This is a genomic window from Synechococcus sp. N26 (genome assembly GCF_900473975.1).
Lineage (GTDB): Bacteria > Cyanobacteriota > Cyanobacteriia > PCC-6307 > Cyanobiaceae > Parasynechococcus.
Genome location: NZ_UCNM01000002.1, coordinates 53290 through 108189, shown reverse-complemented (window position 1 = coordinate 108189; position 54900 = coordinate 53290). Strand labels below are relative to the sequence as shown.

The following is a 54900-nucleotide window of genomic DNA, read 5'->3' as shown; positions in this document are numbered from 1 at the left end:
CTTTGCTGCCCGCTTCCAGCCCGAAGTTCCAGCGTTTGCCGCAGCTCACCAACTCTTCCACCACGTGGCGTTGCTGGTTGCACTTCACCGGGAAGACACCCTGGTACCGGCCGGGGTAGCTGTACTGCGCTATGGCGCGTTCAAAGGCGGCGTGGAGCCGCTCCAAACGGTCTTCGAGGATGTCGTCGAAGCGAATCAGCAGCGGCAGCGCCAGGTTGCGGCTTTTCAGCTCCGACACCAGATCCACCAGATCCAGGCTGCCGCCGCGATCCCCTTGGGGTTGAACTCTGATGTGGCCGCGCCCATTGATGGAGAAATACGGATCGCCCCAGCGGTCGAGGCCGTACAGCGCAGCACTGTCCTGAATCGACCAGTGTTCGCTGTCTGACACCTGCGTCTGCTTGAAGTGGATGGCCGGAATCTAGGGACATTCCCTGCGCTGCCCAAGGCCTGTGCTTGCCAAGCGGGGTGGCCAGCACTGACGATGGCGGCGCTTTTTATTCACACCAATCCATGGCCGAACGCACGTTCATCGCCATCAAGCCCGACGGCGTCCAGCGCGGCCTGGTGGGCGAGATCCTCGGCCGCTTTGAGCGCAAGGGCTTCAAGCTGGTGGGTCTGAAGCAGACCACTCCCAGCCGCGCCCTGGCTGAACAGCACTACGGCGTCCACAAGGAGCGTCCCTTCTTTGCTGGTCTGGTCGATTTCATCACCTCCGGCCCCGTGGTGGCCATGGTCTGGGAAGGCGATGGTGTGATCGCCAGTGCCCGCAAGCTGATCGGTGCCACCAAGCCCCTCGAGGCTGAGCCCGGCACCATTCGTGGCGATCTGGCCGTCAACATCGGCCGCAACGTCATCCACGGTTCCGATGCTGCGGAAACCGCTGCTTTCGAGATCGGCCTCTGGTTTGAAGCCTCTGAGCTGAACGACTGGTCTCCTTCCGATCAGGAGTGGCGCGTCGAAGCCTGATCGCTCAGTTTTCGAACCGGTTCCAGCGGAATGCCCCCAACAACGCTTCTTCGGCGGCGTTGGGGGCTTTTTTCATGACGCCGCTGGCCGTGAGCTCAGCCGTGATGGCGGCAAGCAGAACGCCATTGCGGTGATGCCCACAGGCCAGCCATAAACCGGGTAGCGGACCAGGGCCGAGCAAGGGGCCTTCATCGGGCGTGCAGGGCCGGAACCCCCACCAACGCTCCATCGGGGGCCATGTGGCCGCTGTTGGCAGCAGGCTGGCGATGCCCGCTTGCAGTTGTTTCTGGCCATCGGGCGTGAGCCCTTCGGCAAATCCGGCGTCCCGTTCGCTGGTGGCCCCCACCACGATCAATCCGTCTTCGCGTGGAACCAGATAGGTGCCGGGGCCGAAGATCACTCGCTTCAGTGCCTCCCGCGGACCCTGCAGCGACAGCATCTGCCCTTTCACCGGGAACACGGGCAGTTGCGGCACCAGTTGTTGGCTCCAGGCGCCACTGCAGAGCACCGCTTGCTGGCAGCGCAGTTGTTGCTGTTCTCCTTCGGCGCTTCGCAGATGGATGCCGCAGAGCTGTCCGGCGGACTCCCGCTCCAGATCAAGCACTTCGGCCCCTTCCATGAACTGGACGCCCAGGGACACGCAGGCCCGCTCCAGGGCCCGCATCAACTGCCTGCGGTTGTCGATCTGGCCGTCCTGCTCGAACAGCAGCCCGGTGCTCCACTCCGGCCCCAAGCCTGGGACTTCCCGCTCAAGGCCGGTGCGGTCCAGGGTTTGCCCAAGGCTGGCGGTGGGGTAGGCGTCCCGCTCGGTCGCTGTTCGGAACGGCACCACGATGCCGCTGGTGCGCAGGCCGCAGCTCAGGCCGCTGTCCGCCTCGATCTGCGCCACCCAGCGGGGGATTAGCGCGAGGCTGGCTTGACCCAGCTCCAACAGGTTGCCGCTCAAGCCTTCGGCATGGGGCGCCAGCATCCCTGCAGCAACAAAGCCTGCCGCTTCGCTGCGGCGGCGGCTGATCACGGTCACGCTCTGATCGCGACGGGCCAGCTGATGGGCAACGGCTAAGCCCATCAGTCCCCCGCCCAAAACACAGACGGCTGAGGCAGAGGCGGCAGTCATGCGCAAGAAAGGCCCTTGCTGGTCATGGTGTCAGGAGAGGGCTTCATCCTGATTCCATAGGATCCCGGAATCTGCTTCACATCACGGGCGCATGGCCGACGCAGCAACCCAACCGGCCTGGGAGGCCGTGATCGGTCTCGAGACCCACGTGCAGCTGGGAACGGACAGCAAAATTTTCACGGCAGCGTCCACCACCTTTGGTGATGACCCCAACACCCACATCGACCCTGTGGTGTGCGGTCTGCCCGGCACATTGCCGGTGCTGAACCAGAAGGTGCTCGAGTACGCCGTGAAGGCAGCGATGGCGCTGAACCTCAACATCGCCGAACACAGCAAGTTCGACCGCAAGCAGTACTTCTATCCAGATCTGCCGAAGAACTACCAGATCTCCCAGTACGACCAGCCGATCGCCGAGGAGGGCTGGATCGAGGTGGAAGTGGCGGAGAAGGGAAAGGACACCTATCTCAAGAAAATCGGCATCGAACGACTGCACATGGAGGAGGACGCCGGCAAGTTGGTGCATGCCGGCAGTGACCGCCTGGCGGGTTCCACCCATTCGCTCGTGGACTACAACCGGGCCGGTGTGGCCTTGGCGGAAATCGTCAGTAAACCGGACCTGCGCACCGGCCGTGAAGCGGCGGAGTACGCCTCGGAGATCCGCCGGATCATGCGGTATCTGGGGGTGAGTGACGGCAACATGCAGGAGGGATCCCTGCGTTGCGACGTCAACATCTCCGTGCGACGGGGGCCGGCAGCGCCCTTCGGCACGAAGGTGGAGATCAAGAACATGAACTCGTTCTCGGCCATCCAAAAGGCCTGCGAGTACGAGATCAAGCGTCAGATCAAGGCCTACGAAACCGGTGAGCCGATCGTTCAGGAGACACGCCTCTGGGATGAGGGCAAGCAGCTCACCAAGAGCATGCGCAGCAAGGAAGGCGCCAGCGATTACCGCTACTTCCCGGATCCCGACCTCGGCCCGATTGAGGTGAGCGCGGATCAGCGGGAGTCCTGGCGCGCTGAATTGCCTGAGCTTCCGGCTGCCAAGCGGCATCGCTATGCCGATGATCTGGGCCTCTCCCAGTACGACGCGCGGGTGCTCACCGATGAGCGGCCGATGGCCGACTATTTCGAGGCCGTGGTGGGTGCCGGCGCTGACGCCAAGCTTGCGGCGAACTGGATCACCGGCGACATCGCCGCCCATGTGAACAGCAATCGGCTCAGCTATGCCGAACTGCCCTTCCGGCCTGAGCAGTTGGCCGAGATGGTCCAACTGATCGATGGCGGCAAGATCAGCGGCAAGATCGCCAAGGAGATCCTTCCGGAGCTGCTTGAGAAAGGCGGCTCACCCAAGGCGATCGTCGACGAGCGCGGCCTCGGCATGATTAGCGATCCGGCGGCGATCGAAGCCATCGTTGATGAGCTGTTGGGGGCCCACCCCGATGAGGTGGAGGCCTTCCGTGGCGGCAAGACCAAGCTGCAGGGCTTCTTCGTCGGACAGTTGATGAAGAAGACCGGTGGCAAGGCGGATCCAAAGCTCGCCAACCAGATTCTGAGCAAGAAGCTCAAGGGTTGATGAGCGGAGCGGCAGCCATTCCCGACGCTTGGAAGGAGTGGCTGCTGCAGAACCTGGATCGCGGCTGTGATCCTGAAGGCTTGATGCAGCGGGCTCTCGACCAGGGGTTTGCGCAAGAGGCGATTGCGGCAGTTCTCGATTCGTCGTCCCTTGGGCTTACAACCACGAACCCACCATCGCCCGATTGGCTCGCCTGGTTCGAGTCCCCCCTCACCCGGCCAGAGCATCGGCCTCGCGCCTGGCGGTTGGATACGTCGCTGGCCCAGGTCTATGAGCTGCCAGGGCTGCTCAGCTACGAGGAATGTGAGCAGGTGATCGACGCCATCAACGCGTCACTACAGCCGTCAACGGTGACCCGCGGCAGCAGCGATTACCGCACCAGTCGCACCTGTCATTTGCGCCAAAACCATCCCCAGCTGGCGGCGAGCCTTGATCAGCGCTTTGCGGCCTTGTTCGGCGTGGATCCGCGGCTCTCGGAACCGATTCAGGGGCAGCGCTACGACCCCGGCGAATACTTCAAGGAGCACACGGATTGGTTTACGCCGGGGACGGAGGAATACGCCACCCACACCGACAGTGGCGGGCAACGCACGTGGACGGTGATGGTTTATCTCAACCCTGTGAAGCGGGGTGGAGAGACGTTGTTCCGCCGCTTGGGGCGCTCGTTCACGCCCGTGCCTGGAATGGCATTGGCCTGGAACAACCTCCAGGCCGATGGCACTCCCAACCCCTTCACGCTGCATGAGGCCTTACCGGTGCAGGCGGGCCACAAATGGGTGATCACCAAATGGTTCCGTGCCGACTTCGGGAGGAATGGTTAACAGGGATCTGCTGGCAGCGTTGTGTTGAGTAGACCCAAGGCTTGGGCCTGCCATGCGCCGGGTTGGCCTCGATTGGCAAGAACGTGATCTGCCAAGCCACGTTTCCGGCTCAGGGGCCATTGGGCGGCAATGCGGGCTTGAGCAGCGTCAGGGCTCAGCCCGTCCCGCGCGATCAAGCGTTCGAGTTGCTGGGATGCATCGCAATCGACCAGCCAGATTTCGCTGCAGATCGACTCCAGCCCCGCTTCGAACAACAGCGGAATCATCAGCACAACGGCTGGTGCCTTGGCATGGAGGCTGAGTGCTTGGTCGAAGCGCTCCCGCACGATCGGGTGAACCAGTTGCTCGAGCCACCGCCGTTCCGCGGGGTCATGGAACACGATCCGACCCAAGGCAGCGCGGTCGACGGCTGCGCCCCCTTCAGCCTGGACGCCAGCGCCGTACCGCTGGATCACGCTGGTCGTGGCCGGGCGACCGGGTGCGAGGGCCTCTCGGGAGAATTGATCCGCATCCAACACCGGCAGACCTTGCTGCGCCAACCAATGGCCCACGCTGCTCTTGCCGCTTGCAATCCCGCCCGTGAGTCCGATGCGTCGTTGCGAGAACGGCTCGCCAGGCGCCATGGTGTCGGAGCAGGATGCACCCAGTGTCTCGCGGCGGATCAGCGGTGGCGATGGCTTCTTCTTGGCAACCGATCCAGGGTGGTGTGACGGCACCGAATGGGTTCCAGGCCGCTGGCATCGTTGCCGGTCTCAAGCCCTCGGGTAAGCCTGATCTGGCGCTGGTGTTGGCACCGGAGACGGCCGTTTGTGCGGGCACCTTCACCACCTCCGTGGTGCGGGCGGCCTGTGTTGACCTCTGCCGTGATCGCCTCGTCAGTACTGCCGGCCAGGCCCGTGCCGTGTTGATCAACTCCGGTCAGGCCAATGCCTGCACCGGCGATCGCGGTCTGGTCGACAGTCAGCGCGCCACCCAGGTGCTGGCAGATCAGCTTGGCGTCGATGCGGAGTCGGTGTTGATCTGCTCCACCGGCGTGATTGGTGTGCCGATTCCGATGACCACCCTTCTGGCCGGGTTGGCTCCTTTGGTGGAGGCCTTGGATGACGCGGGGGGTGATGCTGCGGCCAACGCCATTCTCACCACCGATCTGGTGGACAAGCAGGTGGCGCTTGAACACGAACTGGAGGGGCGCCGGGTGCGCATCGGAGGGATGGCCAAAGGCTCGGGAATGATTCATCCCAACATGGCCACGATGCTCGGCTTCTTCAGTTGTGATGCCGGCGTCGATGCAGGCGTTTGGCAGGAGATGGTGCGACGTGCGGTGCAGCGTTCCTTCAACGCCATCACCGTGGATGGAGACACCAGCACCAACGACACCGTGCTGGCCTTCGCGGCAGGCCCACCGCTGGCCCAACAGCACCATGCCGTTCTGGAACAGGGCCTCACCCAGGCCATGCAACAGCTGGCTCAGGCCATTGCCCGGGATGGCGAAGGGGCGACCTGTCTGATCGAAGTGCAGGTGGAGGGTGCGGTTGACGAGGCAGCGGCGTTGCAGGTGGCGCGCACGGTCTGTGGTTCGTCCCTGGTGAAGACCGCAGTCCATGGCCGGGATCCGAACTGGGGGCGGATCGTGGCGGCCGCGGGTCGCTCTGGTGTGTCCTTCGATCCGGATGCGGTTGCTCTTTGGATTGGTCCCCATCAATTGATGGCGGCCGGTCAACCCGTGGCCTTTGATCGCGCTGCAGCCAGCAACGTTCTGCGGCAGGAGCATGTTCCGATTCGCCTCGGCCTGGGGCATGGTTCCGGCTCTGGTCAGGCCTGGGGATGTGACCTGTCGGATCAGTACGTGCGCATCAACGCCGACTACACCACTTAATCAAAAAATGTAGTTATATCAGTAGTTTTAGTGGATGCATTGCTAGTGGTCACACTGTGGTCACAGTTGACTCGCAACGTAAATCCGGATATTCTTGATTCATCAGGCGAGGGAAAAGTGTTACTCACTTCCCTTGTTGGTGATCAATAAACTGATCTAAAACCCTATCGGTGAGAGAACACCGAGAACAAACATATTCACGCTATTTTTCTAAAAAATGTCTAAGAAATCTTTTGAGGAATGGTTGTCCGAATGTCCCACTTCTTGGAATATGGAATACCACGAAGATTTTGACAAAATGTGCTACTTCTTTCGTGAGAAAAATGAAGATGAGAAGACCTTTTTTGAGGCGTTTGACTGCTGAGTAATCGATAGTCGATAAACCGACTTAAAACCCTATCCGCCTCATTGTTTTGGGGCGGATTTTTTTGAGAAAATAGATTCGTTGTATCGTTTCGTCTTTAGGTGCGTTGTAGGTTAGGTTCCCTATCCGTTTTTATATACAAAAAAGCACCCCCCAGGCAGAAGGAAGGTGCTAGTCCGAAAGAAGAGAGCAAAGTCAAAAACTTGCGTGAAACAATCATAATAAGCAGAAGTATTTATTCGCCTCTAAAAACTTGACGCTGAATCTGTTGACTTGCATTCATCAGGTGGGGTTCTGACCGAACGAATGCCTTGTGGTCCAGGCATTCCTTGATTGCCTCAACGGCACCAGCACTATCACCAGTGGCGATTTGGTCCATGGCATCCATGGCGAACTGCCTGCTGGTTCGGGCGTATCGCTGCTTCTTCACGTCCAGCACCTCTTTGTCCTTCAGCGCCTTGTGCGCTCTGGTCTGTGCCCGCTGTGCTTTCAGTTCCTGGAGTCGCTGCGTCAGTTCATCCAGGCGACCCTTCACGCGGTCCAGTGCCTCTCGCACCTGGGCGTCCCTGTCCTGGAAGTAGTGGGAGGGAGTTCTGGCATCGCTCACTGGAGGTTCCTCCACTTCTTCGGTGAAGCCACCAGGTCCTGCAACTTGCGCTCCCTCTTCTCCTTGGCGGTCAACTTGTCCTTGCGGCTTGCCTTCTTCAGTGCCTCACGTTGCTTCTGGCGCTTCTCCGCACCGGACTTAAACCCTTCTGCCTCAGCAATCGCGTTGTAAGCCCAATAGGCATCAAGCCTGAACTGATCCCAGCTTTTCATCGCCCCGTCCCCCGCAATAGGGATTTGTGGAGGTCTGACACCAGTTCGTTGGCGACGACGCCTTGTGAGGGCACATGACCACCGCTGAAGACGCCTGCGTTCAGGTTCTGAAGGTTCGCCTGTCTCTGGTATTTCCTCACTGCCGTATGGGGCACCACAGGGATTCCCTCTGGTGGAGTCCCGTAGATGGGACCTGACCATTGCGGCGTCAGTTGACCGGTGAAGTTCCGACCCAGACGGACTGACCAGAAGTAGTTGGGGTTGTCATCTGCCAGCACCGCAACGATGTCCCCCTCCTTCAGTGCCTGGTGACTATCTCTTCGTTCTTCTGGTCTGACTGCTGGCACGTCCTTCGCTGCCATAGAGACCTGATCCAGCGTTCTGAGATATGAGTCCATTTATCAAAGTCCTCTTTTCTTAAACTCTTGTTCGATTAGTGCCTTAGCAACATCGTTCGCATTTCTAACTTTCATCGGCTTGACTAGTGACCGTGCCATCTCATAGGTGATTGGCGGCACCTGAAGATTCTTCATTTTTGACTCAAATAAAATGTAGTGTTGACTGCTGCCTTCGGTTGTGCATCTCACGGATTGCCATTTTGTGCAGAGACGAGCGGTCACAACCAATCTCACGCATCATTTGATATTCGATAGGGACTAGAACTGGTGCTTCAGCGTCCTTATAGGTGACCTTAAACTGCTTTGAGTTTGGCTTCATCATGGGTTCTATTCTGGTTAAATCCTGGTGATATTGATTTGGTGGTGTTTTTAAATCAAATTTGGTGGATTGACTTTTAACGGTAGCTTTCAGTCTTAGATAGAAAACTCAGGCTTATTTCTAATAAGGCTTCTCATTAGAAACTGCTTCGCAGTTTGATCGCTACGCGATCGTTTCTTTAGTTATTTATTCTTTTACTCTACCAGAAGGCATGGTTGTCCTTATCAAACCCTACAAAGTAGTTAGGATTTTGGTGATTTTCAGGTGCTTATTTGGTTAGCATTCTGTAACACAAGATCTTTAAGTATACACTGGCTCTGAACCTCTACAAAGCTATTCTATTGAGTTATAGATACTCTGTCAAGTTGACTAGCTTGCATCAACTTGATATAATAATCAAAGAAAAGAGAAGATAATGGTTTCTTATAATGCCCAGTATTTGCAGGCAGTTATCCAGTATTTGAGCGCCTTAGAAGAAGAGAAGTTGGAAGTCGAAGAGGTCAACGGAAAGCAGGCATATCGCTTTAAGTGCCCCTTTTGCTCTCAATACACCAAGAGTCCCAAGTGCAAGAAGAACAAGCATGGAAGCCTGATCCGCACTGGCGAGAACTCCTGGATCTACTCCTGCAAAAGGGGCTGGAGCAATGAATGTCGTGGTGGAGCCAGGTCTTTTCACAACTTCCTGGCGATGCTCCACCCAGGGATCTTCAGGGACTATCTGCGGAGCCTGAATCAGGGATAGAAACTTCGCTTGTTCTCACTTGGTAATCACGTCGCTACCTTGTGAGTAACCCCATTGGGAGAAATGGCAGAAGAAAGCATTTTCGATCCCGTTGAGAAGCTAACCGATCCTTACGTATTGGTTACCAAGCAATATCAGCGAAAGATTAACTGTGATTCTCCCACAACCCTTACCTGGCTGTTTTCTATAGTCGCTCCCTTTGTATTTGCTTTCATCTATAAGGACCTCTGGCAGATCATAAAACTCATTTATATCCCATTATCTATTTTCTCAGCTGGGTTTTTCTTTAACTTTCTCGTAGGACCGCTTGTAGTAAGCACATTCTCATGGCGATTAGTCGCTCTCGGCGCTTGGGTATTAACGTTTGCTCCCCTTGTAGCAATCGCCGTCTATCTGCCTGACCCAATATGGTTTCAGGTGATAATACCTTTCACCTATTTGATGTTTTGGGTTGCCAATAGATGGATTCCTCGAAAGGAGAAAGAAGATTGGCGTATTTTTTGCGAGAACAACAACTGCACAAAAGAAGAGGCAATGGAGATTGTTAATGCAAAACTTGAGGAAAAGAGAAATGCTGAGCAGAACTAGTTCCTGCTTTATTCAGAGACAGAGATGATCTACATGGTGCACTTATAAACGTCTTTATATCTTCTGAAACCAGTTTCTCTGCGAAGCATTGAGCAATCACCCACAAGGTGAAATATGTATGAAAAGTCGCCAGCGCTCATTGCACGGAAGCATCTTTCAGAACCAGAGATATATTTATATTCACTTTGTCTATCCCACGAACGATAACTCTTCTGAAACTCTGTGCCTTTGCATCCCAAATAATCATACAAAGCGCGTTGCTCTTTGGAGGGATTTTTGGGTGTCAATGAATAGCCATAGTTCTGACCTTTAAATTCAGGGGCATCGCCAAGATCCTTTTCCTTCTTACCCCATTGGTATGCAGCTGAGCTGTTATCGCCAGTCTCTGGTGGCTTTGGCGGCTTGATCTTGGATATATTTTCTACGCTTTCTTGTATGCCTGAAGCAATCTCATTAAATCCCCATGAGTTCTTTTGGGACGAAATACGTTTGCATACGCTATCGTTAACCTTAACGTATCCTGTCGGGCAGTAATAATTGCGTGTAGGGTTGTCAAAGCAAAACCCGTCAATACATGACCTCCCCGACTGGAGAGAACCTGGTAGCGTACCTACAATATGTGCAGCCTCAGGTTCATTTAAATCACACCCGCTACTAACAATTCCGAGAGAGCAAATTAAAGCAAAATTTAATGCACGCTTCATGTCAATATCTGAAAGCTGGATTAATGCTACAGCGGTTCTGACGCCTGGCATAAAATGACTCTTCCTCTCCTCCTTTCTCTTCGCGGAGAAAGTGATATGCCTGCTTACGGGTAGAGATTGGATACTGCTTATCTGTTTGCTTTACTCTCCTGCCATCCCCTCAGTCGCCCGCCAGCACTTCGTTGACTCGGTCTTCCAGTGTTCTGTCCTCATCCGCAGGAGCCAGTGCATCACCAGCCGCTCTCAGCAAGTCAGCAGTTATCTGCCTTGCCTCTTGGTTGGTGAAGAGGAGGAACCCAAGACCGACGCCTAAAAGGATTTTCAGCACGACGCCAACTCCTGTTGCTGAATAATCCGACGAACCATCCCGGTGCTCATACCCATGGCTTTAGAGATGGTGCCGTAGCCATCACCCTTGGATCTCATCTCCATCACCAATGCAGCCTGTTGTGGGGTGTAAGCACGCTTCCGACCGAACTTCACTCCACGGCTGCGAGCAACAGCTCTTCCTTCACTGGTGCGGCGTTTGAGGTGCTTCAGCTCCATTTCGGCGGCATAGCCCATAACGCCAACGATCAACTTCACCAGCTCCTTATCCATGGCTGTGGTGTCGAGGCGACCATCCAGGGTTTTGATCGCCACATCACGCTCCAGTAGCTGGTTCACCTCCACCAGCATTTCGACCATTGATCTGCCAAGCCTGCTGAGTTCATCCAGCACCAGCAGGTCACCAGCTCTCAATCCATCCAGGCACCGAGACAGTTGGTCTCTGTCTCCATATGAGCTGGTGCCCGTGATCTTGTCGCCATAAAGGCGCTCACAACCAGCCGCATTCAGAGCCTTGATCTGACGCTCCTCGTCCTGGACATCAGTGCTGCATCTCCAGTAGCCCCAGATCGCCATGACGGTGTGCCGAAAAACTGATGAATCTATTTTGGTTTCGGCAGGGTGTTTCGTCAGGGCAAGAGCCCAGTAATGAAGCTCTCTTTAGCCATCTGACGGAGTTTATGCATTTCGGCACCCCCCTAAGAGTCTTCCGTTTTCGCGCTTGACCAAACCCCGCCATCCGCGACTAAAACAGATGTACTACTCATGGAGGGTTCATGGCAGAGGGTTGGTTGATCGACGCCAACGACCATTGGGTATGGCGATTCCACCGCGACAACTCAGCGTGGGTCCGAGATCCCAAGGTCTTTATCGACCGAGGGCGTCAGATGCCCGAAGGACCACCACTGCTGAAGGAGCGTCGGTATCTGAGGAAGGACGCCGCAGAACAGTTGTGGAAGTCACTTCAGACCCAGGGTTGGAAGAAGACAAGACCGCTGTGGGGTGCGACTGCCGAACCCTGAAGCAGTAGTTCCGCTCATGCCCTGGTGCTCCGACCCGCCTTAGACCAGGGATGAGGTCAGAGACCGCTGAAGCAGTAACCAGGTCTCAACGACCTTTAGGGGGGTACCGCTTGCCCCCCTTCTCAATGCTTACGGGGGACCGAACCATGAACGGTCCTCACCACCTCTTCTGACGGTTCTCCTACTCCTCACAGGAGAACACCAGGAGGAGGGTGATGGGGCGTCAAACGAGGGGACGTGGAGACCTCTGAGGTGTGGGCACCTCGGGGGTCTTTTTTGTTATTCGCTTTTTTTTAGTTCTGCCATCAAGGTTTCTTCTACATCCTCTGTATATGGGATGCGTATAAGTCTTATGCCGTTGTCTTTGCACCATTGCTCTTTTATTCCATCTCTTCGTAGTACGTCATCAAATTTTGCATCCATTTCTTCCTCTGTCATTGCCCCGGTAAAGTTTACTGGCATGAAATGTTGCTGACCGTCGAACTCAATGGCAGTTCGCATTGCAGGAATATAAAAGTCAAACCGGAGTTTTCCCTTGTCGATGCAATCATGATCAGTCCACTGAAAGACGTAATCAATTTGGTTTAGTTGTAGGTATTGCTGAACTCTTGTCTCGCCTTTTGTGGCAGAACATTGTGGACATCCTTGCTCCCTGTGAATGTGCAGTGTTGCATGGATATGAAATACACCATGCTCTTTGCAGATGATTGGTATTTTCCCGAACGTATCGGAGATCATATTTCTAGAGTCGATGTCATATCCGATTTTGCTGTAATCAAACTGGTTCCCGTGGACTGCTTTCGCTTGCTTGATGAATTCATCAATCGTTTTGGTTCTCCAGGAAGAGATCCTGTCGTTGCCGCATTGTTCACAACCGTGTCCCGCGTAGGCGTGCATTCCGGCGCTTTGCTCAAACCATCCGTGTTTGCTGCACTTGATGCGGACTTTCCCCTTCGACGTTGTGTATGAGGATTTGTCGTATGTGTAAGCGTTGTCATGAGTCTGGTCCGCAATGATTTTCCACTGATCGAATGACATTCTTCTCGCAAGACCTATTTCAGATCGCCCGCACATCTCGCATCCTCTTCCTCTTATGTGGTCATATGCCATTTGCTCGAATTCTCCGTGAATCGGGCACTCTGCAACAATAGTATTGTTTGTTGTTGTAAAAATAGTCCTGGAATAGTCATATTTTCCATTGTGCACTTTTGTGCATTCGAGTATGAACGACTCTTGCGTCCATATTTTTCCATTCCTTATGATTGGTATGCCTCTCTTTTTTCTTCCGGTCTCTCTTACGACTTCGAGACCGCATTGGGGGCATCCGTTTCCATTCAGGTGAGAGTTTGGTTTTTGCTCAAAATCACCATGTTCTTTGCAGGTAATAATAATCTTTGTATGCGCTCCTTTGTAGTCTGATTTGTTGTAATCATATCTATCTCCGTGCACTCTTATCGCATCTTGGATGAACTGATTTTTTGTTTTTACGCTTTTTTTTGATGCTTCCGATGCTTTCTTTCTTCTTATGATATCGCCGCATGTGGGGCACCCTTGGGGTTTTGTTTCGCCTCTATTCTTTCTAATACTTGTATGAAACGTGGGCGCAAGTCTGAATTCACCATGTTCCGGGCAGATGATAGTGACCTTTGTTTTTGAGTCTATGTATTCGACTTTTGAGTAATCATATTTTTCGCCGTGCATTTGCAGCGCTTTGCCCAGAAAGTCTTCTTTTGTCTGTTTTTTGGGCATATCTGTCAGGTCCCCTTGATGTACGGATCTCTCATCCAGTCAGTGCTCAACGCACCTTTGAGTACCCGTTTCCTTCCAGTGGATAGGGCGTCGGTCGCTCTCTTGGCGTCGTAGTGGAAGTAATGCTCCTGCACGTACTGGATTGAGGTATCGCAGTTGTTGCAGACGGTGGCGATCGGGACGCCACGTTCCAGGGCAAAGGTGATCCAGGTGTGGCGGAACGAATACCAGGTCAGGGTTTTCCCTGAGTCCACGTCGATCTTCCGGCAGTTGTTGCTGTCGTCGTCGGACCAGGTGGCAAGACCTGACTCCACCAGCATTTCCTTGAGTCCGTCTCCCCAGATTCGATTGCTCAAGGGTGCTTCGGTCTTTTGGTTGGTGAACAGGAGATCGCTTTCTTTCTTCGGGCGGGTTATGCGACGTAGATGCTCCAGGTGCCGAACCACTGGTGCTGAGACCTCATACCAGCGTCCGGTTTTTGTGTTTTCAGGCGGCACCTCAATCAGGCACCACACCTTCTGTTCCTCAGCAGAAAGGGTCTTGTTTGCGGAGACGTGACTCCAGCGCATCTTTCTGAGCGATCCAATGCGGATTCCTGACTCCATAGAGATCCGCATTGCCAGGTAGAGCATGAGGCGGTGGTCCTGCTGCTGCTTTGCCCGGTCCGACTGCCTGGTGCCCTTCCCCTTGCTCACCCCGAAAAGGGAGTTCCTGGTAATGGGTCTGTTGCTGTCCTTCCCTTTGTTCGGACCCTTGGTGATCTTGTGGAATCCCAGTGGTTCTCCTTCTTTGGAAAACCGGGTCAGTCCTTCCGTCCAGTAGAGGCGAGCGGTCTTCTCCAGTTGGATCCACTCCTCAGCAGTGAAGGCGGATCGCCTGAAGGATTGGTCCTTAGGGACCTTTGCGGTTGGTATTTCTGGCAGTTGGTCTCGGGTGATGAATCCCTGCGCCAGTGCCACTTCCCGGAACATCCGGCGGATCGTTGAGAACTCACCGTTCAGAGTTGTGGGTCTTGGCAGCACCCTTCCTGCCTTGTCCACTGCATTGGTGGTCTCCTGTCTCCACTGTTGATAGGTGTCCAGGTATGAGCGGCGGAAGAGGTGGACTTGCTTTGCGCTTCCGCATCCCCCCTTGCGAGTGCAGAAGTTCAGGAAGTGCTTGGTCTGGTTCCGGATCAGGCGGAAGCGTCCGTCAGTGATTCCCTCGTGAGGAGTCCTGCTGATCCTTCGCTTCTCCCTCTCCAGGAAGCGATCCACCATCTCCCCAATGGTTAGGACGTTTACCGCTTCTCCTCTGTCTGCTCTCGTCTTGAGGTCAATGAACCGGATCAGCGCCAGTTCCAGTGCTTCATCCAGTCCGTCCTGAGTTGGTAGCGGGTATCTGCCGTTCGCGTGTTTCAGGACGAACCGGTGCCTTTGCTTCGTCTCTGGGTTGTGGAAGTGCAACCACCACTTCCCACCTCTTTGACCATTGCGGAAGACGTAGGCGTTGTTCGACTTGCCGCCCTGCAAATCCACCCGATCCAGGATTTTTGTTCTGGCGGGAGTCGTGGGCATTTGGTGGCAGTTTGGTCACACCAATCGCCGTGAACACTGGGTTCCTGGCGATGGTCACAGAACGGTCACACGCATTCTATGCCCTGTAAACCCTGTTGAGCACTCAAAAGTGGGGATAAGTGAGTATCAACGCCGACTACACCACCTAAAGCTTCTGTTCTGAATCCCTGTCACAATCCGAGTCTCCGTCAGACCCATCCTTGGACCATCCCAGCTCCCCTGACGCTCCCGTTGAGGCCAAGGCACGTTTCTGGGTGGGGCCCCTGGTGGCTGGTTGTTGTTTCGCCCTTGGTTACGGCATCACCGAGCGGGTGCTGACGCGGCAGACCAATGCTGAGGACCCTGTTCCTGAGGCTTTCACACCGCTCGCGTTTCCAGGGGATTCCCTGCAGGAGATTCGGGTTCGGTTCAGTGACGACGATTCATCCCTGCAAGTGGATGTCACAGCCCTAGAAGCTGCCGAGGCTGCAAGCCGACCGGCCAAGCCAGCGGTCAAGGAGACGCCCAAACCCCCTGTGGCCCTGCAGACGCCCGAACCCCCTGTCTGGACGGCCCCCGCCTGGTCGGACCCCCAAGCCATTTCCCCGGAGGTTGAGGAAGACGACAGACCCGCCTCCTCATCAGCCCAGGAGCCTGAGCTCGAGCTCGATGACAGCAATGCCGATTCCCTGGCGCTTCCTGGGGAGTCCATCGAGGTGATGCCTGCTGTGGTTGTTCCAGGCGGTGATTCACCGGTGCTGGTGGCTGAGCCGGAACCTGTTGTGCTGCCTCCTGGCGCGGAAGCCTTTTTCGAAGTCATTGAGCCCGTGACTCCGCCTCAGCCCTGATCTCCGGTTGGATCTGCCACAGTTGAAGCTGTCTGCAATCGGTCCATGGGCTCGTCGGAGGCCTTGATTCGCGCCACGGTGAACCGCATCAATGCGCGCCTTGGTCACGGCTTTGCAGACGCTGCAGCGGAGTTGGCGGTGCTGGCGCAAGACGCCCCGCAACGGTTGCGCCAGGAATGGGATCTGTTTCAAGACGAGGTACGTGCCGAAGCGGAACGGATTGAACGGGGTGATCACGTCACGGTGAGCACAGATGGGGCGTCGGCCTCGGAATCGTCGGACAACCCACAGGCGGTGATCGATCGTCTTCGGGCCACGGTGGCTGATCTGAGCCAAGCGATCGAGGCACGCCCCTGATGCTCGGCCTGCTGCGAGCGCTCCGCATCTGGCGCGCTGTCCTGACGCTGCTGCTGCTGCTTTGGTGGGATGGCCAGTCCTGGACCTACCGCGGCGGTGTCACCGTCGAGCGTCGTGCCCGCCGTCAGCAACAGCGAGCCCGTTGGTTGACGTCTGAGTTGCTGTCTCTGGGCTCCGCCTTCATCAAGCTGGGGCAACTGCTCTCCGCCCGCCCAGACATCCTCCCCGCGGGCTGGGTGGCCGAGCTGGCAGCGCTGCAAGACAGCGTTCCGGCCTTCAGTTTTGATCAGGTGCAGATCGTGCTCGAGCGAGAGCTGGGGCCGCGCTGTGCCGAGGTGATCGATCTGGATCCCGAACCCCTGGGTGCAGCCTCGCTGGCCCAGGTGCATCGCGCCAGCCTGCGCAGTGGCCGGCAGGTGGTGCTCAAGGTGCAGCGCCCTGGGCTCGATCGCCTGTTTCGCCTTGATCTGGAGGTGATGCAGCAGGTGGCAGCTGTGCTGCAACGCAATCCCAGTTGGGGGCGTGGTCGGGATTGGCCGGCGATGGCACGGGAATGTCGACGTGTGCTGCTGCGTGAGCTCGATTTCCGCGTTGAGGCGCAGTACGCCGCTCGTTTTCGTCAGCAATTTCTGGATGACGAACGCATCAGAATCCCCGGTGTGGTCTGGGAGTTGAGCACGCGCCGTGTGCTGTGCCTCGACTACCTGCCCGGTATCAAGGTCAACGACCGTGAGGCGTTGCTCGAAGCCGGCGTTGATCCGGCCGCGGTGGCTGAGGTGGGTGCAGCCAGTTATCTCAAGCAGTTGGTGAGGTTTGGTTTCTTCCATGCCGACCCCCATCCCGGCAACCTCGCCGTGGCGAGTGATGGAGCGCTCATCTACTACGACTTCGGGATGATGGGGCTGTTGTCAGACGGCTTGCGTCGACGTCTCGGGGCCATGGTCCGGGCTGCTGCTGCGAGGGATTCAGCGGCATTGGTGGAGGAGATGCAGGCGGCTGGTGTGATCTCCGGTGGCATTGATGTTGGTCCGGTGCGCCGTCTCGTGCGGCTGATGCTGCAGGAGGCTCTCACCCCACCCTTCACGGCCAACGTGATCGACAAACTCTCCGGCGATCTCTACGACCTGGTCTATGGCCAGCCCTTTCGTCTGCCGGTTGAGCTGATCTTTGTGATGCGGGCGTTGTCCACCTTCGAGGGTGTTGGCCGCAGCCTTGATCCCGCTTTTAGCTTGGTGGCGATCGCCAAGCCTTATCTACTTCCACTCATGACCTCCAGCGGCTCCGGCAGCAACGATCTGTTCAACGAACTCGGCCGTCAGGTCGGGGCCCTCAGCAGCCGCGCTGCGGCCTTCCCGCGGCGCTTGGATGAAAGCCTGGAACGCTTGGAGCAGGGGGATCTTCAGCTCCAGGTGCGGCTGGGCGAATCGGATCGTCAGTTCCGTCGGATGGCCCTGGCCCAGCAATCGATCGGCCAATCTGTGTTGCTTGGATGCCTGGCTTTGGCCACCGCGATTGTGGGTGCCAGTGCCCGCCCGCTCTGGTCGCTTCTTCCGGCTGCTGCTGCTTTGCCTGTGGGCTTGGGCTGGTTCCGAATGCAGGTCAAGATTCGTCGTGATCAACGGTTGGAACAGTTGCCCGGTTCCAACCGTTGAACGTTCGTCGGGGGCCTGGGATCAGGCCTTGCCGCGGGGGCCCTGGCCAACAGCACCGGCGTAGACGGCCTGGCTGCCCAGCTCGTCTTCGATGCGAAGCAGCTGGTTGTACTTAGCGACCCGCTCGCTGCGGCTGAGGGAGCCGGTCTTGATCTGTCCGGCGCGGGTGGCGACGGAGAGGTCGGCGATGGTGGTGTCTTCGGTTTCGCCACTGCGGTGGCTGATCACGCTGGTGTAGCCGGAGCGGCCTGCCAGGTCGATGGCCTGGAGGGTTTCGGTGAGCGAACCGATCTGGTTCACCTTGATCAGGATTGAGTTGGCCGTGGTGCTGTCGATGCCCTGTTGAAGCCGCTTGGTGTTGGTCACGAACAAGTCGTCACCCACCAGCTGCACCTTGCCGCCGAGGCGCTCGGTCAGCAGCTTCCAGCCATCCCAGTCGTCTTCGGCCAGGCCGTCTTCGATCGAAACGATCGGGAATTTCTCCACCAGTTGCTCGAGTTGGCCCACCATCTCGGCGCTGGTGTAGCTGCCGCCATCGAAGGCATAACGGCCGTTCTCGAAGAATTCGGTGCTGGCCACGTCCAGGGCAAGGGAGATCTGTTCGCCGGGCTTGTAGCCGGCCTTGCTGATCGCTTCCACCAGGATTTCGCCGGCTTCCACATTGCCCAGATCCGGCGCGAAGCCGCCTTCGTCGCCCACGGCGGTGCTCATGCCCTTGTCGCTGAGCAGTTTCTTGAGCGTGTGGAACACCTCGGTGCCCATCCGCAGGGCTTCGCGGAAGCTCGGAGCGCCGTGGGGCACCAGCATGAATTCCTGGAAGTCCAGGCTGTTGGCGGCATGGGCGCCACCGTTGATCACGTTCATCAACGGCACCGGCAGCAGGTTGGCCATCGGGCCGCCGAGGTAGCGGTAGAGGGGAATCCCCAGCCCATTGGCAGCAGCGCGGGCGGTGGCCATGCTCACCGCCAGGATTGCGTTGGCTCCCAGGTTGGATTTGTTGTCGCTTCCGTCCAGCTCCAGCATCGCGGCATCCACAGCCGCCTGATCCAAGGCGGAAAGGCCGCAGAGGGCCGGTGCGATCCGCTCTTCGATGTGGTTGACGGCCTGGCCCACACCCTTGCCCATGTAGCGGTCGCCGCCGTCACGCAGTTCGTGGGCTTCGTGGGCACCGGTGCTGGCACCACTGGGAACGATGGCCCGTCCCATGGCACCTCCTTCAAGCAGAACCTCGGCTTCAACCGTGGGGTTGCCGCGGGAATCGAGCACCTCTCGGGCCACGATGGTGTCGATGACGAGGTCGAGGGAATCGATCACGTTGGGACGGACGCTTAACCCGGGGATCTTATGGGTCGCCCCTCTCTCTCGTGTTGTGACGTGTCATACCTGGCCAGAATGACGGCAGGTTCACGCTGCACGACGCTCACCCATGCGGATGCTTCACACCATGCTCCGGGTCGCTGATCTTGAGCGGTCTCTGGGCTTCTACACCGAGGTCCTGGGCATGCAGCTTCTGCGTCGAAAGGATTACCCCAGCGGCCGCTTCACCTTGGCGTTTGTTGGCTATGGGTCGGAGAGCGACCACACGGTCCTGGAACTCACCCACAACTGGGACACCGACAGCTACACCCTGGGTGATGCCTACGGCCACATCGCGCTGGGGGTGGAGGACATCCACAGCACCTGCGCCGGCATTGCCGACAAGGGTGGTCGTGTGGTGCGGGAACCTGGTCCGATGAAGCACGGCACCACCGTCATCGCCTTTGTTGAGGATCCGGATGGCTACAAGGTGGAATTGATCGAGATGTCCTCCAAAGCCCACGCCTGAAGAACCGGATGACTTCATCGCCAGCGTTGAACGGCAGCCTCACCCATGAGCCGGATCGCTTCAGCGACGCGGCCTGGGATCTGCTGCTCAGTGGTCAGGACGTTGCCCGTCGCTGGCGCCATGGGCAGTTGGATGTGGAGCATCTGATTCAGGTGCTGTTCACCGATCCCACCTGCCGCCGCCTGGTGGAGCGCTTGCCTCTCCCCATCGATGCGCTCTTGGATCGCTTGGAGGATGTGCTGGCTGATCAGCCCTCTGGGCGAAGCGATGAGCTCTTCATCGGTGATGACCTGGAACAGCTGCTCGATTCGGCTGATGCCATCCGTCGGCGCTGGAATGGCGACGTCATTGATCTGCCGGAAGTGTTGATGGCCATTGGTGCCGATCCGCGGATCGGCGCTGATCTGTTTGCCGGCTTTGGTTTGTCGGCCGATGCCCTGGAGCAGCTGATCCAACGGGGGATGGAAGACCGGGTTCCTGGCATGACCGTTCCCCCCCAGGAGCGCTCGATGCCGCGGGCTCAGCCGGAGGTGCAGCAGGAAGCGCCACGCCGTGAACGGGTGGCGCGCGTTCCCTCCTCCTCCCGCGCGGTGCGCGGGCCAGAGCCTGTCGCCGCCCCTTTTACCCCCCAGTCGCCCGCCCCTGAGGCCCCTCTGCAGGAGCCCCCCACGGCCTTGGAGTCCTATGGGCGGGATCTCACCGAAGAGGCGGAAGCAGGCAGCCTGGATCCGGTGATCGGTCGTGATTCTGAAATTCGCAACCTGATCAAGGTGCTGTCGCGCCGGAGCAAGAACAATCCGGTGCTCATCGGTGAACCCGGTGTTGGCAAAACAGCGATTGCAGAGCTGCTGGCGCAGCGGATCGTGGCGGGTGAAGTGCCGGAGTCGCTGCAGGGTCTGCGGCTGGTGGCGCTGGATCTCGGGGCTTTGATCGCCGGTGCCAAGTTCCGTGGTCAGTTCGAGGAACGCCTGCGCTCGGTGCTCGAGGAGGTGAGTGGTTCCGATTCCGGTGTGGTGTTGTTCATCGATGAGCTGCACACCGTTGTTGGCAGTGATCGCAGCAGCACCGATGCCGGCAGCCTGTTGAAGCCAGCTCTGGCCCGGGGAGACCTGCGCTGCATCGGTGCCACCACGCCGGAGGATTACCGGCTCACGGTGGAAAAGGATCCGGCCCTCAACCGCCGCTTCCAGCAGGTGGTGATCCGCGAGCCGGATCTGGAATTGAGCCTCGAAATTTTGCGCGGCCTGAAGGAGCGCTACGAGCTTCACCACGGCGTCACCATCACCGATGAGGCCATTCAGACTGCCAACCGTCTTGCCGACCGCTACATCAGCGATCGCTGCCTGCCGGACAAAGCCATTGATCTAATCGATGAGGCGGCTGCACAACTGAAGATGGAGGTCACCTCCAAACCGCAGGTGGTGGAGGAGGCCGAAGCGGATCTACGCCGCGTTGAACTGGCCCTGCTCGCTGCCGAGCAGGCGCCTGAAGCGGAGCGGATTCAGCTCCAGCGCAACCGGCTCGAAGTGTCCACGCGACTGGACGATCTTCGGCGGCGCTGGCAGGAGGAGCGCGGTCAGCTCGAGGAACTCGGCCAGCTGCTCCAGCAGGACGAAGACCTGCGCCACGCCATCGCTGAGGCCGAGCGGGATGGTGATCTGGAGGAAGCGGCCCGCCTCCAGTACGACCAGCTGCATCGGGTGCAGCAGCGCCGGGATGAATTGGAGGCGTCCAAGGCGGAGGCCCAGTCCGCTGGAACGGCTCTGCTGCGCGAGCAGGTTGAGGCCGGTGACATCGCTGATCTGGTGGCCCGTTGGACGGGGATTCCCGTGCAGCGGCTGTTGGCGGGCGAGCGGCGCAAACTCCTGGATCTCGACGCCCATCTCGCTGAACGGGTGATTGGTCAGGGCGAGGCGGTGTCCGCCGTTGCTGCTGCCATCCGCCGGGCCAGGGCCGGCATGAAGGATCCCCGTCGACCGGTGGGTTCCTTCCTGTTCCTGGGGCCAACCGGCGTCGGCAAGACCGAGCTGGCGAAGGCGCTGGCGGGGTCGTTATTCGACGAAGAGGAGGCGCTGGTTCGCCTCGACATGAGCGAGTTCATGGAGCGGAACGCCGTTGCCCGGCTGATCGGTGCTCCTCCGGGCTACGTCGGTTACGAGGAAGGGGGGCAACTCACGGAGGCCGTGCGTCGCCGGCCCTATGCGGTGCTGCTTCTTGATGAAGTGGAGAAGGCCCATCCCGATGTGTTCAACCTGCTGCTGCAGGTGCTGGATGACGGCCGGCTCACCGATTCCCAGGGCCGCACCGTTGATTTCCGCCACACCGTGGTCGTGATGACCAGCAATCTGGCCAGCCCGGCGATCCTTGAACATGCCCGCTCGGGATCCACGGATGAGTCAGCCTTGCAACAGCAGGTGGATGCAGCGCTCTCCAGCCAGTTCCGGCCTGAATTCCTCAACCGCATTGATGAGGTGATTCGTTTCCGCCCGTTGGAAGTCTCCGATCTGGTGCGGATTGTTCAGTTGCAGCTGAGAGGCCTCGCTGCTCTGTTAGCCGAGCAGGGTCTTGCCCTTCAGGTGGACGATGCTGTCGCTGAAGCCATGGCCCGTCAGGGCCATGAACCGGAGTACGGGGCGCGGCCGCTGCGTCGGGTGTTGCGGCGCCAATTGGAAAATCCGCTCTCCACGCTGCTGCTTGAGGAGCGCTTTGCCGGAGCCAGTGGCGTGACGGTACGGCTGGGGGAGGCCGGCACGGATGCCCTGGTGTTTGATCCGGTGGGGGTTTGAGGGCATCCGGTAGGGTGTCTGTTTGGCGAAGTGCCTACCGGCACCGTTGTCAACTTCCGGTCCCATCCCCGTGACCAGCCCCATCTCTGAGGACACCACCACTTCCGACGGCTCAAAAGCCGCTGCCGATTCCACCAAATCCGGTGGTTTTCTGGCGGACACGGTTGATGAGCTGAAACTCGTGGTCTGGCCCAGCCGCCAGCAACTGTTCAGCGAATCCATCGCTGTGATCCTGATGGTCAGCCTTTCGGCCGCCACCATCGCGGCTGTCAGTCGCTTCTTTGGGTGGGCTTCGTCCCAGGTGTTCCGCTGACTCGATATCACCTTTCTCGCCGTGCCCGACGACCTGACCACACCGGACGCCCCTGAGGTGCTTGATCTGCCGGCCCCGAATGAGGGGGAAGACGGCACCTTGCCTGCGGCGGCTGTCGCCAACACGGCCATCGCCCGTTGGTACGCCGTTCAAGTGGCGTCCAGCTGCGAGAAGAAGGTCAAAGCCACCCTGGAGCAGCGGGCCGTCACCCTCGGGGTGAGCAACCGAATTCTCGAAATCGAGATTCCCCAGACCCCTGCCGTCAAGCTGAAGAAGGACGGCACCCGTCAGTCCACCGAGGAGAAAGTGTTCCCCGGTTATGTGCTGGTGCGGATGGTGCTGGATGAGGACACCATGATGGCGGTGCGGAGCACCCCGAACGTGATCAATTTCGTCGGGGCTGAAGATCGGCGCGCCACCGGTAAGGCCCGTGGTCACATCAAGCCTCGTCCCCTCAGCCGTTCTGAGGTGGATCGCATCTTCAAGCGCGCTGCTGAGAAGAAGACCGTCGTCAAGGTGGATCTCACCGAAGGCGATCAGATCCTGGTGACTGCTGGTCCGTTCAAGGACTTCCAGGGCGAGGTGATCGAGGTCTCCGGCGAGCGCAACAAGCTCAAGGCCCTGCTCTCCATCTTTGGTCGCGAGACCCCGGTGGAACTGGAGTTCTCTCAGATCAGCAAACAGAACTGATCTGGCGGCGGCCGTCTCCCTGCGGAGGGCGGCCTTGGGAGTGGGCAACCATTCCGCCGCACCCGACCCGAGGGTCTGGTGATCCGCAGCTGTCCAAACCCCCCAGCCGATGGCCAAGAAAGTCGTAGCTGTGATCAAGCTGGCCCTAGACGCCGGCAAAGCCAACCCCGCGCCGCCGGTGGGCCCTGCCCTCGGTCAGCACGGTGTGAACATCATGATGTTCTGCAAGGAGTACAACGCTCGGACGCAGGACAAAGCCGGTTATGTGATTCCGGTGGAGATCTCGGTCTTCGAAGACCGCAGCTTCACCTTCATCACCAAGACGCCTCCGGCGTCGGTGCTGATCACCAAGGCCGCAAAGATCCAAAAGGGATCCGGTGAGTCCGCCAAGGGCAGTGTTGGATCGATCAGTCGAGCTCAGCTCGAGGAGATCGCCAAGACCAAGCTCCCCGACCTCAACTGCACCAGCGTTGAGTCCGCCATGCGGATCATCGAAGGCACCGCCCGCAACATGGGCGTTTCCATCAGCGACTGACGTCGCTGCATCGCTTCTCCAACCCATACGGGGGAGGCATCCCTGATGTCGTCTGAACCCCAACTCTGAACATGCCCAAAATCTCCAAGCGCCTGGCCAGCCTGGCCGGCAAGATCGAGGACCGTGCCTACGCACCCCTCGAGGCGATTGCCCTGGTCAAGGACAACGCCAACGCGAAATTCGACGAGACGATGGAGGCCCATGTGCGCCTCGGCATCGATCCGAAGTACACCGACCAGCAGCTGCGCACCACAGTGGCTCTGCCCAACGGCACCGGTCAGACCGTGCGCATCGCCGTGGTGACCCGCGGTGAGAAGGTGGCTGAAGCCAAAGCCGCCGGTGCCGAACTCGCCGGCGAAGAAGACCTGGTGGAAAGCATCAGCAAGGGCGAAATGGATTTCGACCTGTTGATTGCCACCCCCGACATGATGCCCAAGGTGGCCAAGTTGGGTCGGGTTCTCGGCCCCCGTGGCTTGATGCCCAACCCAAAGGCAGGCACCGTCACCACAGACCTCGAGGCCGCGATCAAAGAATTCAAGGCCGGCAAACTGGAATTCCGTGCCGACCGCACCGGCATCGTCCACGTCCGTTTCGGCAAGGCCAGCTTCAGTGCCGATGCGCTGCTGCAGAACCTCAAGACCCTGCAGGAAACCATCGACCGCAACAAGCCCAGCGGTGCTAAGGGCCGTTACTGGAAGTCCCTGTATGTGACCTCCACCATGGGTCCTTCCGTTGAAGTCGATTTCTCTGCACTGCAGGACATCGAGCAGGGGAGCTGATCCGGCTCTCCTCTACACTTAACGATTGGCGAAAGCCAAATCGGGCACGCGCCCGGCCAGAGACAGCAGGATGTCCCTGGGCATGACATCAGTCATTCCCGTTGATGTAATCCCTGCCGAGGCAGACGCGACACGGTTTTGTCCCATTCGGGATTGGATCGGCACGCGGCCTCGTCTTCCTTTCGAAGACTCGATCGGCCGTGTGCCCAGCTTGTTCCTTTGATCCGATCCACTCCCTATGGGCCGCACGCTGGAGAACAAGCAGCAGATCGTCGGAGAGCTCAAAGAGCTCCTCGCCGACGCCGAACTGGCACTTGTCCTTGATTTCAAGGGCCTGTCCATCAAGGAAATGTCTGACCTGCGGGATCGTCTGCGGGCCAGCGACAGCGTTTGCAAGGTGACCAAAAACACCTTGATGCGCCGTGCCATTGATGGTGACAGCAACTGGGCCAGCCTCGATTCCCTGCTGACCGGAACCAACGCCTTCGTCCTGGTGAAGGGCGATGTTGGTGCCGGTGTGAAGGCCGTTCAGACCTTCCAGAAGGAACTCAAGAAGTCCGAGACCAAGGGCGGCCTTTTCGAAGGCAAGCTCCTGTCTCAGGACGAGATCAAAGCCATTGCCGATCTCCCCTCCAAGGAGCAGCTCATGGCTCAGATCGCCGGTGCCATCAACGCCGTGGCCACGAAGGTCGCTGTGGGCATCAACGAGGTTCCCTCTGGTATGGCCAGGGCACTCAAGCAGCACGCCGAAGGCGGCGAAGGCTGATTCGGCCCTGCCGAGACCACTGTTCATTGATCTGTTGCTTCCCCTTTCAAAACCATGTCTGCAAAAACCGACGAAATTCTCGAATCGCTGAAATCCCTCTCCCTGCTTGAAGCTTCCGAGCTGGTCAAGCAGATCGAAGAGGCCTTCGGTGTGTCCGCCGCAGCATCTGCTGGTGTTGTGATGGCTGCCCCTGGCGCTGCTGGTGGCGGTGGCGATGCCGCTGAAGAGAAGACCGAATTCGACGTGATCCTGGAAGGCTTCGACGCCTCCGCCAAGATCAAGGTCCTCAAGGCCGTCCGTGAGGCCACCGGTCTGGGTCTGGGCGACGCCAAGGCTCTGGTCGAGGCTGCTCCCAAGGCCGTCAAGGAAGGTGTCTCCAAGGAAGACGCCGAAGCTGCCAAGAAGGCCATCGAAGAAGCAGGCGGCAAGGTCACCCTCAAGTGATCGCCTTGGAGAGGGCTTGCCCCTCTCCCCCTGTTTGCGTTCAGTCACCGGTCCTTTCGAGGGCCGGTTTTTTTGTGGTTTTCTCTGGCCAATGAAAAAGCCCCGCCAAAGGCGGGGCTTTTTAAGAGAGGAACACATTCAGGAGTCTGTCCTTGTTTCGACCCTGAAGAGGCGCTCAGCACTCCTCACACAAGTTCAAATTAAGGGTGGGGAAGCCTTTGTCAGCCCCTGTCTGGTCGCCCTCTCAACTGGCACTGTGACGGTTGGTCCTCAGCGGCGATAGGGAATCACCTGCAGCCGGATCGGGGCATTGCTGGCAAGGCGTGTGGTTCGTCGTTGTGTGGTGCGTCGCCGTGTTGATCGTGCCGTGGGCAACGGCGGTGGTGCGATCGGCGGCATCGGCGCTCCCAACCGCTGAAAGCCTGAACGCTGGCCGCGGCTGTTGGCCAGCGCGAGCAGCCGGTTCACCGGGTCGTGATGCGCGAAGTACAGGTGGTTCAACGGGCGACCCTGGTAAACCCGGCGTTCCAAGGCCCAGCCCGGCTCCAGCTGCAGAGCCACGAACCCGTTGGGATCGCGGCGAGTTGGTAAGGGAGCCTGACCCACCAGGAGTGGTGCACGTTGCTGGGGGTCGAGGGCCTCGAGTCTCAGCGAGGTGCCGGATGGCTTGAGCCGGAAGCGAAAGCGGGTTCCAAGGTCTTGGCCACCGCTTCGCAGCGAATAGCCATTGCTGTCCAGGTAGCGCTTGCAGATGCCGCTGAAGTTGAAGCGATTCAGGCTGGGCTCCACCAGTCCGTCCTGGCGTGCCCTCCAGCAGCGCGGTTGGGCCTTGATCTGTTCCAGCACCAGCAGTTTCCACTGGGCTCTGCCAATGGGTTGTGCCAGCACAGCGATGTGCTCCTGCGGCACCGCAGCGCTGTCAAACAAGGCCCGTGCGCTGCCCTCCTGCGACAGACCGGCCGCCAACAGCCCCACGGCAGTCAGCTCAGCCGCCCGCAGGTAGGTTCGGCTCATCCACGGTGACGCCAGAAACCGTGTTTTACCGAACAGCGTTGGGACCGATCAATGGCGGAAGGACGGGGACGGGTCGTGGCTGCAGCGACGGATGGTGCCTGCAGCGGCAACCCAGGTCCGGGAGGTTGGGGGGCCTTATTGCGTTTTGAAGACGGCAGCGTTGAGGAATTCGGTGGCCATGCACCCGACACCACCAACAACCGCATGGAACTGCAGGCGGCGTTGGAGGTGTTGCAACGGCTTGAACATCTGCCCCGTCATCCGGATCTCACCCTGCGCACCGACAGTAAATATCTGATTGATGGCCTGGGCTCCTGGATCAAAGGCTGGAAGCGCAAAGGCTGGAAAACGGCTGCGGGCAAGCCCGTGCTCAACCAGGACCTCTGGAAGGCTTTGGATGCCGCTCGTCTGGATGATGTGCCCCTGCGCTTCGTCAAAGGCCACAGCGGTGATCCAGACAACGAACGGGTGGACCGCATCGCCGTGGCGTTCTCCCATAACGCCCAGCCCAACTTGGCTCTGAAGCAGGGATCATCGGAGCTGTCTTCCGCCGAGGCCGCGCCAGAAGCACCATCTGAGGTTGCCCCCAAGCCTCTGCTGCAGCTGTTGTCCCGGTTGGAGCTGGCGGACCGTCTGGCGCAGGGTGGCTACAGCCTCTCGTTGCTGGAGCTGGCGCAGCTGGTGGAAAAGCCGCTCAAACAGCTGGAAACCAAGGCTGAGAGCTGGATCTGGAGGGATTGGATGGTCGAGCCCCAGGCGGAAGGGCGTTGGACCCTGCAACGTCGCGAGGCAGGATCAGAACAGTCCTGAGCCAGAGCATGTCGCCGTCCTCTTCGGCCGGACCGCTCAGCAGCGGTGCCTTTCATCAGCGTTGGCTTGGCCCGGTCTTGGCGCGGGACGACGGTCTGGATGCTGAACAGCTGTCGCGCACTGCCCTCACGGCTCTTGGTCAAGCCAGCCTGCGGCGCCGCTGGCCAGGGGTGTCCACGGTGCTGGATGGCGTTGCGGCGGATCTGCAACGGCGTGATCTGCGCCTGGAACAAGTGCTGTTTGGCTGCCGCTTCCCCAACCCGGTGGGTTTGGCGGCGGGGTTTGACAAGAACGGAGTAGCGGCTGGGATCTGGGATTGCTTTGGCTTTGGCTTCGCCGAAGTGGGCACGGTCACCTGGCATGGCCAGCCGGGCAACCCCAAACCACGCCTGTTCCGGTTGGCGCAGGAGCAGGCCGCGTTGAACCGGATGGGATTCAACAACGATGGCGCCAAGGCGCTGTTGAAAACGCTGGAGCGTCAACGTCTGGATCCGCCCGGCCGGCGGCCGGCGGTGCTGGGGATCAATGTGGGCAAATCCAAGATCACGGCCTTGGAGCAGGCACCGGACGACTACGCGGCGTCCCTGGAGTTGTTGTCGACCTTGGCGGACTATGCGGTGATCAACGTCAGCTCCCCTAACACCCCCGGATTGCGGGATCTCCAGGACACAGCCCAGTTGCGGCGGTTGGTGGAGCGGCTGCGCCGGCTGCCGGCCTGCCCGCCTCTGTTGGTGAAGATCGCGCCGGATTTGGACGATGAATCGATTGATGCGGTGGCCCGATTGGCCTTTGAGGAGGGTCTGGCTGGGGTGATCGCGGTCAACACCAGTCTCAATCGGCTGGGCCTGGAGCAACGGCGGTTGCCGCAGACCGGGCGCACTTTGGCGGAGGAGGCGGGTGGTCTCAGCGGTGCCCCCCTGCGTCAGCGGGCCCAGGAGGTGATCCGTCGCTTGCGGGCCAGTGCTGGCCCGGCGCTGCCGTTGATCGGTGTGGGTGGGATTGACTCGGCGCAAGTCGCCTGGGAGCGCATCACCGCAGGGGCTTCTCTGGTGCAGCTCTACACCGGCTGGATCTTTCAGGGGCCGGATCTGGTGCCGCGGATTCTGGATGGTCTTCTGCTGCAGTTGGACCGCCACGGTCTGCGAAACATCGCGGAAGCATCCGGCAGCGGTTTGCCCTGGCAGGACTGAAATTGTTGCTTTAGAGGCACTTCATCTGTTCGATATTTCGCTCTTGAATGTCTCTTCTGCGAAGTGATTGAAGGGGTGATCGTCGACGGCGTTGGCTTAGTGGACAAAGCCTCTCGCCACTGCTCGCTTTTGGTGAGCTGCCTCAACTCATAGCGGTCAGCTTGGCTTGAGCTTGGCTGTGAGCCACGCTGGTGATGTCTATGCGTTTTGTCGGGAGTCGGGATGGGCGTCGACATGCGCCATGGCGGCAATCGCGAAGCTGCCGCTGCAAGATTGAATTGTCGGCCGTCGCAGCTGCTGGATGCCAGTGCCTCTTTAGCCCCCTGGAGCCTGCGTTCCCTCCGTATCCCCCGGGACGCCATCCGCGACTATCCAGATCGGGCTCAGGCCTCCCTGTGCCAGGCGATTGCATGCCTGCATGGGCTCGATCCTGACGCTGTCCTGCCCGGAAACGGGGCAGCCGAGTTGTTCACTTGGGCGGCCCGAGATGCTGCGGCGGTGGGGGACAGTTCTCTGCTGGCGCCTGGGTTCTCCGACTATCGGCGGGCTTTGCAGTGCTGGGGTGCCTCCTGGATTGACACCCCCTCTCTTTTGAGTTGGAACAACGCCGGCCCTATGGCGCATCCTCGGTTGGAGGCGCCGGTGGCCTGGATTTGCAACCCTCAAAACCCCACCGGGCAGCTTTGGAGCCGTGCCTCATTGCAGCCATTGCTGGAGCGGTACGCCCTGGTGATCTGTGATGAAGCGTTTTTGCCTCTGGTGCCCAACGGCGAGCAGCAGTCGTTGATTCCCTTGGTGGCTGGGCATTCAAATCTGGTGGTGATCCGCAGCCTCACCAAGCTCTATGGCATTGCTGGCTTGCGTTTGGGCTATGCCGTTGGGCAGCCCCAGCGGTTGCAGCGTTGGGCCGAGTGGCGCGATCCCTGGCCCGTGAATGGCATCGCTCTGGCTGTTGGCGAACGGTTGTTGTCATCGCCCCGGCGTTACCAATCTTGGTGCGCGCGCGTGCAGCGTTGGACGGCAACGGAGGGGGCGTGGATGCAGCGGCAATTGGCTGCGTTGCCGGGCATCACCCCGATGCCGTCGGCGGTTAACTATCTGCTGATTCGAGCGAACCGATCCCTCGTGCCTTTGCGGGAGGCATTGGAGCAACGGCATCGCATTCTTTTGCGTGATTGCCGTTCCTTTGAGGGTTTGGGAGAGACCTGGCTGCGGATCGGATTGCAATCGCGGCGCAACAACCGCCGCATCGTGTGGGCGATGCGTGAGGAGTTGAAGCGCACCCCTCTGGCTTGACTCAGGCCACCAGGTCTTGAAGCACGCCGGCCAGTTGCCGTTCAGCATCCCGTTCCGCCAACGCAGCCATCCCTTCACGCATCTGGGTGAGTGGATCGTTTTTAGTGCTGGCGTGTCCGAGCCGCGATGCCAGGAGTCTTTGCACGGTGGTCAGCAACACGGGTTGCTCCGGTTCGTGCTGATGCACGATCACAGCCGCACCGAGGGATGCGGCGCAGGATGCATTGGCCTCCTGGTGTTGGTCCGCCGCCTGGGGGAATGGCACCAGTACGGCCGGGGTCCCACAGACCGCCAGTTCACTAATGCTGCCAGCCCCCGCGCGGCTGATGGCCAGGTCGGCATGTTGCAGCAACCCGGGCATCTCATCGCTGAAGCGGCGTTCCACCAGTTGTGGGTGCTGCAGCTGCCCAAGGTCGGGGTCGTTGTCGCCGGTGAGGTGAACCACGCGGCAGCCCTGCTCCAACAGGGCCGGCACCGCAGCACGCACCATGCGGTTGAGGCCGACGGCGCCTTGACTGCCGCCCATCACCACCAGGAGCGGCCCCTCCCCGGAAGGGATCCAGCCCGGCAGGGGTTGTGGAGTCAGAAAGCTGGAACGCACCGGTGTGCCCGTCAGCACCGGCTGGCTACCGGGGATGCGCTTGGCGGCCGCGGGGAGGCCAATGGCCACGGCGCTGCAGAAGCGACCCAGCAAGCGGGTGACCCGCCCCGGGATGGCATTGGATTCATGCAGCACCACGGGAATGCCGCACCAACGCGCCGCCAGGATCGCGGGGGCGGCGATGTAGCCGCCGGTGGTGAACACCACATCGATCGCGTTTCGGCGGATCACCCGCCGCACGTTCACGCTGGCCAGCAACAGGCGCAGCAACTGCAGCAGCTTGGTGAGTCCGCGCCCCTGCAGTCCGCCGGCGTTCACGCACACCAAACCAAAACGCTGCGGCACCAGCTGCGTTTCGAGCCGATCGGGCACCCCCAGCCAGCGCACGGGCCACTGACTTTCAACGGCTTCCGCAACCGCAAGAGCGGGGAAGAGATGGCCGCCGGTGCCGCTGGCGGCGATCAGAAGCCGGGTCATCGCGTCGGCCGTCACCGCACAGCGGGCCTAATTTAATTGGGTTGATGTGGTCTGGCCCGTGCGTCGTTTTCTGGGAGTCACGCTCGTGTCGGCCATGGCGTTGCTTTTGTCACCGGTCCATGCCCTTGAGCCGCCCGGACGTGGGGGCAGTGCGGTTGAACGTTTCAGCGATCGCCTGCAAGCGGCATTGAACAGCGGCAGCTCTTCGGCGTTCGACACTCTGGCCAGCGTTGAGCTTCAGCCTGTTTTGGCCCAGCGCCTGGAGCGTTTCCGGCAGGATTTTCCCGAGGTCACCTGGCAGGTGGAGCCCGCAGCTCTTACACCAGATGGCCGTCCAACCCTCAGCCTGCAGGTGCGGGGTGCCGCTGAATCCCAGGGGGTCAGTTATTCCCTTGAGGCCAGCGAACAGATCGCGATTCGTTTGGAAGGCGGCGAGTTGGTGGAGCAGGAACTGTTGGCCCAGCAGTCCTTGCTGCGCAGTGGTGAGCGCCCCTTGGCGGTTGACGTCGCCATCCCCGACGTGGTGCTCACCGGCAGCCGTTATGACGTCGACTTAATCGTTGAAAAACCGCTAGGCCAGGCCCTGGTGGCGGGCGGTTTGGTCGACCTTTCCGATGAGCAGCTGTCGGCTCAGATCCGTCCCAACCTGCCGCTGGCTCCCCAAGGAGGGGGTGGCTTGTTCAAGAGCGTTCAGGCTCCGCAGCAACCCGGTTCGCAGACCTGGGCCGTGATGCTGGTGCATCCCGATGGCGTGGTGACGGCCACCAAACGGGTGCGCGTGGTCAGCAGCTACTAGCTCCGTTGTCTTGTTTGATTCCAGCGGTGCAGGGCGGACACGTCCTCATCACCATGGCCGTTGTTGATCAGGTCGAGTTCCAGCTGTTCCACCAGCGTTGTGACGGGCAGATGCAGTTGGACGACCTTGGCTGCATCAAGGGCAATCCCGAGATCCTTGCGATGCAGGCTCAGCCGGAAGCCGAGGGGATAGCTGCCCTCCAGCATGGTGATGCTGCGATGGTCGAGGGCCCATGAGCCGGCTGCACCATTTTTGAGGGCATCGATCACCTGGGGCATGGGCAGCTCCAAACGCTGGCCTAGGGCCACCGCCTCCGCCACGGCGGCATAGCTGCCAGCCACCAGAACCTGGTTCACCGCTTTCACCTGCTGCCCCCGCCCCACGTCACCGAAGTGATGAATGGAGCCTCCAATTACCTCGAGGATGGGCCGTACCCGCTCCAATGGCTCGCTTGCTCCACCCACCAGCACTGTGAGGCTGCCGCGTTTGGCCCCTTCCGTGCCGCCAGTGACCGGGGCATCCATGTAATGGACCTTTTGACCTGCCAGGCGTTCCGCACAGTGTTGGGCTGTGGCGGGAGCAATGGTGGAGCAATCCAGCACCACGCTGCCGATGCCCAGTTGTGATGCGGCCCCGTTGGCTCCGAACAGCACCTCCTCAACGGCTGCATCGTCGCTGACGCACAGCAGCAGCACATCCACGCCGGTGCTCGCTTCGGCTGGGCTGGAACATGGCGTTGCACCCTCGAGCTCCGGATTGGTTTCGGCTTTGCGGCTGCGGGTGTGCACCCGCAGCGGAAAGCCAGCCTTGTCCAGGTTGATCGCCATGGGCAGGCCAAGTGCCCCCAGTCCCACGAAGCCCAGGCTCAGGTCAGCTTTTGTCATGACGCATGGCGAAGCATTTGGATCCTGGTCGACGGATGCGCTGCAGTTGTGCCTTCAGGACAAAAAATCCCGGACGTCCGCTTTGGGGGACGACCGGGACGAGATCGATCAAGACCTGAAGCTCCAGGCCTGAGCCACTGATCAGGCGGCGTCTAGGGCAGCCACGCCGGGCAGCACCTTGCCTTCCAGCAGTTCGAGGCTGGCACCACCGCCGGTGGAGATGTGCGACATCTTCTCGGCCAGGCCTGCCTTCTCGACAGCCGCCACGGAGTCACCGCCACCGATGATCGTGCAGCAGCCCTTGCCGCTCAGGTCGGCCAGGGTGGTGGCGATGGCGTTGGTGCCAGCAGCGAACTTGTCGAACTCGAACACGCCCATGGGGCCGTTCCAGATCACGGTCTGACAGTCGGCCAGGGCGTCCTGGAACACCTTGATCGAATCGGGGCCGATGTCGAGGCCCATCCAGCCGTCGGGGATGGCGTTGATATCAGCGGTTTGGCTGTTGGCATCGGGGGCGAAGTTGTCCGCCAGCACCACGTCGGTGGGCAGCAGCAGCTGCACGCCCTTGGCCTTGGCCTTGGCCTCGAGCTCCTTGGCCAGTTCCAGCTTGTCTTCTTCCACCAGGCTCTTGCCCACCGAGAGGCCGCGGGCCTTGTAGAAGGTGAAAATCATGCCGCCGCCGATCAGCACCTTGTCGCACTTGTCGATCAGGGCTTCGAGCACGCCGATCTTGGAGCTCACCTTTGAGCCGCCGACGATGGCAGCCAGGGGGCGCTTGGGCTCATCAACAGCACCCTGCAAGTACTGAAGTTCCTTCTCCATCAGGAAGCCGGCGACGGAGGGCTTGAGGAACTTGGTCACGCCTTCGGTGGAGGCGTGGGCGCGGTGGGCGGCGCCGAAGGCGTCGTTCACGTAAACCTCGGCCAGGCCTGCGAGCTTCTCAGCGAAACCGGCTTCGTTTTTCTCTTCCTCAGCGAAGAAACGCACGTTCTCCAGCAGCACCACATCGCCGTTGGCCATGGCGCCCACCTTGGCTTCGGCGTCGGGGCCGATGCAGCTGTCGGTCTTGGCCACGGGCTTGCCCAGCAGTTCGCTCAGGCGAGCGGCCACGGGGGTGAGGCGCATGGCGTCGTTCACCTGGCCCTTGGGGCGGCCGAAGTGAGCGGACAGGATCACCTTGGCGCCCTTGCCGATCAGGTCGTTGATCGTGGGCAGGGCGGCACGGATGCGGGTGTCGTCGGTGATCGCACCGGCATCGTTCAGGGGCACGTTGAAGTCAACCCGCACGAGAACGCGTTTGCCGCTCAGGTCGCCGGCGTTGAGGCTGGCCAGGGAACGCTTCGCCATAGGGTTGTGTCGTGCGGTAAGAAAACGGGGTGAGATTAACCCGTGTGAATGGCAATGGCGCCAGCGCGTTCAAAGTGAATCTGTTCCGGCTGGCCGTCTGTTCTGTGCGTTTGCGTTCGTGACCACCCCAACGATCCAGTGGTATCCCGGCCACATCGCCAAGGCGGAGCAGCAGCTCAAGCGCCATCTCGACAAGGTGGATCTGGTGATTGAGGTGCGTGATGCCCGTATTCCTCTGGCCACGGGACACCCCCATCTGAACCGCTGGTTGAAGGGCAAGCAGCATCTGTTGGTGATCAACCGGCGCGACATGGTCACCGCGGCAGCGAAGGAGGCCTGGGAGTCCTGGTTCAAGGCCCAAGGCCAGCGGACGGTTTGGTGTGATGCCAAGGCCGGTACCGGCGTGAAGCAGGTGCAGCAGGCCGCGATCCGTGCCGGCGATCAGCTCAACGAACGCCGCCGCAACCGGGGCATGCGGCCCAGGCCAGTGCGGGCGCTCACCCTGGGCTTTCCCAACGTGGGCAAGTCGGCGTTGATCAACCGTCTTGTGCGGCAGAAGGTGGTGGCTAGCGCCCGGCGGGCCGGCGTGACGCGCACCCTGCGCTGGGTGCGTCTGGGGCAAGACCTTGACCTCCTGGATGCCCCTGGCGTGCTGCCGCCTCGGCTCGACGACCAGCAGGCGGCCCTGCGGCTGGCCCTTTGCGACGACATCGGCCAGGCCGCCTACGACGGTGAACTGGTGGCCCAGGCCTTCCTTCAGTTGCTGCTGGATGTGGAATCGCAGCCTGCCGCTGGGGTGACGATTCCGCTCCTGCAGGAGCGCTACGGCATTCCCTTGAGCGGTGAAACGGCCGACCCGGCTCTCTGGCTGGATGCCGCAGCGGCCCGCCACACCTCCGGTGAGACAGCGCGCATGGCCCAGCGGTTGCTGGATGATTTCCGCAAGTCGGCCCTCGGCAGCATTGCCCTGGAGCTGCCGGCATGAGTCCGCAGTGGAAACGTCCTCCGTTGCCGGAGGAAACATTCACCGATCGCTTTGGTGAAGGGGAGGGAGAGCTGCTGACGCTGGCCTATCCCAAGCCGTTGCCGATGCGGCTCGACCGTTGGTTGGTGAGCCAGCGGACGGAGCAGAGCCGGGCCCGGATCCAGAAGTTCATCGACGCGGGCTACGTGCGCGTCAACGGCAAGACCGGCAAGGCCAAAACCCCCCTGCGCCAGGGCGATGAGGTGCAGCTGTGGATGCCGCCACCGGAACCGCTGCCTTACCTCAAGCCGGAGCCAATGGATCTGGATGTGCTGTTTGAGGACGACCATCTGATCGTGCTCAACAAGCCGGCCGGGCTGACGGTGCATCCGGCGCCGGGCAACAAGGACGGCACCCTGGTGAATGGCCTGCTGCATCACTGCCCGGACCTCCCCGGCATCAGCGGCAAGTTGCGGCCCGGGATCGTGCACCGCCTTGATAAAGACACCACCGGCTGCATCGTGATCGCCAAGAGCCAGGAGGCCCTGGTGCGGCTGCAGGTGCAGATCCAGAAACGGATCGCTTCCCGCGAGTACTTCGCCGTCGTCCATGGCGTGCCGGCCGGCGACTCGGGCACGATCGTCGGGGCGATTGGCCGTCATCCGGCGGATCGCAAGAAGTACGCGGTGGTGAGCAGCGAAAACGGCCGTTACGCCTGCACCCACTGGACCCTGGTGGAGCGTCTCGGCGACTACTCCCTGTTGCGGTTCAAGCTCGACACCGGGCGGACCCATCAGATCCGCGTCCACTGCGCCCACATGAACCATCCCGTGGTGGGTGACCCCACCTACAGCCGCTGCCGCAAGTTGCCGATCGAGCTGCCCGGCCAGGCCCTGCACGCCGTGCAGCTGGGGCTCGACCATCCGATCACCCGCGAGCGGATGCTGTTCGAAGCTCCCCTGCCTCCGGTGATGGAGAAGTTGCTGGGGGTGCTGAGGCGCCGCGCCGCGTCGGGCTGAGGGCTTAACGCGGCAGCCTTGGGCAGGCCTCCACGAGGATTTGGCTGATCGGCGCCTGAGGCGCGCTGAAGATCCGGTCTCCTGGGCCTTCCTCCACCACTTTCCCCTTGTCGAGCACCATCACCCGGTGGCAGAAGCCACTGGCTATCGAGAGGTCGTGGGTGATGAACACGATCGCCAGGCCCAGTTCCTGCTGCAGCTCCCGCAGCAGTGCCAGCACATCCGCCTGCACTTCGGCATCGAGCATGCTGACGCTCTCATCGCAGATCAGCACCTTGGGCTTTAGCGCCAGGGCGCGGGCGATCGCCACCCGCTGCTGCTGGCCGCCGGAAAGCTGCTTCGGCAGGCGATCTTGAAACTGCTCGGCCGGGCTGAGGCCGACCCGCTCCAGCAGGCGACGGGCTTCCTCCCGGGCTGCTGCTTTCGAGCAGAGACAATGGATCAGCAACGGATCGGCGATGGCATCGGCCACCTGCAGGGCGGGATTCAGGCAGGCCAGAGGGTCCTGAAACACCATCTGAAGGGCCCGGCGGGCCGTTCGCAGCGCCTCACCACGCAGGCTCAGCAGGTCCTGGCCCAGCAGGTCCACCCGTCCGCCGCGGATGGGATTGAGCCCCATCAAGGCCCGGCAGAGGGTGCTTTTCCCGCAGCCGGAGGCCCCCACCACCCCCAGGCTTTCCCCGGCCCTGAGCTCGAAACTCACCCCATCCACCGCCTTCAGCCAGAGGGGTGCCCAAGGTGCGCCCCCCACGGCATGCCAGCAGCGCATCTCCTCCACCCGCAGCACGCTGCCGTTGTCGGGACGTGCCGGTGAGCGTCCCCCTTCCCGGGCCTGGGCGGAGGCTACCAGCCGTTGCCCCACCGGCGACTGCGGCCGGGTGAGCAGCTGATGGCTGGGGCCGTCCTCCACCTTGCGTCCGCCGTCGAGCATGGCCATGCGCTCGCACCAGCGGGCGGCCATGGCCAGGTCGTGGCTGATCAGCAGCAGGGCACTGCCCAGTTCCTGGCAGAGGCCGCTGAGTTCCGCCATCACCTGCCCGGCTACCGCCACATCCAGGCTGGTGGTGGGTTCATCGGCGATCAGCAGCGGTGGTTCCAGGGCAATCGCTAAGGCAATGGCCAGGCGCTGGCGCATCCCACCACTGAGCTCATGGGGGTAGGCACGGAAACGGTTGGCGCCAATGCCCACCCGCTCCAGCAATTCTCGGGCCCGTTCCTGGTGGGCCGTGGCACTGGTTTGAGGTCGATGGGCCCTGAGGGTGTCGATCAGATGGCCGCCCACGCTCATCAGCGGATTCATCCGCGTCATCGGGTCCTGGAACACCAGACCCACGGCTTCACCCCGCAGCTGCCGCAACTGCGGTCGCCTGAGTTGGCGTGGATCCTGGCCGGTCAAGGCCAGCCGTCCTTCACAGACCGTTCCCTGGGGCAGCAGCTGCATCACGGCCCGCGCCACCGTGCTTTTGCCGCAGCCCGAAGATCCCACCAAGGCCAGGGTCTCTCCCGGCTCGAGGCTCAGATTCAGCCCATCCAGCGTCCAGGAGTTGCTGCCGGGATAGCGCAATCGCAGCTGTTCGAGTTCCAGAACAGGCCGGCCCATGAACAGTGCTGCGCGAGCGACAGGGGGTCCTGCACTGAATACCATGGATTGACCCGATGGGTCGGATGCTCAACGCTGCCTCCACACCCAAAGAGCCCCGAACCAGCACGGGTTCGGCCACTGCGGGCTGCGCGTTGCCAGAAGTGAGGCGTCATCCCGTCCGCCATCCGGACGATTACGGCATCGATCTGCCGGACTGGTTGAGGGAGTGCATCGCCAATGTGCCGCCCGGCATTGGCCAGAGCTGCCCCACCGATCCCGAGGCGCTGCTGGTGTCGGCCTTCGATTTCGGCTTTCAGCTCCACGAAGGCCAGTTCCGCGCCAGTGGGGACCCCTACATCGTCCATCCGGTGGCGGTGGCTGATCTGTTGCGGGACATCGGCGCCAGCGCCCCGGTGATCGCCGCGGGGTTCCTCCACGACGTGGTCGAAGACACCGACGTCACCCCCGATCAGATCGAGCTGCACTTCGGTTCCGAGGTGCGTGAACTGGTGGAGGGGGTCACCAAGCTCGGCGGCATCCACTTCAACGACCGCACGGAAGCTCAGGCGGAGAATCTGCGCCGGATGTTTCTGGCGATGGCCAGCGACATCCGTGTGGTGTTGGTGAAGCTGGCGGATCGCTTGCACAACATGCGCACCCTGGGTGCATTGAAGGAGGAGAAGCGCCAGCGGATCGCCCGCGAAACCCGTGAGATCTATGCCCCCCTCGCCAATCGCCTTGGCATCGGCCGCTTCAAGTGGGAGCTGGAGGATCTGGCCTTCAAATTGCTGGAACCGGAGGCCTTCCGGGAGATTCAGGAGGAGGTGGCCACCAAGCGCAGCGAGCGCGAGCAGCGGCTCGGCGTCACGGTGGGACTGCTGAACGAGCGGCTGGAACGGGCCGGCCTAGAGCACTGCGAGGTGAGTGGTCGCCCCAAACATCTGTTTGGCATCTGGAGCAAGATGCAGCGCCAGCAGAAGGAGTTCCACGAGATCTACGACGTGGCGGCGTTGCGGATCCTCACCCCCAATGTCGAGAGCTGCTACCGCGCCCTCGCGGTGGTTCACGACACCTTCCGCCCGATTCCGGGACGCTTCAAGGACTACATCGGGTTGCCCAAGCCCAACGGATACCAATCCCTGCACACGGCGGTGATCGGTCGGCATCGCCCGATCGAAGTGCAGATCCGCACGCTTGAGATGCACCATGTGGCCGAATTCGGGATTGCGGCCCACTGGAAATACAAGGAAGGCGGCTCACCGGCCAGTAGCGGCAGTGATGCGGAGCGGTTCAACTGGCTGCGTCAGCTGGTGGATTGGCAGCAGGAAGGCGGCAACGACGATCACAACGACTACCTCTCTTCGATCAAGGAAGACCTTTTCGACGAAGAGGTGTTCGTGTTCACTCCGAAGGGTGATGTGCTCGGTCTGCGCAAGGGGGCAACAGCCGTCGACTTCGCCTATCGCATCCACTCCGAGGTGGGCAACCACTGCCATGGCGTTCGCATCAACGATCGGCTGTGTCCGCTAGCGACGCCGCTGCAGAACGGTGATTTCGTTCAGGTGCTCACCAGCAAGACGGCCCATCCCAGCCTCGATTGGCTGAACTTCGTTGCCACGCCGACGGCCCGCAATCGCATTCGCCAGTGGTACAAGCGCAGCCACCGTGACGAAACGATTGAACGGGGCAAGGATCTGCTGGAGCGGGAGCTGGGCCGTGATGGCTTCGATGCCCTGCTCAACAGTGAGGCGATGCAGCGGGTGGCGCAGCGCTGCAATGTGCCCACCACCGAAGACCTGCTGGCTTCACTGGGGTTCGGAGACGTCACGCTGCAGCAGGCGCTCAACCGTTTGCGGGAGGAGATGCGTCTGCTGGCGGAACAGCAGCAGGCCCCACCCAGTAACGAAGACGTGGCCGCGGCGCTGCTGCCATCGCGGGATCAGGCGCCGGACCGTTCCGGAGGCGAAGGGGCGATCCTGGGGCTGGAGGGCTTGGACTACCGCCTTGGCGGCTGTTGCAGTCCGCTGCCGGGTGAGTTGATCGTGGGCACGGTGGCCCTTGGCAACCACGGCATCACCATTCACCGGCAGGACTGCTCCAACGTGGAGACAATCCCGCGGGAACGTCGCCTTCCCGTGCGCTGGAATACCACCCACGCCGAACAGGAGAAACAGCGCTTCCCGGTGCAGCTGCGGATCGAAGTGATCGATCGCGTCGGCATCCTCAAAGACATCCTGCTGCGTCTCTCCGATGGGGCCATCAACGTCAGTGATGCGCGGGTGACCACCGCCGCTGGCAAGCCTGCCCGCATTGATCTGCGGGTTGAGCTGGAGGGTGCCGATCAGCTCAGCCGCACCATGGACCAGATTCGCTCGATGGCGGATGTGATCGGGATTGCCCGGGTGGGCACGAGCTAGCTGCCTCGGCTCACGACGGCACGGGCTTCACGCCGCAGAAACAGGCGGTAGGCCATCCAGCCGCTCACCAGGGCCAGCACCATTCCCACAACGGTGGAGCCGAGCAGGATGCGCTGGCTGAACTCCCATCCCTGGGCCCACAGGCTGCTGCGATCCAGCTCCGAAAGGTTGATCCCGCCTTGGCCAGGGCCCAGCAGCTGACAGCCCACCAGATAGTTGAACCAATAGAGGGGCAGATAGGTGAGGGGATTGCTCACCAGGGTTCCTGCAGCGGCGAGCAGGTGATTGCCACGCACCACGCTGGCCACACCCACGCTGAGGAAGATTTGCAGCCCGAAGAAGGGGTAGCAGCCGCAGAACACGCCAGCGGCCAGGCCACGGGCCCGTTGGCCTGGTGTGCCTTCCTGTCTCCACAACCAGAGGACCCCGCGGCGCATCCGGATGCGACTGAGGCGCAGCAACCGGCGCATGAACCCAGCAGAAATCGGCCGGATCCTAGGTATGGATCACCAGCGGCGAATGCTGTGCCCAGCACCGACACGATTGCGGCCGTGGCCACCGCCGTGGCCCCAGGGCAGGGTGGGATCGCCGTGATTCGTCTCTCCGGGCCGGCTGCGGAAGCAACGGGGCGCAGCGTGGTGCACTGCCCGGGCCAACAGGAGTGGGGATCGCACCGGGTGGTGTATGGCCATGTGATCGATGGCGAGGGCCGCCGTCTCGATGAGGTGCTGCTGCTGCTGATGCGCGGCCCCCGCAGCTTCACCGGTGAGGACGTGGTGGAGATCCACTGCCATGGCGGGGTGATCGCCGTGCAGCGGGTGCTCGAACAGGTGCTGCGGCAGCCGGGAGTGCGCCGGGCCCAGCCAGGCGAGTTCAGCCAGCGGGCCGTGCTCAACGGCCGGCTCGATCTCACCCGCGCCGAGGCGGTGAGTGAGCTGGTGGCGGCCCGCAGCCGCCGGGCGGCCGAGTTGGCCATGGCGGGCCTTGATGGCGGCATTCAGGCCCAGATCACGGGGCTGCGGGAACGGCTGCTCGATCAGCTCACGGAGCTGGAGGCCCGGGTGGATTTCGAGGAGGACCTGCCGCCCCTCGATGGCGATGCCCTGCTGCAGCAGCTGCAAGCCGTGCGTCTGGAGCTTCAGCAGTTGGTGCGCGATGGCGAGCGGGGCGATGCCCTGCGCCAGGGCCTGCGGGTCGCCTTGGTGGGTCGCCCCAACGTGGGAAAAAGTTCCCTGCTCAATCGACTCAGCCGCCGCGAGCGGGCGATCGTGACCGATCTGCCGGGCACCACTAGAGATCTGCTGGAGAGCGAGATTGTGCTGGAGGGGGTGCCGATCACCCTGCTCGACACCGCCGGCATCCGCAGCACCGATGACGCGGTAGAGCAGCTGGGGATTGCCCGCAGCGAGGAAGCACTGGCCACGGCGGATGTGGTGCTGTTGGTGCTCGACGGCCATGCGGGCTGGACCGCTGAAGACGCCGCCTTGCTGGCGCGCATCCCCGCGCAGATCCCCAGGATTCTGGTGGCCAACAAGGCGGATCTCCCTGCGGGGACCTTCCCCCAGCCGGTGGATGTTCAGTTGTCGGCCTTGGAGGGCACGGGGGAGGCCGACCTGGTGCAGGCCCTGCTGGAGCGTTGCGGGGCTGCTGGAACCGACGGCATGTTGGTGGCGCTGAACCAACGCCAACGCGATCTGGCCGCCCGAGCCGCCGAAGCCCTGGCCCGCAGCCAGGAGGTGGCGGCCCAGCAGCTGCCGTGGGACTTCTGGACCATCGACCTGCGGGAGGCGATCCGCGCGCTGGGGGAGATCACCGGGGAAGAGCTCACCGAAGCGGTTCTGGATCGGGTGTTTTCGCGCTTCTGCATCGGAAAATAGGTTCAGCGGACGTCTGAAACGGTTTGGAATGGCAATCCCCGGCACTCACCGCCGCATTGGAGGCCTGGCTGGCGGAAGACATCGGCCGCGGTGATCTGACGGCGGCTGCCTTGCAGGGCCAGCAGGGTCAGGCCCATTGGGTCGCCAAACAGCCGGGCCGGTTCTGTGGTGGTCCGTTGGTGCAGCGCCTGTTCCAGCGTCTGGATTCCGGGGTGAGCGTTCGCCTGCTGCGGCAGGACGGCGACGCCGTTGCGGTCGGGGACTGCCTGCTGGAGCTGCAGGGGCCGGCCAGGGCTTTGGTGGCTGGGGAACGCACCGCCTTGAACTTGGCCATGCGCCTCTCGGGCATTGCCACCGCCACCGCTGCATTGGTGGCCCAGCTTGAGGGCACCAGTGTGCGGCTGGCTGATACCCGCAAGACCACGCCTGGGCTTCGTCTGCTGGAGAAATACGCGGTGCGTTGCGGCGGCGGCATCAACCACCGCATGGGGCTGGATGACGCGGCCATGCTCAAGGAGAACCACATCGCCTGGGCAGGGGGCATCACAGCGGCTATCACGGCCGTCCGTGAGCAGGCCCCTTGGCCCACGGCCGTGATTGTGGAAGCGGAGACGGAGGCCCAGGCATTGGAGGCGGTGCAGGCGGGCGCCAATGGGGTGCTGCTGGATGAATTCAGCCCTGAGCAGCTCACCCAGCTGGTGCCGCGCCTTCGGGACTGCAGCACCGGTGTGGTGGTGCTGGAGGCCTCCGGCATTCAGCCCGAGCAGTTGCAGGCCTACGCCGCCACCGGCATTGATCTGATCTCCACCAGCGCGCCGGTCACCCGCAGCCGCTGGCTCGACTTGAGCATGCGTTTCACCTGAAGAGGGATGATCAGAGCCGGATTCCCCCGGCCACGCACTGCCCATGCTCAGCCTGTCCCAGTCCCTGGATGCCCAGTTGCGGGCGGCGATGCAACGGGCTTTCCCGGAGGCCGATGCGGGGCTGGACCCCCAGCTAGCTCCTGCCAGCAAGCCGGAATTCGGCGACTTCCAGGCCAACGGCGCGCTGCCCCTGGCCAAGCCCTTGAAGCAGGCTCCTCGGCAGATCGCCACGGCGATCGTGGAGCAGCTGCAGGCCGATCCCGCCTTCACCGACCTCTGCCTGGAGCCGCAGATCGCCGGGCCGGGCTTCATCAACCTCACGATCCGCCCGGAGCGGCTGGCGGCGGAGGTGTCGGTACGGTTGGGGGACGAGCGTCTCGGCGTGCCGGCGGTCAGCAACGCGGCGCCGGTGGTGGTGGATTTTTCCAGCCCCAACATCGCCAAGGAGATGCATGTGGGGCATCTGCGCTCTACGATCATTGGCGACTCGCTGGCGCGGGTGCTCGAGTTCCGCGGTCATCCGGTGCTGCGCCTCAATCACGTGGGCGACTGGGGCACCCAGTTCGGCATGCTCATCACCCACCTCAAGCAGGTGGCGCCGGAAGCCCTGGACACCGCCGATGCGGTGGATCTGGGAGACCTGGTGGCCTTCTACCGCGAGGCCAAGAAGCGCTTCGATGACGATGAAGCCTTCCAGTCCACCTCCCGCGATGAGGTGGTGAAGCTGCAGGGGGGCGATCCTGTGTCGCTCAAGGCCTGGGGCCTGCTCTGCGACCAGTCGCGGCGCGAGTTCCAGAAGATCTACGACCGGCTCGACATCCGCCTTAGCGAACGCGGGGAATCGTTCTACAACCCCTTCCTGCCGGCGGTGATTGATGGCTTGAAGGCCGCTGAGCTGCTGGTCACCGATGACGGTGCCCAGTGCGTGTTCCTTGAGGGGGTGCAGGGCAAGGACGGCAAGCCCCTGCCGGTGATCGTGCAGAAGAGCGACGGCGGCTTCAACTACGCCACCACCGATCTGGCGGCGATCCGCTACCGCTTCGGTGCGGCGCCGGAGGGGGATGGTGCCCGCCGGGTGGTATACGTCACCGATGCCGGCCAGGCGAACCATTTCGCCGGGGTGTTCCAGGTGGCCGAACGGGCCGGCTGGATCCCGGATGGTGCGAGTCTCGAGCACGTGCCCTTTGGCCTGGTGCAGGGGGAGGACGGCAAGAAGCTCAAGACCCGCGCTGGCGACACCGTGCGTCTGCGGGATCTGCTCGATGAAGCCGTCGAGCGCGCCGAAACCGATCTGCGTTCACGCCTGAAGGAGGAGGAACGCAGCGAGTCGGAGGAGTTCATCCAGCATGTGGCGGGCACCGTGGGTTTGGCGGCGGTGAAATACGCCGACCTCAGCCAGAACCGGATCACCAATTACCAGTTCTCCTTTGATCGGATGCTGGCGCTGCAGGGCAACACGGCGCCCTATCTTCTCTATGCCGTGGTGCGCATCGCCGGTATCGCCCGCAAGGGGGGCGACCTTGCGGCCACCAATGCCCAACTGCAGTTCAGCGAGCCCCAGGAGTGGGCCCTGGTGCGGGAGCTGCTCAAGTTCGATGCCGTGATCGCTGAAGTGGAGGAGGAGCTGCTCCCCAACCGCTTGTGCAGTTATCTGTTCGAGCTCAGCCAGGTGTTCAACCGCTTCTATGACCAGGTGCCGGTGCTCAAGGCCGATCCTGAAGCGCTGGCATCCCGCCTCGCCCTCTGCCGTTTGACGGCAGACACCCTCAGACTGGGGCTCGGACTGCTGGGCATCGCCACCCTGGACCGCATGTGAGCGACAACACTCAACCGTTCACAGCCGGTGGTGCTCCGGCGGCCCGCGCCGCCGTTGAGCAGCTCAAGCCCTACAGCGCGCCGTTGGAGGGCCGCCGCCAGATGCTGCGGCTGGATTTCAACGAGAACACGATTGGCCCCAGCCCCCTGGTGGCCCAGGCGCTGCGCAACTTCAGCACCGAAGAAATTGCCGTTTATCCGGAGTACGACGGCCTGCGGGAAGCGTTGCTCCAGAACCTGGTGGAAACCGGCTGCCGGCCGGGATTGAAGCCGGATCAGGTGGGCCTGTTCAACGGCGTGGATGCCGCCATCCATGCGGTGTTTCAGGCCTATGGCGATGCCGGTGAGACGTTGCTGACCACAGCGCCCACCTTCGGGTACTACAGCCCCTGCGCTGGGATGCAGGGCATGACGATCGAGGCGATTCCCTACGAAGGGGATACGTTCGATTTTCCGCTGGCGGCCATTCAGGAGGCGTTGGCGGCTCGAGCACCGCGGTTGCTGTTGATCTGCAACCCCAACAACCCCACTGGCACGCGCTTGCCAGCCGATCAGGTGATCGCCTTGGCGGCCTCAGCCCCGGGCACCTTGGTGGTGGTGGATGAGCTCTATGAAGCCTTCACCGGAGACAGCGTGCTGCCGAGCGCAGATTTCACGGCCACACCGAACCTGCTGGTGTTCCGCTCCCTGGCCAAAACAGCTGGTTTGGCGGGTTTGCGGATTGGCTTTGCCATCGGCCATGCCGATGTGGTGGATCGGGTGAGTCGCGTCACGGGGCCCTATGACGTCAACAGCGTGGCCGTGGCCGCGGCCTTTGCCGCCTTGGCGGATCAGTCCTATGTGGATGCCTACGTGGCCGAGGTGCTGCGGGCTCGCGACTGGACCCTGCAGGCGCTGCAGGATGCGGGGGTTCGGCATCACTGCGATGGCGGCAACTATCTGCTGATCTGGCCCCAGCGACCCGTTGATGCCGTGGATGCGTCGTTGCGCGAGGCGGGAATCCTGGTGCGTTCGATGGTAGGCAAGCCCCTGATTGATGGTTGCTTCCGGGTGAGCATCGGCACCACCAGCCAGATGCAGCGCTTCATGGAGGCGTTCCTCCCCCTGGAGCGATGAACCGCCTGCTGCTGCTGGCCACCGGCGGCACCATTGCCGGCTGTGCGGAGAACAGTGCAACGCTGAACAACTACACCGCGGGCGTGCTGGGGGGCGATGTCCTGCTGGCGGCGGTGCCGCAGCTGCAGGATCTGGCGGTAATCAGTGTTGAGCAGGTGGCCAATGTCGATAGCGCCGACCTGTTGTTTGCCCATTGGCGCGCGCTGGTGCTGCGCATTCGTGCTGCCTTTGCGGCAGACCCCGAGCTGGCTGGAGTGGTGATCACCCATGGCACCAACACGCTGGAGGAAACCGCCTGGTTGCTGCAGCTGTTGATCGATGATCCCCGGCCGGTGGTGCTGGTGGGTGCGATGCGGCCCGCCACGGCCCTCAGTGCCGATGGCCCCCTCAATTTGTTGCAGGCGGTGCAAGTGGCCTCAAGCCCAGAAGCTCGCGGTCAGGGCGTGCTGGTGGTGATGGATGGCCAGATCCATGCCGCCCAGTTGGTCTCCAAGTTGGCCACCCAGGGGGTTGGGGCGTTCGCCAGTCCCGGTCGCCGGCCCTTGGGCTGGGTGGATGACGTTGGCGTTCATCTGCCCATGGCGAGTGGACCCCGGCAGGTGCCCTTTGCTGGGCTCGATTTGCCGGAGCAATGGCCCCAGGTGCCGATCGTCTACGGGTGTGTGGAGCCCGAGCCGCTCCTGCTCAGCGCTTGCCTCAACGCCGGCGTTGAGGGTCTGGTGTTCACCGGCACGGGCGCCGGCCAGTTGTCGGCGGCTGAGCGTTCGGCGCTTGAGGCTTTGCCAGGGAAGCGGCCGTTGATGCTGCGGGCCAACCGTTGCGGTTCGGGGCCTGTTCACCACCATTCAGAGGATGATCGGCTCGGGCTGCTGCCTGCAGGCAGCCTCAATCCCCAGAAAGCCCGGGTGTTGTTGTTGTTGGCTGTGCTGGCGGGTTGGGACAGAAATCAGCTGCAGGCGCTGATCACTGCATCACCGTGATCACGGTGGTGCCGTCGAGGCGGCCCGGCAGGGTTTGGCTCCGGCCCACCCGGCGCACGGCGGTGCCGCCCATGGCATCGAGGAAGGGCTGCACACCCTCTTGATCGCAGCCTTCAGGTGCCTCGCCGTTGACGTACTGCACAGGAATGACGCGCTTGGGATTCAACTGATTCACCACCGCCGCAGCTTCTTCGGCGGTGTAGATCTTGCTGCCGCCACCCACGCCGATGATCAGCACATCGGGGTTGCCGAGCAGCACGCGGTCGGCAGCCGTGAGCTCTCCAGCGGTGGCACCGAGATGGGCAAAGCTGAGGCCACCCTGCTGCCAGCGCCACAGGGTGGCGTTGCCAAAGCGGCGCCCGCCCACGCGGTCGTGGGGATTGGCAAAACCCTCCAGGCTCAGGCCGCTGATGCGGTACGACCCCGGTTGGGCCAGAAAACGGCCGCCGGCCACATCGCGGGCCCCTTCATCGGCGAGTTCGGAGTTGGCCAGAACAACGCCGGTTGTTACCCGAGGCTCGGGCAGGCCTGCTGCACAGCCCACGGCCTTGTAGGGGTTGAGCAGCACCGACTGGCCGCCCCCCTGGATCAGCAGGGCACGTTGCCCGTAGCTGCTGATCGACACCCCACCGCCTGCCCAGGCCGGAGACGTGAGGCTGAGTGCCAGGCCTGCAGCGGCGGTAACGGCGGAACGCAGGACGGACATGGGCAGGGCTGAACGTGTTTCGGACGCTAACAGCGTTATCCCTCTGCTTCCCGCAGGAAATTGGCCAGCAGTTGGTGGCCTTGATCGGTGAGCACGCTCTCGGGGTGGAACTGCACCCCCTGCAGGTGGTGATGGTCGCGGTGCCGCAGGCCCATGATCGTGCCGTCCTCGAGCCAGGCGGTCACCTCGAGGCAGTCCGGAAGACTGTCGCGTTCGGCGATCAGGGAGTGGTAGCGGGTGGCCGTCAGCGGTTGGGGCAGTCCCGCGAACACGCCGTCGCCCTTGTGCAGCACGGGGGAGGTTTTCCCGTGCATCTGCTGCTGGGCGCGCACCACCCGGCCGCCGTACACCTGGGCGATGGCCTGATGGCCCAGGCACACCCCCAGTGTGGGCACCGTTGCGGAAAGCTCTTTGAGGATGTCGAGGCAGACGCCCGACTGATCCGGGTCGCCCGGGCCTGGGGAGAGCAGGATCGCGTCGGGCTTCAGGGCACGGATCTGCTCGAGGCTGATGGCGTCGTTGCGATGCACCTGCAGATCGGCTGCCACCGGATGCTGAGCGGCGAGCTCACCGAAGTACTGCACCAGGTTGAAGGTGAAGCTGTCGTAGTTGTCGATGACCAGCAGCATCTGCGAATCGGGAGTCAGAGCCCCAGGCGGAGCAGGAGCGGCGGGAGCAGGAGAAACAGAGCAATCAGCAAGGAGCTGATGGCGGCCGTCAGCACGGCGGCGGCGGCACAGTCTTTGGCGATGCGGGCCAAGGGGTGATAGCGCCGGCCAATGGCCAGATCCACCACCGCTTCCATCGCTGTGTTCAGCAGCTCCAACACCAGAACGGCAGCCACCGTAAGCACCAACACGGCCAGGCGGATCAGATCCAGTTGCAGCCAGGTGGCCAGGCCAAACACCACCAGCCCCGTCACCACATGGATGCGGAAGTTGCGCTGGGTGAGGAAGGCGTAGCCAAGGCCCTGGGCCGCGTAGCGAAAACTCGAGGGCAGATCACCGGCGATGCGCCAGCTGCCCCGTCGTCGCATCGCGTTGGGCACCATGGCCACCTCCTTTGAAGCTGCGTCTGCGGAGGGTGTCCGGGGCGATTCAGTGGTCATCGGAACGGAACTCAGACTCCGCAGGCCACACGCCCGCTTTTCGAAGATTACCCGGGTTCTCCAGGCCACCCATCCCCAAGAAGCCTCTCCTGCAGGGCCAGCATTGCGGCCAGGCTGTCGTCATCGGGATGGTCCCAGCCCAGCAGGTGCAGTAGGCCATGGCTCACCAGCCAGCGCAATTCCCGCTGCAGGCTGTGCCCCTGCTCCTGGGCCTGCCGCCGGGCGGTCTCCAGGGAGACGACGATGTCACCCAGTTCGATGCTGGGGCCTTCCATCCAGTCGCCAGCGTCGTCGAGGGCGGCAAACGACAACACATCAGTGGGGCCTGTTTTCTGGCGCCAGGCGCTGTTCAAATCCGCGATATTGGCGTCATCGGTGAAACGCAGCCCCAGGCTCAGCTCTTTCGCTGCACGCACCAGGGTTGGGCAGTCGAGGCTTGCATCCCCGCAGATGCCGTTGAGCCAGTGCTTCAGCTGCTGGAGCCAGGCCGTTTCATCGAGCAGATCGGTGCTGTCGGAGGGTTGCAGCGTTACCCCCTGCCGATCCAGTGCAAGGTCGAGCTCCATGCCTAACCCGGCAGGGTCGGTCGCCCCAGCCAAGCCACAAGGGTGATGAAGCTGAGGAATCCCAGGGCGGTGAGGCCGAAGTGGAACAGGCTCTTGCTGCCCTTGCGCACCATGTTGCGCATGGCCTGTTTGACGAAGCTCGGCGGTGGGGTGCTCTCGCTGGCCATGGGATCAGGAATCGGCGTCGGCGCCGGGGCTGTCGACACCCTGGCGTAAACAGGCATCGATAAACGGGTCGAGGGCCCCATCCATCACCGCTTGCACATCGTTGGTTTCTTCATTGGTGCGCAGGTCTTTCACCATTTGGTACGGGTGAAACACGTAGTTGCGGATCTGGTTGCCCCAGGCCGCTTCAACGATGTCTCCGCGGATGTCGGCGATTTCGGCGGCCCGTTGTTCCTGGGCAATCACCAGCAGCTTGGCCTTGAGCAGGGCCATCGCTTTTTCCTTGTTCTGAAGCTGGGAGCGTTCCTGGGTGCAACGCACCGCCAGGCCGGTGGGGATGTGGAGAATCCGCACGGCGGTTTCCACCTTGTTCACGTTCTGGCCGCCGGCGCCACCGGAGCGTGAGGTGGTGACTTCGAGGTCCTTTTCGGGGATGTCGATGTCGACTTCCTCCTCCAGCTTCGGCATCACTTCGATGCCGGCAAAGCTGGTCTGGCGCTTGTCGTTGGCGTTGAACGGCGAGATGCGCACCAGGCGGTGGGTGCCCTTTTCGTTGCGCAGGTAGCCGTAGGCGTAGCGGCCCTCTACTTCGATGGTGGCGCTCTTGATCCCCGCCTCCTCACCTTCGGAGAGTTCGTCCACAGTCACCTTCATGCCGCGGTCTTCCGCCCAGCGGGTGTACATGCGCAGCAGCATCTGGGCCCAGTCCTGGGCGTCGGTACCCCCGGCGCCTGCATTGATGCTGAGAACCGCTCCCTCCTTGTCGTATTCGCCACTGAGCAGGCGCTCCAGTTCCCAGCGGTCCAGCCCCTGGCGCAACTGGTTTAGCCCGTTCTGAGCTTCCTGGAGCAGGTCCTCATCGGGCTCCAGTTCGTAGAGCTCAAGGGTGGCCTGGGCGTCATCGACCGCACCGCGCCATCCGGCCAGTTGAGACAGCTGGGCCTTCACCTCATCCAGACGCCGCATCTGCTTCTGGGCGTTCTGCTGGTCATCCCAGAAATCGGGCTGGGCCGCGAGTTGTTCGAGATCCTGTTGCCTGGCGTTCAGTGCAGGAACGTCAAAGACAGTCCTGGGCATTGCCCAGGCGGTCAGTGAGCTCGGAGAGATCGCGTTTGAAGTCGGTGAGATCCAGCAAGGACTCTGTCCTGATCAGCCTCTGACGCTATCAGCGCAGTAGCTGCATAGGATCCGACCACCGGCATCACCAACGCAATGGCCAAGGTTGAGATCTACACCTGGCAAACCTGCCCGTTCTGCGTCCGCGCCAAGGGGCTTCTGGACCGCAAAGGGGTGAGCTACACCGAACACAGCGTGGATGGGGATGAGCCGGCTCGGGATGCCATGGCGGCGCGGGGTGATGGTCGCCGCAGCGTTCCGCAGGTGTACATCGACGATCGCCACATCGGTGGCTGTGACGATCTCCATGCCCTGGATCGCGCCGGTGAGCTCGATGCGCTGCTGAAGGCCTGATCGATGCGCCAGCTGTTCGTTCTGGATCCGCTGGGGCAGATCAATCCAGCCAAGGATTCCTCTGCTGCGCTGATGCAGGCCGCCCATCGCGCCGGCGATGAGGTTTGGGCCTGCACGCCTGCCGATCTGATTGCGCGGGGCGATGAACCCCTCGCGATTGCCCTGCCGGTGACGCCGGAGCCCTGGATCACTGTTGGGGTGGCGGAACGTCAGGCTCTGGCTGGGTTTGATGTGATCTGGATGCGCAAGGACCCGCCGGTGGATGAGGCGTATCTGTACGCCACCCATCTGTTGGAGGTTGCCGAGCGGGCTGGGGTGCGGGTGCTCAATCGCCCCAGTGCGCTGCGCAGCTGGAACGAAAAGCTGGGGGCCTTGCGCTTCAGCCGTTGGATGGCCCCCACGCTGGTGGCGGGGCGGGTGTCTGAACTGCTGTTGTTCGCCGAGGAGCAGCAGGAGATCGTGCTCAAACCCCTGGGGGGCCGCGCCGGCCTGGGGGTAATTCGGGTCAACGGCCAGTCGCCGGGCTTGAAGGCCCTGCTGGAGCTGGTGACGGAGCAGGAACGCCTGCCGGTGATGGCCCAGGCCTTTCTGCCGTCCGTGAGCGAGGGTGACAAGCGCATCCTGCTGGTGGACGGCGATCCCCTGGGGGCGATCAACCGTCGCCCGTCAGCCGGAGAATTCCGCAGCAATCTGGCCGTGGGTGGTCAGGCGGAGGCCACGGAACTCACCGAGCGGGAGCGTCAGATCTGTGCGGCCCTGGCCCCGGCGCTGCGGGCGGAGGGGTTGTTCTTCGTGGGCATCGATGTGATCGGAGGCATGCTCAGCGAAATCAACGTCACCAGCCCCACCGGAGTGCGGGAAGTGGAGCGACTGATGAACCAGCCCCTGGCGGATCAGACGATCGAGCGGTTGCGCGCGCTGGTCTGAAGTTCCAGCTGGTCCGCCAGCACGGCCAGCTTCAGCCCCACTTCCTGCAGTTCGCGCTCGGCAACGGACCCCCGCACCAGGCCGGCTCCGGCGGTGAGGTCCAGCTCGCGGCCGCGGGCATGACCGCAGCGGATCGCCACCCGCAGTTCCGCATCTCCAGCACTGTCGATCCAACCGATTGGCGCTGCGTAACTGCCCCGTTCAAAGGGTTCCAGGGTGCGCAACCAGGCCATTGCGTCGCGGCGCGGCAACCCGGCAACGGCGGGGGTGGGGTGCAGCTGTTCAGCCAACGCCAGCACGGGCTGACCCTGGGTTTCGGCCGTGATCGGGGTGTGCAGGTGGGTGAGGTTGCCGTGGCGGGCCAGTTGGGGCTGACGGCGACGCCGGGGTGTCAAGCCGTTGCGGCGTAGTTGGTCGGTGATGGTTTCCACCACCAATTCATGTTCGCGGCGGTCCTTGTCGGAGCGCAGCAGCTGCGCCCCGGAATCCCCTTGCCCCGCCGTGCCGGCCAGGGCATCGCTGCGCAGCCAACCGGCGCGCAGGCTGAGCAGCCGTTCCGGCGATGCACCGAAGAAGGCATCACCGGTGTGACGCTGCCAGAGGAAGCGGCAGCTGCCGGCCTGTTGCCGCCGCAGCCGCTTCAACAGCGGCAAGGGGTCGAAGGTGTCGGCCAGAACAATGCGGTGCCGCACCGCCAGCACGAGTTTGTGAAGGTCACCGCTGTTGACCAGATCAATGCCGCGGGTCAGGGCTGCGGCGTAGCGCTGCCGCCAGGTTTCCGGTTCCGTTGCCGCCACCAGCGCCTGGGGCTTGAGGGGGGTTGGCGTGGCTGGCGTCTTGAGCAGCTGTTCGTGCTGGAGCCAAAGTTGTTCCGCCAGCTCGCGGCAGTCCGCTGCACTGCTAACAACCCCATTCAGCCGCAGCCAGCCGCGGCGTCCCTGACGGCTGAGTTGCCAGCGGGGCAGCACGGCCTGCACCGATGGCACCACCGCTTCACTGCGGCGGCGCTCACTCACCTGATCAAAGAAGCGGAAGCGCAGCAGCACCCGAGGTCGCGCATGGGCTGGGCTGTCCGCTGCCGTGTCGTGCAGCCGGCTCAGGCAGAGGTCGGCGAAGCGCTGGGCCTGCTCAAAGCGACGGCTGCCGGCCAGCTCCAGTTCCTGGCAGGGCCCTGCGGCAGCCAGGCAGAGGCCCGGGGCGCTGTCCCACAGCACCTGCAGGCTTTCCTGCTCCGCCAGCTGCGGCAAGGCCAGAAGCGGGTCGATCCCTTCGATCGGCAGGGCCAGGCTGAGCAGCGCTTCATCGCCGTCACAGGCCAACCATCCCCGCTGGGCAGCGGAGAGGAGGGTGCTGAAACAACAATCAGCCGACATCCGCGGCGTTTCCGGCCAGGGTTACTGCTCAAATGTATGGGTCTTCGTCCTGCGGGAACGGGTCCTGTCCATGTCTGAGCCGCAGGCTGTCGCATCCCGTTACGCCGATCGGCGCCGTTTGTGGAAGGCAGCGATCAAGTGGCCGATGTATTCCGTTGCCGTGATGCCTGTGCTGCTCGCGGCTGGATGGCAGTTCGGGGTGGCGGGCTCCCTGCGCTGGCTGCAGTTGGGGGGCTTTGTGCTGGCGGCCATCCTGCTGTTGCTTTGGGAAAACCTCAGCAACGATGTTTTTGACGCGGCCACGGGTGTGGATGCCACCGGTAAACCCCATTCCGTGGTGAACCTCACCGGCCGCCGGGACCGTGTCGCCCAGGGGGCGACCGCTGCGCTGGTGCTTGGCTTGCTGGTGATGGCCGGTTTGGCCTGGAACAGCAGCGGGTCCGTGCTGGCCCTGGTGTTGGTGTGCTGCGGCCTGGGTTACGTGTATCAGGGCCCGCCGTTCCGCCTGGGCTACCGCGGCCTGGGTGAGCCCCTGTGCTGGCTGGCCTTTGGACCCTTTGCTACCGCAGCGGCCCTCGTGGTGCTGCAGCCCCGGGGGGCAGGATCGATCCCTTGGGGCACGGCCTGGATTTTGGGGGCAGGTCCTGCCCTGGCGACCACCCTGGTGTTGTTCTGCTCCCACTTCCATCAGGTGGAGGAGGACGCCGCCCATGGCAAACGCTCGCCGGTGGTGCGTCTGGGCACGGCCCGGGCGGCAGCCTTGGTGCCCTGGTTTGTGGCCTTGACGCTGGCGTTGGAGTGGGTGCCCGTGCTGCACGGGGACTGGCCTCCGACGGTGTTGTTGAGCGGTCTCGGCCTTCCTGCCGGTGTGCAGCTGATGCGTCTGCTCCAGCGCCACCACGACAGGCCGGAGCTGATCAGCGGCAGCAAGTTTCTGGCCCTGTGCTTCCAGGGCTGGAATGGTCTGGGGCTGAGTGCGGGCCTGGCTCTGGCGCGCGTCTGGACGGGCGGATGACGCTCCGGCTGCAGCGTCGCCGCTTCCGCTTTGCCCTGCTGCAGCCGCTGCGCACCGCAGCCGGCGAGCTGCGGGAGCGTTGTGGCTGGTTGCTGCGGCTGGATGACGATCAGGGGGCCGTGGGTTGGGGCGAAGTGGCTCCGCTGCAGCCGCAGCAGTTCATGGCCTGCGAGCAGGCCCTCGTAGCGCTGCCGGACGAGCTTCCTCAGGCTCAGCTGGAGGCTGTGTTGCGGGAGGTCCCGGGGCCGGTGGGTTTTGGCCTTGGGGCGGCCTTGGCGGAGCTACAGGGTGTGGTGGGCGCTGCTGCACCCCAGGGCTGGCTGAAGGCTCCTGCCCCGGCGCTGTTGCTGCCGGCTGGCGAGGCGATGCTTTCGGCCCTGGAGGTTGCTGCGGCATCGATGGGTGGCCTGGAGAGCTGCACCTTCAAGTGGAAGGTGGCCACGGCGCCGGATGGCCTGGAGCGTCAGCTGCTCGAGCAGCTGCTCCAGCGGCTGCCGTCTACGGCCCGGCTGCGTCTGGATGCCAACGGCGGCTGGGATCGCAGCACGGCTGAGGCCTGGATGCAGCGGTTGCGCGATGACTCTCGCTTGGACTGGTTGGAGCA

General features: G+C 62.0%; 58 protein-coding genes (2 of these 58 cut by a window edge). 33 read left to right on the top strand and 25 right to left on the bottom strand.

The features are described from left to right. A protein-coding gene (gene speA, locus DXY33_RS00605) for a biosynthetic arginine decarboxylase (protein ID WP_115131313.1) crosses the window boundary here: on the bottom strand, window positions 1–391 show its beginning. It extends 1538 nt beyond the left edge of the window; only the first 391 of its 1929 coding nucleotides appear in the window; the start codon lies at window positions 389–391; its stop codon lies beyond the left edge, outside the window. A gap of 122 nt (window positions 392–513) precedes the next feature. Between speA and ndk the strand changes: the two genes are divergently transcribed. Then, window positions 514–969, top strand: coding sequence for a nucleoside-diphosphate kinase (gene ndk / locus DXY33_RS00600; protein WP_115131312.1), 456 nt, complete (start codon window positions 514–516; stop codon window positions 967–969). Window positions 970–973: 4 nt separating this feature from the next. Here ndk and thiO read toward each other — a convergent pair whose 3' ends face one another. Continuing rightward, entirely contained in the window at window positions 974–2086 is a 1113-nt protein-coding gene (gene thiO / locus DXY33_RS00595; protein ID WP_115131311.1) for a glycine oxidase ThiO, read from the bottom strand. Window positions 2087–2177: 91 nt separating this feature from the next. On the opposite strand from thiO, the gene gatB reads away from it, so the two are divergent. Both gatB and DXY33_RS00585 read left to right on the top strand, forming a co-directional pair. After that, a complete protein-coding gene (gene gatB, locus DXY33_RS00590; protein WP_115131310.1) occupies window positions 2178–3659 on the top strand; it encodes an Asp-tRNA(Asn)/Glu-tRNA(Gln) amidotransferase subunit GatB in 1482 nt (493 codons plus the stop codon). Continuing rightward, the gene (locus DXY33_RS00585; protein ID WP_115131309.1) at window positions 3659–4480 is read left to right on the top strand and encodes a 2OG-Fe(II) oxygenase; all 822 of its coding nucleotides are present in this window, start codon (window positions 3659–3661) and stop codon (window positions 4478–4480) included. Before gatB ends, DXY33_RS00585 begins: the two co-directional genes overlap by 1 nt. Here the strand turns inward: DXY33_RS00585 and coaE are convergent. Further along, window positions 4477–5103: a dephospho-CoA kinase gene (coaE, locus tag DXY33_RS00580; protein WP_115131308.1), complete on the bottom strand. Its 627-nt coding sequence runs from the start codon at window positions 5101–5103 to the stop codon at window positions 4477–4479. The genes DXY33_RS00585 and coaE overlap by 4 nt on opposite strands. 50 nt (window positions 5104–5153) lie before the next feature. Here coaE and argJ point away from each other — a divergent pair, with 50 nt between their 5' ends. Beyond that, window positions 5154–6356: a bifunctional glutamate N-acetyltransferase/amino-acid acetyltransferase ArgJ gene (gene argJ, locus DXY33_RS00575; RefSeq protein WP_115131307.1), complete on the top strand. Its 1203-nt coding sequence runs from the start codon at window positions 5154–5156 to the stop codon at window positions 6354–6356. Between the two features lie 599 nt (window positions 6357–6955). Here argJ and DXY33_RS00570 read toward each other — a convergent pair. From DXY33_RS00570 to DXY33_RS00560, 3 genes are read right to left on the bottom strand one after another with little or no spacing between them, the layout of a single operon-like run. Continuing rightward, a complete protein-coding gene (locus DXY33_RS00570; protein ID WP_170950886.1) occupies window positions 6956–7276 on the bottom strand; it encodes a hypothetical protein in 321 nt (106 codons plus the stop codon). A 47-nt stretch (window positions 7277–7323) separates the two neighbouring features. Beyond that, window positions 7324–7539, bottom strand: a complete 216-nt coding sequence (locus DXY33_RS00565; RefSeq protein ID WP_115131305.1) for a hypothetical protein — start codon at window positions 7537–7539, stop codon at window positions 7324–7326. Next, window positions 7536–7886 (bottom strand): hypothetical protein, encoded by a 351-nt coding sequence (locus DXY33_RS00560; RefSeq protein WP_170950885.1) that lies wholly within the window; start codon window positions 7884–7886, stop codon window positions 7536–7538. The genes DXY33_RS00565 and DXY33_RS00560 overlap by 4 nt, the downstream gene beginning before the upstream one ends. A 1175-nt stretch (window positions 7887–9061) precedes the next feature. Between DXY33_RS00560 and DXY33_RS00550 the strand changes: the two genes are divergently transcribed. Beyond that, window positions 9062–9586: a hypothetical protein gene (locus DXY33_RS00550; RefSeq protein WP_115131302.1), complete on the top strand. Its 525-nt coding sequence runs from the start codon at window positions 9062–9064 to the stop codon at window positions 9584–9586. A gap of 29 nt (window positions 9587–9615) precedes the next feature. Here the strand turns inward: DXY33_RS00550 and DXY33_RS11900 are convergent, their stop codons facing one another. The 3 genes from DXY33_RS11900 to DXY33_RS00545 all read right to left on the bottom strand — a co-directional run bounded on the left by DXY33_RS11900 (window position 9616) and on the right by DXY33_RS00545 (window position 11193). Then, window positions 9616–10290, bottom strand: coding sequence for a hypothetical protein (locus tag DXY33_RS11900; protein ID WP_136975402.1), 675 nt, complete (start codon window positions 10288–10290; stop codon window positions 9616–9618). 160 nt (window positions 10291–10450) lie between these two features. Then, on the bottom strand, window positions 10451–10618 hold the full coding sequence (locus tag DXY33_RS12110) for a hypothetical protein (RefSeq protein WP_170950884.1): 168 nt from the start codon (window positions 10616–10618) through the stop codon (window positions 10451–10453). Next, the gene (locus DXY33_RS00545; RefSeq protein WP_115131301.1) at window positions 10612–11193 is read right to left on the bottom strand and encodes a recombinase family protein; all 582 of its coding nucleotides are present in this window, start codon (window positions 11191–11193) and stop codon (window positions 10612–10614) included. The genes DXY33_RS12110 and DXY33_RS00545 overlap by 7 nt, the downstream gene beginning before the upstream one ends. A gap of 200 nt (window positions 11194–11393) precedes the next feature. On the opposite strand from DXY33_RS00545, the gene DXY33_RS00540 reads away from it, so the two are divergent. Beyond that, on the top strand, window positions 11394–11639 hold the full coding sequence (locus tag DXY33_RS00540; protein ID WP_115131300.1) for a DUF1651 domain-containing protein: 246 nt from the start codon (window positions 11394–11396) through the stop codon (window positions 11637–11639). Between the two features lie 279 nt (window positions 11640–11918). Here DXY33_RS00540 and DXY33_RS11895 read toward each other — a convergent pair whose 3' ends face one another. Then, window positions 11919–13388: a hypothetical protein gene (locus tag DXY33_RS11895; RefSeq protein ID WP_136975401.1), complete on the bottom strand. Its 1470-nt coding sequence runs from the start codon at window positions 13386–13388 to the stop codon at window positions 11919–11921. Window positions 13389–13393: 5 nt separating this feature from the next. After that, window positions 13394–14944, bottom strand: coding sequence for a site-specific integrase (locus DXY33_RS00530; RefSeq protein ID WP_115131298.1), 1551 nt, complete (start codon window positions 14942–14944; stop codon window positions 13394–13396). 200 nt (window positions 14945–15144) lie between these two features. On the opposite strand from DXY33_RS00530, the gene DXY33_RS00525 reads away from it, so the two are divergent. The 3 genes from DXY33_RS00525 to DXY33_RS00515 are packed head-to-tail and all read left to right on the top strand — an operon-like array spanning window position 15145 to window position 17780. Continuing rightward, entirely contained in the window at window positions 15145–15771 is a 627-nt protein-coding gene (locus tag DXY33_RS00525; RefSeq protein ID WP_115131297.1) for a hypothetical protein, read from the top strand. A 45-nt stretch (window positions 15772–15816) separates the two neighbouring features. Further along, window positions 15817–16128 (top strand): hypothetical protein, encoded by a 312-nt coding sequence (locus DXY33_RS00520; protein ID WP_115131296.1) that lies wholly within the window; start codon window positions 15817–15819, stop codon window positions 16126–16128. Continuing rightward, entirely contained in the window at window positions 16128–17780 is a 1653-nt protein-coding gene (locus DXY33_RS00515; RefSeq protein ID WP_115131295.1) for an AarF/ABC1/UbiB kinase family protein, read from the top strand. The genes DXY33_RS00520 and DXY33_RS00515 overlap by 1 nt, the downstream gene beginning before the upstream one ends. A gap of 21 nt (window positions 17781–17801) precedes the next feature. Here the strand turns inward: DXY33_RS00515 and eno are convergent, their stop codons facing one another. Further along, a complete protein-coding gene (gene eno / locus DXY33_RS00510; RefSeq protein WP_115131294.1) occupies window positions 17802–19094 on the bottom strand; it encodes a phosphopyruvate hydratase in 1293 nt (430 codons plus the stop codon). Window positions 19095–19206: 112 nt separating this feature from the next. On the opposite strand from eno, the gene gloA reads away from it, so the two are divergent. The 8 genes from gloA to rplL all read left to right on the top strand — a co-directional run bounded on the left by gloA (window position 19207) and on the right by rplL (window position 25918). Beyond that, window positions 19207–19605, top strand: coding sequence for a lactoylglutathione lyase (gloA, locus tag DXY33_RS00505; protein WP_115081257.1), 399 nt, complete (start codon window positions 19207–19209; stop codon window positions 19603–19605). Window positions 19606–19613: 8 nt separating this feature from the next. Further along, on the top strand, window positions 19614–22391 hold the full coding sequence (locus DXY33_RS00500) for an ATP-dependent Clp protease ATP-binding subunit (protein WP_115131293.1): 2778 nt from the start codon (window positions 19614–19616) through the stop codon (window positions 22389–22391). A 70-nt stretch (window positions 22392–22461) separates the two neighbouring features. Next, window positions 22462–22704: a preprotein translocase subunit SecE gene (gene secE / locus DXY33_RS00495; RefSeq protein WP_006850159.1), complete on the top strand. Its 243-nt coding sequence runs from the start codon at window positions 22462–22464 to the stop codon at window positions 22702–22704. 21 nt (window positions 22705–22725) lie between these two features. After that, window positions 22726–23394 carry a transcription termination/antitermination protein NusG gene (gene nusG, locus DXY33_RS00490; RefSeq protein ID WP_114987676.1) on the top strand — a complete coding sequence of 223 codons (669 nt, stop codon included), beginning with the start codon at window positions 22726–22728 and terminating at the stop codon, window positions 23392–23394. Window positions 23395–23503: 109 nt separating this feature from the next. Beyond that, window positions 23504–23929 (top strand): 50S ribosomal protein L11, encoded by a 426-nt coding sequence (rplK, locus tag DXY33_RS00485; protein ID WP_006851160.1) that lies wholly within the window; start codon window positions 23504–23506, stop codon window positions 23927–23929. A 71-nt stretch (window positions 23930–24000) separates the two neighbouring features. After that, window positions 24001–24708, top strand: a complete 708-nt coding sequence (gene rplA / locus DXY33_RS00480) for a 50S ribosomal protein L1 (protein WP_038552494.1) — start codon at window positions 24001–24003, stop codon at window positions 24706–24708. A gap of 238 nt (window positions 24709–24946) precedes the next feature. Next, complete coding sequence (gene rplJ / locus DXY33_RS00475) at window positions 24947–25474, top strand: 50S ribosomal protein L10 (RefSeq protein WP_006851480.1); 528 nt, start codon at window positions 24947–24949, stop codon at window positions 25472–25474. 54 nt (window positions 25475–25528) lie between these two features. Next, the gene (gene rplL, locus DXY33_RS00470) at window positions 25529–25918 is read left to right on the top strand and encodes a 50S ribosomal protein L7/L12 (RefSeq protein ID WP_114987674.1); all 390 of its coding nucleotides are present in this window, start codon (window positions 25529–25531) and stop codon (window positions 25916–25918) included. A 270-nt stretch (window positions 25919–26188) separates the two neighbouring features. Here the strand turns inward: rplL and DXY33_RS00465 are convergent, their stop codons facing one another. Beyond that, window positions 26189–26932: a DUF3747 domain-containing protein gene (locus DXY33_RS00465; RefSeq protein WP_115131292.1), complete on the bottom strand. Its 744-nt coding sequence runs from the start codon at window positions 26930–26932 to the stop codon at window positions 26189–26191. Between the two features lie 51 nt (window positions 26933–26983). Here DXY33_RS00465 and rnhA point away from each other — a divergent pair, with 51 nt between their 5' ends. From rnhA to DXY33_RS00450, 3 genes are all read left to right on the top strand, one after another. Continuing rightward, complete coding sequence (rnhA, locus tag DXY33_RS00460) at window positions 26984–27742, top strand: ribonuclease HI (protein WP_115131291.1); 759 nt, start codon at window positions 26984–26986, stop codon at window positions 27740–27742. Between the two features lie 8 nt (window positions 27743–27750). Then, a complete protein-coding gene (locus DXY33_RS00455) occupies window positions 27751–28932 on the top strand; it encodes a quinone-dependent dihydroorotate dehydrogenase (protein WP_115131290.1) in 1182 nt (393 codons plus the stop codon). A gap of 222 nt (window positions 28933–29154) precedes the next feature. Continuing rightward, entirely contained in the window at window positions 29155–30228 is a 1074-nt protein-coding gene (locus DXY33_RS00450) for a threonine-phosphate decarboxylase (protein WP_115131289.1), read from the top strand. Between the two features lies 1 nt (window position 30229). On the opposite strand, the gene murG is transcribed toward DXY33_RS00450, so the two are convergent. Continuing rightward, window positions 30230–31306 (bottom strand): undecaprenyldiphospho-muramoylpentapeptide beta-N-acetylglucosaminyltransferase, encoded by a 1077-nt coding sequence (murG, locus tag DXY33_RS00445; RefSeq protein WP_115131636.1) that lies wholly within the window; start codon window positions 31304–31306, stop codon window positions 30230–30232. Between the two features lie 58 nt (window positions 31307–31364). Here murG and DXY33_RS00440 point away from each other — a divergent pair, with 58 nt between their 5' ends. Next, window positions 31365–32102 (top strand): hypothetical protein, encoded by a 738-nt coding sequence (locus DXY33_RS00440; RefSeq protein WP_244275788.1) that lies wholly within the window; start codon window positions 31365–31367, stop codon window positions 32100–32102. Here the strand turns inward: DXY33_RS00440 and DXY33_RS00435 are convergent. Continuing rightward, a complete protein-coding gene (locus tag DXY33_RS00435) occupies window positions 32099–32986 on the bottom strand; it encodes an NAD(P)-dependent oxidoreductase (RefSeq protein WP_115131288.1) in 888 nt (295 codons plus the stop codon). The two genes, DXY33_RS00440 and DXY33_RS00435, sit on opposite strands and share 4 nt — an antisense overlap. Window positions 32987–33127: 141 nt before the next feature. After that, on the bottom strand, window positions 33128–34333 hold the full coding sequence (gene pgk / locus DXY33_RS00430; protein ID WP_115081229.1) for a phosphoglycerate kinase: 1206 nt from the start codon (window positions 34331–34333) through the stop codon (window positions 33128–33130). Window positions 34334–34451: 118 nt separating this feature from the next. Here pgk and ylqF point away from each other — a divergent pair, with 118 nt between their 5' ends. Further along, entirely contained in the window at window positions 34452–35318 is an 867-nt protein-coding gene (ylqF, locus tag DXY33_RS00425; protein WP_115131287.1) for a ribosome biogenesis GTPase YlqF, read from the top strand. Next, on the top strand, window positions 35315–36316 hold the full coding sequence (locus DXY33_RS00420) for an RluA family pseudouridine synthase (protein ID WP_115131286.1): 1002 nt from the start codon (window positions 35315–35317) through the stop codon (window positions 36314–36316). Before ylqF ends, DXY33_RS00420 begins: the two co-directional genes overlap by 4 nt. Before the next feature lie 4 nt (window positions 36317–36320). On the opposite strand, the gene DXY33_RS00415 is transcribed toward DXY33_RS00420, so the two are convergent. Next, a complete protein-coding gene (locus DXY33_RS00415; protein ID WP_115131285.1) occupies window positions 36321–37961 on the bottom strand; it encodes an ABC transporter ATP-binding protein in 1641 nt (546 codons plus the stop codon). Window positions 37962–37981: 20 nt separating this feature from the next. On the opposite strand from DXY33_RS00415, the gene DXY33_RS00410 reads away from it, so the two are divergent. Continuing rightward, window positions 37982–40315 (top strand): bifunctional (p)ppGpp synthetase/guanosine-3',5'-bis(diphosphate) 3'-pyrophosphohydrolase, encoded by a 2334-nt coding sequence (locus tag DXY33_RS00410; protein ID WP_115131634.1) that lies wholly within the window; start codon window positions 37982–37984, stop codon window positions 40313–40315. Here DXY33_RS00410 and DXY33_RS00405 read toward each other — a convergent pair. Next, entirely contained in the window at window positions 40312–40785 is a 474-nt protein-coding gene (locus DXY33_RS00405) for a DUF2062 domain-containing protein (protein WP_115131284.1), read from the bottom strand. The two genes, DXY33_RS00410 and DXY33_RS00405, sit on opposite strands and share 4 nt — an antisense overlap. Before the next feature lie 54 nt (window positions 40786–40839). Here DXY33_RS00405 and mnmE point away from each other — a divergent pair, with 54 nt between their 5' ends. The 5 genes from mnmE to DXY33_RS00380 are packed head-to-tail and all read left to right on the top strand — an operon-like array spanning window position 40840 to window position 46966. After that, window positions 40840–42192, top strand: coding sequence for a tRNA uridine-5-carboxymethylaminomethyl(34) synthesis GTPase MnmE (gene mnmE, locus DXY33_RS00400; protein ID WP_115131283.1), 1353 nt, complete (start codon window positions 40840–40842; stop codon window positions 42190–42192). Between the two features lie 23 nt (window positions 42193–42215). Next, entirely contained in the window at window positions 42216–43055 is an 840-nt protein-coding gene (gene nadC / locus DXY33_RS00395) for a carboxylating nicotinate-nucleotide diphosphorylase (RefSeq protein WP_115131282.1), read from the top strand. A 43-nt stretch (window positions 43056–43098) separates the two neighbouring features. Further along, window positions 43099–44871, top strand: a complete 1773-nt coding sequence (argS, locus tag DXY33_RS00390; RefSeq protein WP_115131281.1) for an arginine--tRNA ligase — start codon at window positions 43099–43101, stop codon at window positions 44869–44871. Continuing rightward, window positions 44868–45986, top strand: coding sequence for a histidinol-phosphate transaminase (locus DXY33_RS00385; RefSeq protein WP_115131280.1), 1119 nt, complete (start codon window positions 44868–44870; stop codon window positions 45984–45986). Before argS ends, DXY33_RS00385 begins: the two co-directional genes overlap by 4 nt. Continuing rightward, window positions 45983–46966, top strand: coding sequence for an asparaginase (locus DXY33_RS00380; protein WP_115131279.1), 984 nt, complete (start codon window positions 45983–45985; stop codon window positions 46964–46966). The genes DXY33_RS00385 and DXY33_RS00380 overlap by 4 nt, the downstream gene beginning before the upstream one ends. Here the strand turns inward: DXY33_RS00380 and DXY33_RS00375 are convergent. From DXY33_RS00375 to prfB, 6 genes are all read right to left on the bottom strand, one after another. After that, complete coding sequence (locus DXY33_RS00375) at window positions 46950–47672, bottom strand: MBL fold metallo-hydrolase (protein ID WP_115131278.1); 723 nt, start codon at window positions 47670–47672, stop codon at window positions 46950–46952. The two genes, DXY33_RS00380 and DXY33_RS00375, sit on opposite strands and share 17 nt — an antisense overlap. A 35-nt stretch (window positions 47673–47707) precedes the next feature. Further along, complete coding sequence (locus DXY33_RS00370) at window positions 47708–48301, bottom strand: aminodeoxychorismate/anthranilate synthase component II (RefSeq protein WP_115131277.1); 594 nt, start codon at window positions 48299–48301, stop codon at window positions 47708–47710. Window positions 48302–48315: 14 nt separating this feature from the next. After that, window positions 48316–48723 (bottom strand): diacylglycerol kinase family protein, encoded by a 408-nt coding sequence (locus tag DXY33_RS00365; RefSeq protein WP_244272960.1) that lies wholly within the window; start codon window positions 48721–48723, stop codon window positions 48316–48318. Window positions 48724–48827: 104 nt separating this feature from the next. Next, window positions 48828–49346 (bottom strand): rRNA maturation RNase YbeY, encoded by a 519-nt coding sequence (gene ybeY, locus DXY33_RS00360; protein ID WP_115131275.1) that lies wholly within the window; start codon window positions 49344–49346, stop codon window positions 48828–48830. A 2-nt stretch (window positions 49347–49348) separates the two neighbouring features. After that, a complete protein-coding gene (locus DXY33_RS00355) occupies window positions 49349–49513 on the bottom strand; it encodes a DUF3285 domain-containing protein (RefSeq protein WP_115131274.1) in 165 nt (54 codons plus the stop codon). 4 nt (window positions 49514–49517) lie between these two features. After that, window positions 49518–50646, bottom strand: a protein-coding gene (prfB, locus tag DXY33_RS00350; RefSeq protein WP_115131273.1) for a peptide chain release factor 2 whose coding sequence is annotated in 2 segments (ribosomal slippage) — window positions 49518–50570 and window positions 50572–50646 — 1128 coding nt in all. Because the reading frame shifts where the segments join, the coding sequence is not laid out codon by codon here. Window positions 50647–50723: 77 nt separating this feature from the next. Between prfB and grxC the strand changes: the two genes are divergently transcribed. Beyond that, window positions 50724–50981 (top strand): glutaredoxin 3, encoded by a 258-nt coding sequence (gene grxC, locus DXY33_RS00345; RefSeq protein ID WP_115009898.1) that lies wholly within the window; start codon window positions 50724–50726, stop codon window positions 50979–50981. Between the two features lie 3 nt (window positions 50982–50984). Next, entirely contained in the window at window positions 50985–51908 is a 924-nt protein-coding gene (gene gshB / locus DXY33_RS00340; RefSeq protein WP_115131272.1) for a glutathione synthase, read from the top strand. Here the strand turns inward: gshB and DXY33_RS00335 are convergent. Beyond that, window positions 51875–53281 (bottom strand): isochorismate synthase MenF, encoded by a 1407-nt coding sequence (locus DXY33_RS00335; RefSeq protein WP_115131271.1) that lies wholly within the window; start codon window positions 53279–53281, stop codon window positions 51875–51877. The genes gshB and DXY33_RS00335 overlap by 34 nt on opposite strands. A 70-nt stretch (window positions 53282–53351) precedes the next feature. Between DXY33_RS00335 and menA the strand changes: the two genes are divergently transcribed. Next, the gene (gene menA / locus DXY33_RS00330; RefSeq protein WP_115131270.1) at window positions 53352–54296 is read left to right on the top strand and encodes a 2-carboxy-1,4-naphthoquinone phytyltransferase; all 945 of its coding nucleotides are present in this window, start codon (window positions 53352–53354) and stop codon (window positions 54294–54296) included. Further along, on the top strand, window positions 54293–54900 hold the 5' portion of the coding sequence (gene menC / locus DXY33_RS00325) for an o-succinylbenzoate synthase (protein WP_115131269.1). It continues 361 nt past the right edge of the window; the window shows 608 of its 969 coding nt (coding positions 1–608); it begins with the start codon at window positions 54293–54295; the stop codon falls past the right edge of the window. Before menA ends, menC begins: the two co-directional genes overlap by 4 nt.

What these genes read in the sequence shown, in the direction of transcription:
- ndk (WP_115131312.1), top strand. Translation starts at nt 514, where the DNA reads ATGGCCGAACGCACGTTCATCGCCATCAAGCCCGACGGCGTCCAGCGC.
- thiO (WP_115131311.1), bottom strand. Translation starts at nt 2,086, where the DNA reads ATGACTGCCGCCTCTGCCTCAGCCGTCTGTGTTTTGGGCGGGGGACTG.
- gatB (WP_115131310.1), top strand. Translation starts at nt 2,178, where the DNA reads ATGGCCGACGCAGCAACCCAACCGGCCTGGGAGGCCGTGATCGGTCTC.
- DXY33_RS00585 (WP_115131309.1), top strand. Translation starts at nt 3,659, where the DNA reads ATGAGCGGAGCGGCAGCCATTCCCGACGCTTGGAAGGAGTGGCTGCTG.
- coaE (WP_115131308.1), bottom strand. Translation starts at nt 5,103, where the DNA reads ATGGCGCCTGGCGAGCCGTTCTCGCAACGACGCATCGGACTCACGGGC.
- argJ (WP_115131307.1), top strand. Translation starts at nt 5,154, where the DNA reads ATGGCTTCTTCTTGGCAACCGATCCAGGGTGGTGTGACGGCACCGAAT.
- DXY33_RS00565 (WP_115131305.1), bottom strand. Translation starts at nt 7,539, where the DNA reads ATGAAAAGCTGGGATCAGTTCAGGCTTGATGCCTATTGGGCTTACAAC.
- DXY33_RS00550 (WP_115131302.1), top strand. Translation starts at nt 9,062, where the DNA reads ATGGCAGAAGAAAGCATTTTCGATCCCGTTGAGAAGCTAACCGATCCT.
- DXY33_RS11900 (WP_136975402.1), bottom strand. Translation starts at nt 10,290, where the DNA reads ATGAAGCGTGCATTAAATTTTGCTTTAATTTGCTCTCTCGGAATTGTT.
- DXY33_RS00545 (WP_115131301.1), bottom strand. Translation starts at nt 11,193, where the DNA reads ATGGCGATCTGGGGCTACTGGAGATGCAGCACTGATGTCCAGGACGAG.
- DXY33_RS00540 (WP_115131300.1), top strand. Translation starts at nt 11,394, where the DNA reads ATGGCAGAGGGTTGGTTGATCGACGCCAACGACCATTGGGTATGGCGA.
- DXY33_RS11895 (WP_136975401.1), bottom strand. Translation starts at nt 13,388, where the DNA reads ATGCCCAAAAAACAGACAAAAGAAGACTTTCTGGGCAAAGCGCTGCAA.
- DXY33_RS00530 (WP_115131298.1), bottom strand. Translation starts at nt 14,944, where the DNA reads ATGCCCACGACTCCCGCCAGAACAAAAATCCTGGATCGGGTGGATTTG.
- DXY33_RS00520 (WP_115131296.1), top strand. Translation starts at nt 15,817, where the DNA reads ATGGGCTCGTCGGAGGCCTTGATTCGCGCCACGGTGAACCGCATCAAT.
- DXY33_RS00515 (WP_115131295.1), top strand. Translation starts at nt 16,128, where the DNA reads ATGCTCGGCCTGCTGCGAGCGCTCCGCATCTGGCGCGCTGTCCTGACG.
- gloA (WP_115081257.1), top strand. Translation starts at nt 19,207, where the DNA reads ATGCGGATGCTTCACACCATGCTCCGGGTCGCTGATCTTGAGCGGTCT.
- DXY33_RS00500 (WP_115131293.1), top strand. Translation starts at nt 19,614, where the DNA reads ATGACTTCATCGCCAGCGTTGAACGGCAGCCTCACCCATGAGCCGGAT.
- rplK (WP_006851160.1), top strand. Translation starts at nt 23,504, where the DNA reads ATGGCCAAGAAAGTCGTAGCTGTGATCAAGCTGGCCCTAGACGCCGGC.
- rplA (WP_038552494.1), top strand. Translation starts at nt 24,001, where the DNA reads ATGCCCAAAATCTCCAAGCGCCTGGCCAGCCTGGCCGGCAAGATCGAG.
- rplJ (WP_006851480.1), top strand. Translation starts at nt 24,947, where the DNA reads ATGGGCCGCACGCTGGAGAACAAGCAGCAGATCGTCGGAGAGCTCAAA.
- rplL (WP_114987674.1), top strand. Translation starts at nt 25,529, where the DNA reads ATGTCTGCAAAAACCGACGAAATTCTCGAATCGCTGAAATCCCTCTCC.
- DXY33_RS00465 (WP_115131292.1), bottom strand. Translation starts at nt 26,932, where the DNA reads ATGAGCCGAACCTACCTGCGGGCGGCTGAGCTGACTGCCGTGGGGCTG.
- rnhA (WP_115131291.1), top strand. Translation starts at nt 26,984, where the DNA reads ATGGCGGAAGGACGGGGACGGGTCGTGGCTGCAGCGACGGATGGTGCC.
- DXY33_RS00455 (WP_115131290.1), top strand. Translation starts at nt 27,751, where the DNA reads ATGTCGCCGTCCTCTTCGGCCGGACCGCTCAGCAGCGGTGCCTTTCAT.
- DXY33_RS00450 (WP_115131289.1), top strand. Translation starts at nt 29,155, where the DNA reads ATGGGCGTCGACATGCGCCATGGCGGCAATCGCGAAGCTGCCGCTGCA.
- murG (WP_115131636.1), bottom strand. Translation starts at nt 31,306, where the DNA reads ATGACCCGGCTTCTGATCGCCGCCAGCGGCACCGGCGGCCATCTCTTC.
- DXY33_RS00435 (WP_115131288.1), bottom strand. Translation starts at nt 32,986, where the DNA reads ATGACAAAAGCTGACCTGAGCCTGGGCTTCGTGGGACTGGGGGCACTT.
- pgk (WP_115081229.1), bottom strand. Translation starts at nt 34,333, where the DNA reads ATGGCGAAGCGTTCCCTGGCCAGCCTCAACGCCGGCGACCTGAGCGGC.
- DXY33_RS00420 (WP_115131286.1), top strand. Translation starts at nt 35,315, where the DNA reads ATGAGTCCGCAGTGGAAACGTCCTCCGTTGCCGGAGGAAACATTCACC.
- DXY33_RS00415 (WP_115131285.1), bottom strand. Translation starts at nt 37,961, where the DNA reads ATGGTATTCAGTGCAGGACCCCCTGTCGCTCGCGCAGCACTGTTCATG.
- DXY33_RS00410 (WP_115131634.1), top strand. Translation starts at nt 37,982, where the DNA reads ATGCTCAACGCTGCCTCCACACCCAAAGAGCCCCGAACCAGCACGGGT.
- DXY33_RS00405 (WP_115131284.1), bottom strand. Translation starts at nt 40,785, where the DNA reads ATGCGCCGGTTGCTGCGCCTCAGTCGCATCCGGATGCGCCGCGGGGTC.
- argS (WP_115131281.1), top strand. Translation starts at nt 43,099, where the DNA reads ATGCTCAGCCTGTCCCAGTCCCTGGATGCCCAGTTGCGGGCGGCGATG.
- DXY33_RS00380 (WP_115131279.1), top strand. Translation starts at nt 45,983, where the DNA reads ATGAACCGCCTGCTGCTGCTGGCCACCGGCGGCACCATTGCCGGCTGT.
- DXY33_RS00375 (WP_115131278.1), bottom strand. Translation starts at nt 47,672, where the DNA reads ATGTCCGTCCTGCGTTCCGCCGTTACCGCCGCTGCAGGCCTGGCACTC.
- DXY33_RS00370 (WP_115131277.1), bottom strand. Translation starts at nt 48,301, where the DNA reads ATGCTGCTGGTCATCGACAACTACGACAGCTTCACCTTCAACCTGGTG.
- DXY33_RS00365 (WP_244272960.1), bottom strand. Translation starts at nt 48,723, where the DNA reads ATGGTGCCCAACGCGATGCGACGACGGGGCAGCTGGCGCATCGCCGGT.
- ybeY (WP_115131275.1), bottom strand. Translation starts at nt 49,346, where the DNA reads ATGGAGCTCGACCTTGCACTGGATCGGCAGGGGGTAACGCTGCAACCC.
- DXY33_RS00355 (WP_115131274.1), bottom strand. Translation starts at nt 49,513, where the DNA reads ATGGCCAGCGAGAGCACCCCACCGCCGAGCTTCGTCAAACAGGCCATG.
- grxC (WP_115009898.1), top strand. Translation starts at nt 50,724, where the DNA reads ATGGCCAAGGTTGAGATCTACACCTGGCAAACCTGCCCGTTCTGCGTC.
- gshB (WP_115131272.1), top strand. Translation starts at nt 50,985, where the DNA reads ATGCGCCAGCTGTTCGTTCTGGATCCGCTGGGGCAGATCAATCCAGCC.
- DXY33_RS00335 (WP_115131271.1), bottom strand. Translation starts at nt 53,281, where the DNA reads ATGTCGGCTGATTGTTGTTTCAGCACCCTCCTCTCCGCTGCCCAGCGG.
- menA (WP_115131270.1), top strand. Translation starts at nt 53,352, where the DNA reads ATGTCTGAGCCGCAGGCTGTCGCATCCCGTTACGCCGATCGGCGCCGT.